Annotated in this window: 56 protein-coding genes and 2 pseudogenes (2 of these 58 cut by a window edge); 31 read left to right on the plus strand and 27 right to left on the minus strand. The window is 72.0% G+C overall.

What is annotated here, in order from left to right; translation table 11 throughout:
• From MF672_RS06425 to MF672_RS06435, 3 genes are all read right to left on the minus strand, one after another.
• Positions 1–564, minus strand: the start of a protein-coding gene (locus tag MF672_RS06425; RefSeq protein WP_242380403.1) for a hypothetical protein. 732 nt of this gene lie to the left of the window's left edge; the window shows 564 of its 1,296 coding nt (coding positions 1–564); it begins with the start codon at positions 562–564; the stop codon falls past the left edge of the window.
• A gap of 23 nt (positions 565–587) precedes the next feature.
• Positions 588–1,028, minus strand: a complete 441-nt coding sequence (locus tag MF672_RS06430; protein ID WP_242380401.1) for a MarR family winged helix-turn-helix transcriptional regulator — start codon at positions 1,026–1,028, stop codon at positions 588–590.
• Between the two features lie 129 nt (positions 1,029–1,157).
• Positions 1,158–2,336 (minus strand): PP2C family protein-serine/threonine phosphatase, encoded by a 1,179-nt coding sequence (locus MF672_RS06435; protein WP_242380399.1) that lies wholly within the window; start codon positions 2,334–2,336, stop codon positions 1,158–1,160.
• A gap of 193 nt (positions 2,337–2,529) precedes the next feature.
• Between MF672_RS06435 and MF672_RS06440 the strand changes: the two genes are divergently transcribed.
• Genes MF672_RS06440 through MF672_RS06465 form a run of 6 tightly spaced genes read left to right on the plus strand, consistent with a single transcriptional unit; the run spans position 2,530 to position 7,460 of the window.
• Complete coding sequence (locus MF672_RS06440; protein WP_242380396.1) at positions 2,530–2,961, plus strand: anti-sigma regulatory factor; 432 nt, start codon at positions 2,530–2,532, stop codon at positions 2,959–2,961.
• 44 nt (positions 2,962–3,005) lie between these two features.
• Entirely contained in the window at positions 3,006–3,614 is a 609-nt protein-coding gene (locus MF672_RS06445) for an RNA polymerase sigma factor (RefSeq protein ID WP_242380394.1), read from the plus strand.
• Entirely contained in the window at positions 3,611–4,405 is a 795-nt protein-coding gene (locus MF672_RS06450; protein ID WP_247815190.1) for a zf-HC2 domain-containing protein, read from the plus strand. Before MF672_RS06445 ends, MF672_RS06450 begins: the two co-directional genes overlap by 4 nt.
• A complete protein-coding gene (locus MF672_RS06455; RefSeq protein WP_242374839.1) occupies positions 4,402–5,241 on the plus strand; it encodes an ABC transporter ATP-binding protein in 840 nt (279 codons plus the stop codon). Before MF672_RS06450 ends, MF672_RS06455 begins: the two co-directional genes overlap by 4 nt.
• Complete coding sequence (locus MF672_RS06460) at positions 5,238–6,668, plus strand: hypothetical protein (RefSeq protein ID WP_242374838.1); 1,431 nt, start codon at positions 5,238–5,240, stop codon at positions 6,666–6,668. The genes MF672_RS06455 and MF672_RS06460 overlap by 4 nt, the downstream gene beginning before the upstream one ends.
• A 21-nt stretch (positions 6,669–6,689) precedes the next feature.
• Positions 6,690–7,460 carry a hypothetical protein gene (locus tag MF672_RS06465; RefSeq protein WP_242374837.1) on the plus strand — a complete coding sequence of 257 codons (771 nt, stop codon included), beginning with the start codon at positions 6,690–6,692 and terminating at the stop codon, positions 7,458–7,460.
• A 6-nt stretch (positions 7,461–7,466) separates the two neighbouring features.
• Here the strand turns inward: MF672_RS06465 and MF672_RS06470 are convergent, their stop codons facing one another.
• On the minus strand, positions 7,467–8,441 hold the full coding sequence (locus MF672_RS06470) for a DUF2332 domain-containing protein (RefSeq protein WP_242374836.1): 975 nt from the start codon (positions 8,439–8,441) through the stop codon (positions 7,467–7,469).
• A 107-nt stretch (positions 8,442–8,548) separates the two neighbouring features.
• Between MF672_RS06470 and MF672_RS06475 the strand changes: the two genes are divergently transcribed.
• A complete protein-coding gene (locus MF672_RS06475) occupies positions 8,549–9,361 on the plus strand; it encodes a hypothetical protein (protein ID WP_242374835.1) in 813 nt (270 codons plus the stop codon).
• Here MF672_RS06475 and MF672_RS06480 read toward each other — a convergent pair.
• Positions 9,351–10,238, minus strand: a complete 888-nt coding sequence (locus MF672_RS06480) for an alpha/beta fold hydrolase (RefSeq protein WP_242374834.1) — start codon at positions 10,236–10,238, stop codon at positions 9,351–9,353. The genes MF672_RS06475 and MF672_RS06480 overlap by 11 nt on opposite strands.
• 57 nt (positions 10,239–10,295) lie before the next feature.
• On the opposite strand from MF672_RS06480, the gene MF672_RS06485 reads away from it, so the two are divergent.
• Together MF672_RS06485 and MF672_RS06490 are read left to right on the plus strand one after the other, a co-directional pair.
• The gene (locus MF672_RS06485; RefSeq protein ID WP_242374833.1) at positions 10,296–10,832 is read left to right on the plus strand and encodes a helix-turn-helix domain-containing protein; all 537 of its coding nucleotides are present in this window, start codon (positions 10,296–10,298) and stop codon (positions 10,830–10,832) included.
• Positions 10,833–10,925: 93 nt separating this feature from the next.
• A complete protein-coding gene (locus MF672_RS06490) occupies positions 10,926–12,179 on the plus strand; it encodes a CU044_5270 family protein (RefSeq protein WP_242374832.1) in 1,254 nt (417 codons plus the stop codon).
• A gap of 21 nt (positions 12,180–12,200) precedes the next feature.
• On the opposite strand, the gene MF672_RS06495 is transcribed toward MF672_RS06490, so the two are convergent.
• Complete coding sequence (locus MF672_RS06495; RefSeq protein WP_242374831.1) at positions 12,201–14,024, minus strand: ABC transporter ATP-binding protein; 1,824 nt, start codon at positions 14,022–14,024, stop codon at positions 12,201–12,203.
• Positions 14,024–15,856 carry an ABC transporter ATP-binding protein gene (locus MF672_RS06500; RefSeq protein WP_242374830.1) on the minus strand — a complete coding sequence of 611 codons (1,833 nt, stop codon included), beginning with the start codon at positions 15,854–15,856 and terminating at the stop codon, positions 14,024–14,026. The genes MF672_RS06495 and MF672_RS06500 overlap by 1 nt, the downstream gene beginning before the upstream one ends.
• 166 nt (positions 15,857–16,022) lie before the next feature.
• Here MF672_RS06500 and MF672_RS06505 point away from each other — a divergent pair, with 166 nt between their 5' ends.
• From MF672_RS06505 to MF672_RS06525, 6 genes are all read left to right on the plus strand, one after another.
• On the plus strand, positions 16,023–16,754 hold the full coding sequence (locus MF672_RS06505) for a glycoside hydrolase family 18 protein (RefSeq protein ID WP_242374829.1): 732 nt from the start codon (positions 16,023–16,025) through the stop codon (positions 16,752–16,754).
• 74 nt (positions 16,755–16,828) lie between these two features.
• A complete protein-coding gene (locus MF672_RS06510) occupies positions 16,829–17,572 on the plus strand; it encodes an SAM-dependent methyltransferase (protein ID WP_242374828.1) in 744 nt (247 codons plus the stop codon).
• Positions 17,573–17,607: 35 nt separating this feature from the next.
• A complete protein-coding gene (locus tag MF672_RS06515) occupies positions 17,608–18,672 on the plus strand; it encodes a HesA/MoeB/ThiF family protein (protein WP_242374827.1) in 1,065 nt (354 codons plus the stop codon).
• Between the two features lie 64 nt (positions 18,673–18,736).
• Positions 18,737–18,859, plus strand: coding sequence for a hypothetical protein (locus tag MF672_RS51260; protein ID WP_302893169.1), 123 nt, complete (start codon positions 18,737–18,739; stop codon positions 18,857–18,859).
• 47 nt (positions 18,860–18,906) lie between these two features.
• Entirely contained in the window at positions 18,907–19,491 is a 585-nt protein-coding gene (locus MF672_RS06520; protein WP_242374826.1) for a DUF6879 family protein, read from the plus strand.
• The gene (locus MF672_RS06525; RefSeq protein ID WP_242374825.1) at positions 19,488–20,696 is read left to right on the plus strand and encodes a hypothetical protein; all 1,209 of its coding nucleotides are present in this window, start codon (positions 19,488–19,490) and stop codon (positions 20,694–20,696) included. The genes MF672_RS06520 and MF672_RS06525 overlap by 4 nt, the downstream gene beginning before the upstream one ends.
• On the opposite strand, the gene MF672_RS06530 is transcribed toward MF672_RS06525, so the two are convergent.
• Positions 20,686–21,630, minus strand: coding sequence for a pectate lyase family protein (locus MF672_RS06530; RefSeq protein ID WP_242374824.1), 945 nt, complete (start codon positions 21,628–21,630; stop codon positions 20,686–20,688). The genes MF672_RS06525 and MF672_RS06530 overlap by 11 nt on opposite strands.
• Before the next feature lie 374 nt (positions 21,631–22,004).
• Here MF672_RS06530 and MF672_RS06535 point away from each other — a divergent pair, with 374 nt between their 5' ends.
• The 3 genes from MF672_RS06535 to MF672_RS06545 are packed head-to-tail and all read left to right on the plus strand — an operon-like array spanning position 22,005 to position 24,849.
• Positions 22,005–22,238: a hypothetical protein gene (locus tag MF672_RS06535; RefSeq protein ID WP_242374823.1), complete on the plus strand. Its 234-nt coding sequence runs from the start codon at positions 22,005–22,007 to the stop codon at positions 22,236–22,238.
• Positions 22,235–24,313, plus strand: coding sequence for a DUF6571 family protein (locus MF672_RS51265; RefSeq protein ID WP_302893170.1), 2,079 nt, complete (start codon positions 22,235–22,237; stop codon positions 24,311–24,313). The genes MF672_RS06535 and MF672_RS51265 overlap by 4 nt, the downstream gene beginning before the upstream one ends.
• The gene (locus MF672_RS06545) at positions 24,310–24,849 is read left to right on the plus strand and encodes a hypothetical protein (protein WP_242374821.1); all 540 of its coding nucleotides are present in this window, start codon (positions 24,310–24,312) and stop codon (positions 24,847–24,849) included. The genes MF672_RS51265 and MF672_RS06545 overlap by 4 nt, the downstream gene beginning before the upstream one ends.
• Before the next feature lie 82 nt (positions 24,850–24,931).
• Here MF672_RS06545 and MF672_RS06550 read toward each other — a convergent pair whose 3' ends face one another.
• The 4 genes from MF672_RS06550 to MF672_RS06565 form a co-directional block, all read right to left on the minus strand.
• Positions 24,932–25,702: an HNH endonuclease gene (locus MF672_RS06550; protein WP_242374820.1), complete on the minus strand. Its 771-nt coding sequence runs from the start codon at positions 25,700–25,702 to the stop codon at positions 24,932–24,934.
• 308 nt (positions 25,703–26,010) lie between these two features.
• Positions 26,011–26,526, minus strand: coding sequence for a HEPN domain-containing protein (locus MF672_RS06555; RefSeq protein ID WP_242374819.1), 516 nt, complete (start codon positions 26,524–26,526; stop codon positions 26,011–26,013).
• A 101-nt stretch (positions 26,527–26,627) separates the two neighbouring features.
• On the minus strand, positions 26,628–27,866 hold the full coding sequence (locus MF672_RS06560; RefSeq protein ID WP_242374818.1) for a DUF262 domain-containing protein: 1,239 nt from the start codon (positions 27,864–27,866) through the stop codon (positions 26,628–26,630).
• 217 nt (positions 27,867–28,083) lie between these two features.
• The gene (locus MF672_RS06565; RefSeq protein WP_242374817.1) at positions 28,084–28,338 is read right to left on the minus strand and encodes a GntR family transcriptional regulator; all 255 of its coding nucleotides are present in this window, start codon (positions 28,336–28,338) and stop codon (positions 28,084–28,086) included.
• A gap of 1,143 nt (positions 28,339–29,481) precedes the next feature.
• Here MF672_RS06565 and MF672_RS06570 point away from each other — a divergent pair.
• Positions 29,482–30,594 carry an ROK family protein gene (locus MF672_RS06570; RefSeq protein WP_242374816.1) on the plus strand — a complete coding sequence of 371 codons (1,113 nt, stop codon included), beginning with the start codon at positions 29,482–29,484 and terminating at the stop codon, positions 30,592–30,594.
• Between the two features lie 553 nt (positions 30,595–31,147).
• The gene (locus MF672_RS06575) at positions 31,148–32,110 is read left to right on the plus strand and encodes a zinc-binding dehydrogenase (protein ID WP_242374815.1); all 963 of its coding nucleotides are present in this window, start codon (positions 31,148–31,150) and stop codon (positions 32,108–32,110) included.
• Here MF672_RS06575 and MF672_RS06580 read toward each other — a convergent pair.
• Positions 32,107–32,601 (minus strand): pectate lyase family protein, encoded by a 495-nt coding sequence (locus MF672_RS06580; RefSeq protein WP_242374814.1) that lies wholly within the window; start codon positions 32,599–32,601, stop codon positions 32,107–32,109. The two genes, MF672_RS06575 and MF672_RS06580, sit on opposite strands and share 4 nt — an antisense overlap.
• A gap of 213 nt (positions 32,602–32,814) precedes the next feature.
• On the opposite strand from MF672_RS06580, the gene MF672_RS06585 reads away from it, so the two are divergent.
• Complete coding sequence (locus tag MF672_RS06585; RefSeq protein WP_444861113.1) at positions 32,815–34,104, plus strand: ArsB/NhaD family transporter; 1,290 nt, start codon at positions 32,815–32,817, stop codon at positions 34,102–34,104.
• On the opposite strand, the gene MF672_RS06590 is transcribed toward MF672_RS06585, so the two are convergent.
• Positions 34,097–34,546, minus strand: a complete 450-nt coding sequence (locus MF672_RS06590) for a nuclear transport factor 2 family protein (RefSeq protein WP_242374812.1) — start codon at positions 34,544–34,546, stop codon at positions 34,097–34,099. The two genes, MF672_RS06585 and MF672_RS06590, sit on opposite strands and share 8 nt — an antisense overlap.
• A gap of 80 nt (positions 34,547–34,626) precedes the next feature.
• Between MF672_RS06590 and MF672_RS06595 the strand changes: the two genes are divergently transcribed.
• Positions 34,627–35,169, plus strand: coding sequence for a TetR/AcrR family transcriptional regulator (locus MF672_RS06595; RefSeq protein ID WP_242374811.1), 543 nt, complete (start codon positions 34,627–34,629; stop codon positions 35,167–35,169).
• Here MF672_RS06595 and MF672_RS06600 read toward each other — a convergent pair.
• From MF672_RS06600 to MF672_RS06610, 3 genes are read right to left on the minus strand one after another with little or no spacing between them, the layout of a single operon-like run.
• Positions 35,147–37,408, minus strand: coding sequence for a xanthine dehydrogenase family protein molybdopterin-binding subunit (locus MF672_RS06600; RefSeq protein WP_242374810.1), 2,262 nt, complete (start codon positions 37,406–37,408; stop codon positions 35,147–35,149). The genes MF672_RS06595 and MF672_RS06600 overlap by 23 nt on opposite strands.
• Complete coding sequence (locus MF672_RS06605) at positions 37,405–38,388, minus strand: FAD binding domain-containing protein (protein WP_242374809.1); 984 nt, start codon at positions 38,386–38,388, stop codon at positions 37,405–37,407. Before MF672_RS06605 ends, MF672_RS06600 begins: the two co-directional genes overlap by 4 nt.
• Complete coding sequence (locus MF672_RS06610) at positions 38,385–38,825, minus strand: (2Fe-2S)-binding protein (protein ID WP_242374840.1); 441 nt, start codon at positions 38,823–38,825, stop codon at positions 38,385–38,387. The genes MF672_RS06605 and MF672_RS06610 overlap by 4 nt, the downstream gene beginning before the upstream one ends.
• A 104-nt stretch (positions 38,826–38,929) precedes the next feature.
• On the opposite strand from MF672_RS06610, the gene MF672_RS06615 reads away from it, so the two are divergent.
• Positions 38,930–39,586, plus strand: coding sequence for a TetR/AcrR family transcriptional regulator (locus MF672_RS06615; RefSeq protein ID WP_242374808.1), 657 nt, complete (start codon positions 38,930–38,932; stop codon positions 39,584–39,586).
• Between the two features lie 113 nt (positions 39,587–39,699).
• On the plus strand, positions 39,700–41,313 hold the full coding sequence (locus MF672_RS06620; protein ID WP_242374807.1) for a cellulase family glycosylhydrolase: 1,614 nt from the start codon (positions 39,700–39,702) through the stop codon (positions 41,311–41,313).
• A 126-nt stretch (positions 41,314–41,439) separates the two neighbouring features.
• Here the strand turns inward: MF672_RS06620 and MF672_RS06625 are convergent.
• The 8 genes and pseudogenes from MF672_RS06625 to MF672_RS06655 all read right to left on the minus strand — a co-directional run.
• Positions 41,440–42,021, minus strand: a pseudogene (locus MF672_RS06625) (LysR family transcriptional regulator substrate-binding protein); the annotation flags it as partial.
• A 19-nt stretch (positions 42,022–42,040) separates the two neighbouring features.
• Positions 42,041–42,142 (minus strand): annotated as a pseudogene (locus tag MF672_RS52055) (LysR family transcriptional regulator); the annotation flags it as partial.
• A complete protein-coding gene (locus tag MF672_RS06630) occupies positions 42,139–42,837 on the minus strand; it encodes a CTP synthase C-terminal region-related (seleno)protein (protein WP_242374805.1) in 699 nt (232 codons plus the stop codon). The pseudogene MF672_RS52055 and the gene MF672_RS06630, both read right to left, overlap by 4 nt.
• A 68-nt stretch (positions 42,838–42,905) precedes the next feature.
• On the minus strand, positions 42,906–44,933 hold the full coding sequence (locus tag MF672_RS06635; protein ID WP_242374804.1) for a sensor histidine kinase: 2,028 nt from the start codon (positions 44,931–44,933) through the stop codon (positions 42,906–42,908).
• Positions 44,934–45,034: 101 nt separating this feature from the next.
• A complete protein-coding gene (locus tag MF672_RS06640) occupies positions 45,035–46,834 on the minus strand; it encodes a glycoside hydrolase family 127 protein (protein ID WP_242374803.1) in 1,800 nt (599 codons plus the stop codon).
• Positions 46,827–47,591, minus strand: coding sequence for a carbohydrate ABC transporter permease (locus tag MF672_RS06645; protein ID WP_242374802.1), 765 nt, complete (start codon positions 47,589–47,591; stop codon positions 46,827–46,829). The genes MF672_RS06640 and MF672_RS06645 overlap by 8 nt, the downstream gene beginning before the upstream one ends.
• Positions 47,588–48,502, minus strand: coding sequence for a carbohydrate ABC transporter permease (locus tag MF672_RS06650; RefSeq protein ID WP_242374801.1), 915 nt, complete (start codon positions 48,500–48,502; stop codon positions 47,588–47,590). The genes MF672_RS06645 and MF672_RS06650 overlap by 4 nt, the downstream gene beginning before the upstream one ends.
• A complete protein-coding gene (locus MF672_RS06655) occupies positions 48,499–49,767 on the minus strand; it encodes an ABC transporter substrate-binding protein (RefSeq protein WP_242374800.1) in 1,269 nt (422 codons plus the stop codon). Before MF672_RS06655 ends, MF672_RS06650 begins: the two co-directional genes overlap by 4 nt.
• Before the next feature lie 125 nt (positions 49,768–49,892).
• Between MF672_RS06655 and MF672_RS06660 the strand changes: the two genes are divergently transcribed.
• Positions 49,893–50,906 carry a LacI family DNA-binding transcriptional regulator gene (locus tag MF672_RS06660; protein WP_242374799.1) on the plus strand — a complete coding sequence of 338 codons (1,014 nt, stop codon included), beginning with the start codon at positions 49,893–49,895 and terminating at the stop codon, positions 50,904–50,906.
• Here the strand turns inward: MF672_RS06660 and MF672_RS06665 are convergent.
• Complete coding sequence (locus tag MF672_RS06665) at positions 50,886–51,308, minus strand: hypothetical protein (RefSeq protein WP_242374798.1); 423 nt, start codon at positions 51,306–51,308, stop codon at positions 50,886–50,888. The genes MF672_RS06660 and MF672_RS06665 overlap by 21 nt on opposite strands.
• Before the next feature lie 92 nt (positions 51,309–51,400).
• On the opposite strand from MF672_RS06665, the gene MF672_RS06670 reads away from it, so the two are divergent.
• The 6 genes from MF672_RS06670 to MF672_RS06695 all read left to right on the plus strand — a co-directional run bounded on the left by MF672_RS06670 (position 51,401) and on the right by MF672_RS06695 (position 54,845).
• On the plus strand, positions 51,401–51,670 hold the full coding sequence (locus tag MF672_RS06670; protein WP_242374797.1) for a sulfurtransferase TusA family protein: 270 nt from the start codon (positions 51,401–51,403) through the stop codon (positions 51,668–51,670).
• A gap of 68 nt (positions 51,671–51,738) precedes the next feature.
• Positions 51,739–52,755: a LacI family DNA-binding transcriptional regulator gene (locus MF672_RS06675; RefSeq protein ID WP_242374796.1), complete on the plus strand. Its 1,017-nt coding sequence runs from the start codon at positions 51,739–51,741 to the stop codon at positions 52,753–52,755.
• Positions 52,756–53,057: 302 nt separating this feature from the next.
• Complete coding sequence (locus MF672_RS06680; protein ID WP_242374795.1) at positions 53,058–53,855, plus strand: alpha/beta fold hydrolase; 798 nt, start codon at positions 53,058–53,060, stop codon at positions 53,853–53,855.
• A gap of 28 nt (positions 53,856–53,883) precedes the next feature.
• Positions 53,884–54,201 carry a DUF3140 domain-containing protein gene (locus MF672_RS06685; protein ID WP_242374794.1) on the plus strand — a complete coding sequence of 106 codons (318 nt, stop codon included), beginning with the start codon at positions 53,884–53,886 and terminating at the stop codon, positions 54,199–54,201.
• A 37-nt stretch (positions 54,202–54,238) separates the two neighbouring features.
• The gene (locus MF672_RS06690) at positions 54,239–54,556 is read left to right on the plus strand and encodes a nuclear transport factor 2 family protein (protein WP_242374793.1); all 318 of its coding nucleotides are present in this window, start codon (positions 54,239–54,241) and stop codon (positions 54,554–54,556) included.
• A gap of 73 nt (positions 54,557–54,629) precedes the next feature.
• Positions 54,630–54,845: a hypothetical protein gene (locus tag MF672_RS06695; RefSeq protein WP_242374792.1), complete on the plus strand. Its 216-nt coding sequence runs from the start codon at positions 54,630–54,632 to the stop codon at positions 54,843–54,845.
• Here MF672_RS06695 and MF672_RS06700 read toward each other — a convergent pair.
• Positions 54,842–55,140, minus strand: the final stretch of a protein-coding gene (locus MF672_RS06700) for a TetR/AcrR family transcriptional regulator (protein WP_242374791.1). The gene runs 301 nt beyond the window's last position; only the last 299 of its 600 coding nucleotides appear in the window; its start codon lies off the right edge, out of view — the gene reads right to left on this strand; it ends in the stop codon at positions 54,842–54,844. The genes MF672_RS06695 and MF672_RS06700 overlap by 4 nt on opposite strands.

The raw sequence follows: 55,140 nt of genomic DNA on the forward strand, positions 1-55,140 counted from the left end.
GTCGGCGACGGCGGGGGCGTCGATCCTGCCGGGGACGCGGTGCCAGGCGGAGCCGTCCCAGCGGACCGCGCTCAGCGCCTCGACCTGCTCGTCCGCCCCGATCTCGGGGAGCAGCAGCCAGACGTCGGCGGGGCCGGAGGCGGCGACGCGCACGTCCGCGCCGGGCGGCACCCGGATCCGCCCGGGCGGCGGTTCGGCCGGGCGCCAGGCGGTGCCGTCGTGGCGCAGGAGCAGCAGCTCGCCGGCCGCGGACCCGGCGGCCCACGCCTCGCGGGGGCCGGCGGCCGCGAGGTCGGTGAGCCGGGTGTCGGGGCGGTCGCTGACGTAGGCGTAACGCCAGCCCGCGCCGGTGACGGCGGGGGTGGCGACGGGGCCGGGGGTGGGGGCGCCGGGAGATCGGGAAGCGAGGGCGGACGTCGAGGTGGGCGCCGGGACGGACGTCAGGGCGGGCGTCGGGGCAGGCGTCCGGGTGGGCGCCGGGGTGGTGCGCGCGTCGCGCCCGGGCGCGCAGGCCACGGCCGCGACCAGCGTGCACGCGGCCACCAGCGGTGCTGCGATCCTCATCCCGTAACGCTACCCACGGCCGGTCAGGCCAGCAGGCGAGCCGCGATCTGCGTCCAGTCGTCGTCCTCCTCCGGCGCCTCGCGCGCGGTGACCCGGTCGGCGGCCTCGGCGAAGGCCTGCAGCCCCCGCAGCAGCGCGATGCGCCCGGCCGGCGGCATCGCGCTGAGCACGCGGGCGAGGTCGTCGCGCCGCAACTGCTGGAGCTCCTGGATGAGGGCCCGGCCGGAGGGGGTGAGGGAGAGGGTCAGCTCGCGCCGGTCCTCCTCGCAGTGGGAGCGCCGGACGAGCCCGGCCGCCTCTAGCCGGTCGCAGAGCCGGCTGGCGGACGAGGGCACCGCGCCGAGCGCCGTGGCGAGCCGGCTCAGGTTGATCGTCTCGTGCTTCTCGATGGTCAGCAGCGCCTGGAGCTGGATGGAGGACACCTTCGTGGCGAACGCCTGCCGTGAGCGGCCCCATACTGCCACCAGGGCCGCCGCCTCCCTCTCGATGACGGCCCACTCCGTCGGCGGCAGCTGGCCGACGAAGGGGTCGGGTGCTTCAACGGGTGGAACAGGCTCGTCTATCACACGCTATCCACTCAGTGAGATTGCCGGTCATGGTCGTTCTCGCCCGGGATGCGGCCCGGATGGCTTTGGCCCCGGATGGGGATCAGGGGTCCAATCGAGACATACCACGACCGCATCATCCAGCACCTCCATGCCCCTCCGGAAGTCCAGCAGTCCTCGGACCATCGTCCGCACGGCCTCGTCGGCGGGCTGCATTCGCGTGGTTTTGATCAGGGACTCCAGCGACGAGAGGCCGAACTCGACGCCGCCCTTGGACCGCGAGGAGTAGACGCCGTCGCTGGCCACGATGAGCCGGTCGCCGGGCTCCAGCTGCAGGTGCTGCTCGGTGTAGGCGGTGTTGCCGAACATGCCGAGCGGGAGCTGCTGCTCCAGCTCGACGCGGCGGACCTGGCCGGCGCGCATGAGCATGACGCGCGGCGAGCCGGCGTCCACCAGGGCCGTCTCGCCGGTGACGGCGTCGAAGCGCATCAGCAGGGTCGAGACGTGCAGGCGGCCGCCGTACTGGCCGTAGATGGCCTCGTCGGCGAGGCCCGCCTGCTCCTCCAGGCCCGCGCCCGAGCGGCGGGCGTTGCGGAGGGCGGTGATGGTGAGCGTGGTCAGCATGGCGGCCTCGACGCCGGCGCCCATGCCGTCGGTGACCGAGAGGATGAGGCCGCTGGGGCCGCAGGCCCAGTCGAAGCTGTCGCCGTAGACGGCGTAGGCGGGTTCGAGCTGGCCGGCCAGGCGGTAGCCGTCGCCCTGGTGGCCGAAGCCGGGCAGCAGGGCCCACTGCATCTCGGCGGCGAGGGTGAGACGGGCGGCTCGGCGTACCCGGTGGTAACGGTCGGTGATGCGGTCGGCGTCGCGCAGTGCGTGGCCGAGCGCGGTGGCGATCTCCTGCAGGTCCTCGACGACCGCCGTGCCGGGCGGCGTGGCGAAGCCCAGGCAGAGCACGCCGATCCGCTCGCCGCAGGCGCTGACCGGCAGGTGCAGCACGGTGCCCTCGAGCTGGGGCACCTGGGCGGCGAAGGCGCGGCCGGCGGGCGTGCCGTCGATGGCGAGGCCGCGCTCGCCCGGCGCCGGCTCCGCCAGCACCGGACGCAGCGTGAGCAGCGCGCAGTCGGCCAGCAGCACCTCGACCTGCTCGACGGCGAAGTGCAGGGTCACCGCGTCGCGCAGCGCCTCCGGCACGGCATAGGGCGGGGCCGCGTGCATCGCCTGTCGCACTGCGTAAACGCCTTCGGAAATGCTGCCCAACGCGTGACCTCTATCTCCAGGCGCGAGCGCGCGCCACTGACAAACTTGCACAATAGCAAATAACTCTGCGGGCACCCGCGTTACACCCCGGACCTGCGACCGAGGACATGATCCTATATATTTGCCACGCGACAAATAACCGGACGGCAAGGAGAGGCTTGTCTTGGCTGACCGGGAGCCCGCGAAGTCGGTGACGACCCGCTCGCTGCCCATCCGCGCCGAGCGTGACCTGCTCACCGCGCGTCACGCGGTGCGCGCGGCGTCCCTGGAGGCGGGGTTCGGGCTCGTCGCGCAGACCAAGCTCATCACGGCGGCCAGCGAGCTGGTGCGCAACTGTTACGTGCACGGAGGCGGCGGGAGCCTGCTGATCGAGCACCTGCTGCCGCCGCCGCGCGCCGGCCTCCGGCTGACGATCTCCGACGAGGGCCCCGGCATCACCGACCCGGGCATCGCCCTGGCCGACGGCTACTCCACCGGCGGCGGCCTCGGGCACGGGCTGGGCGGGGCCAAACGGCTGGTGGACGAGTTCCACCTGGAGAGCGCCCCGGGACGCGGCACGACCGTGGTGATCACCCGCTGGGCCGGCGACCGCTGACCCCCGCGTGAACCGGGACGGGCGCGGTCTGCGATAGACAGGGCGTGAACCCGTTCCGCCGCCGCCCGCCGCCCCACAGTCCTGTCACGGACGACGCCACCGACGCCCAGCTCGTCGCCGCCGTCGCCGCGGGCAGCGCCCGGGCGCTGCGCGTCCTGCACCGGCGGCACGCCCCCTGGCTGCGCGCCCGGCTGGCCCGCCGCTGCGCCGATCCTGACGTCGTGGACGACGCGCTGCAGGAGACGTTCCTGGCGGTGTGGCGGTCGGCGGGGCGGTTCGAGGGGGACGAAGCGGCCGGCTGGTTGTGGACGATCGCCGTCCGGCGGCTCGTGTCGGCGCTGCGCGGCAGCGGTTCCCGCTGGATCGGCAGCGGCGCCGAGCCCGGCGCGGAGGCCTGGACCGGCACGGAGGCCCGGCCCGGCACGGGGGCCTGGACCGCCTCGGCGGAGGACACGGTCCTGCTCGGCGTCGAGCACGGCGACCTCGGCGCCGCGCTCAACCGGCTCTCCCCCGAGCTGCGCGCCGTCATCGAGGCCACCGTCCTGGACGGCCTCACCACCAAGGAGGCCGCCCGCCTCCTCGGCATCCCTGAAGGCACGGTCAAGACCCGCGCGATGCGGGCCAGGGCCCGGCTGCGCGAGGAGCTGTCATGACGAGCGACTGGCACATCCCGGACGACCTCCGCGATCGGTACCTCGCCGGGACGCTGGACGCCGCCCGGGCCATGTCCGTCGACGCCCATCTCGGGCGGTGCGCGGACTGCCGGGGGGCGGTGCCGTACGAGCCCGACTGGCTGGAGGCGTCCTGGCGGCGGCTGGAGAGCGAGGTGGTCGGGCCGAGCCTGCGCCCGGCCGAGCGGCTGCTCCGGCTCGCGGGCGTCCCCGGCCACCTGGCCCGGCTGCTGGCCGCCACGCCGGCCGCGAGCCGGGCGTGGGTGGCGGCGGTGACGCTCGCGCTGGCGTTCGCGGTGCTGGCGGCCAGGGAGGCGGCGGCGTACCTGCCCGCGTTCCTGGTGCTGGCGCCGGTGCTGCCGCTGACCGGGATCGCGCTCGCCTACGGGCCGCGCGTGGACCCCGCGCACGAGCTGATGGCCGCCACCCCGCTCGCCGGGCCGCGGCTGCTGCTGACCCGGGCGACGGCGGTGCTGGCGGTCGCCGTCGTCCTGGCCGGGCTCGCCTCGCCGCTGCTGCCCGCGCCGCCCGGCCTGAGCGCCGCCTGGCTGCTGCCCGCGCTGGCCGCCGCCGGGGGCTGCCTGGCCCTGGTGGGCCGGCTGCCCGGGCCGATCGCCGCGCTCGCCATGGGCGGGTCGTGGCTGGCCATCGTCGGCCTGGGCAGGCTGGCCGCCGGGAGCTGGCTGGCCGCTTTCGGGCCGCTGCCGCAGGTGTTGTACGGGGTGGCCGCCCTGCTGATGTCGTACCGCGTCTACCGGATGAGCCTTACATGATCCAGATCAGTGACCTGACCAAGGTCTACGGGGGCCGCCGCGCCCTCGACGGCCTCGACCTGACCCTCGGCACCGGCGTGACCGGCCTGCTCGGCCCGAACGGCGCCGGCAAGACCACGCTGCTGCGCTGCCTCGCCACCACGCTCGCCCCGACCGGCGGCACGATCGACGCCTACGGGCTGGACCCGGCGGACCCCGTCCAGCGGACCGCCCTCCGGCGGCGGCTCGGCTACCTGCCGCAGGACCCGGGCTTCTATCCGCATTTCACCGCTTTCGACCTCGTGGACTACGTCGCCATCCTCAAGGAGATGACCGACCGCGCCCGGCGGCACGCCGACGTGCGGCGCGTGCTGGCCGAGGTGGACCTCACCGACCAGGCGCGGACCAAGGTGCGCAGGCTGTCGGGCGGCATGCGGCAGCGCCTCGCCCTGGCCCAGGCCCTGCTCGGCACGCCCGACCTGCTGATCCTCGACGAGCCGACCGTCGGCCTCGACCCGGAGCAGCGGATGACGTTCCGCACGCTGGTGTCCCGGCTGGGCGAGAGCCGCACCGTGCTGCTGTCCACCCACCAGACCGAGGACGTCGCCGCGCTGTGCGAGCGGGTGGTCGTGCTGCGGGACGGCCGGGCCGTCTTCGACGGGACGCCCGGCGAGCTGGCGGCGGAGGCGGCGGGCCGGGTGTGGCTGTCCGACGAGCCGCCGACCGGCTCCAAGGTGTTCTGGCGCACGGCCGACGGCCGCTACCGGACGCTCGGCGACCGCCCGCCCTCGGCCGACGCGGCGACGCCCGGCGTCGAGGACGGCTACCTGACGCTGCTCGGGCAGGCGGCGGCATGACGGCGCGGCTGTTCCTCTTCGAAGCGCGCCGGATGGCCAGGCACCCGCTGGTGTGGGGCATGACCGCGCTGGTCGTGGCCGTGCAGGCCTACCTCACCCGCGACCAGGCGCCGCACTGGGGCATCGACCCCGTGCACGCCACGGGCCTGTCCACCTGCCTGGCCGGCGCCGTGCTCGTGGTCGCCGGGCTGGCCGTCTCGCGCGACGGCCGGCACGGCATGCCGGAGAGCCTGGGCGCGCTGCCGGGCCGCGCCGAGCACCGGACGCGGGCCGTCCTGCTCGCGGCGCCGCTGGTCGCGGGAGTGGCCGCGGCAGTGGCGATGTCCGGATATATGGCGATCCGGCTGGCGAGTGGCCCGGCCGCCGGACGGCTGGACCCGTGGGAGCCGCTGACGGCGGTGGCGGTGGCGGCGCTGGCGGCGACGCTCGGCGCGGCCGTCGGCCGCTGGCTGCGCCGGCTCATCGCCGGGCCGCTGGTGGTGGCCGTGCTCGGCTACCTGATCTTCACCACCGACCGGTACGAGGGCTCCGCGTGGCTGCTGCCGGTGATGCAGTTCCACCGTGCCGACTGGCCCGACCGGCCGTCCGCGGTCCACCTGGCGTACGTCGTGGCGCTCGCCGTGCTGTTCGCCGGGATCGCCCTGCTGCGGCACCGGGTGCGGCCCGGGCCGTCGGTGGCCGTGGTGGCGGCGCTCGCCGTCGCGGCGCCCACGGGGGCCGCCGCGGCGGCCGAGCCCCCGCCCCCGCGGCCCAGGCCCGGGACGTTCACCGCCGCCGACGTCGATCCACGGGTGCGGGAGCGCTACTTCGGCCCCGGCGCCCGCCGGTGCTCCGTGCGGCACGGGATCACGTACTGCGCCTACCGCGGGTACGAGGCGTGGGTGCCGCTCTGGGAGCAGGCCGTGCGGCCGGCCGCGGACGCGCTGCCCCCGGCCGTGCGGGCCCGCCTGCCACGGGTCGAGCAGACCTCCTTCACCTGGTACTACGGCGAAGACAGCAAGACGCGGCTGCGGCCGTCCATGACCTGGGGGCCGCAGGACCAGCGGACCCTGCTGGCCGTCTCGCTGGCCCTCTGGGCGACCGGCCTGAGCATCCCGGGCGGCTCGGCCGAGCGCACGGGCTGCGACGCGAGCGGGCAGGCCAGGACCCTGGTCGCGCTGTGGATCATCGGCCAGGTCGCGCCGCCCGAGCCGCCCCGCATGTACGTCGTGGACGACGGGTTCGGCGTCGAGTACCTCGTCCGGTGGGGCGCTCCCGAGATCGGCTACGCGAAGCGGCTGCTCGCCGATCGCAGGGCGCGCGAACGCGTGCACGCCCACTGGGACACGCTCATGCGGCCCGGCACGACCGTCGAGCAGGCGTTGCCGCTGCTGGGGCTGAAGCCCGCCTACCACCTGCCGCCTACGACCGGCACCCCCTGCCCGTGACCCCAAGGAGCCAGTGACCCGATGCCCGAGCCCGCTCCCCCGCCCACCACCCGCCCCGCTCCCCTGTCCCCTTCCGCACCCGACCCTCTGCCCGCTCCCCTGCCCGCTCCCCTGCCCGCTCCCCTGCCCGCCTCCGCCCGTCGGGCCGACGACCGGGCCGGGCGGGGGCGGGTCGCCGTGCTGCTCGTCCGCCCCCTCGTCAAGGCCATCGACTGGACGCCGCTCGCCCTGGTCTCGGCCTTCGTCGCCGTCGCCCTCGTCTCCGTACGGGCAGGACAGCCGCTGCCCCCGCCCGACGCGCTCCTGCTGATGCGCGTGGCGGGCACCCTGCTCGGCTCGGCCGCCGCGTTCGCCCTGGTGGACGCCATGTCCGCGGACCTCGGCCCGGCCCCGGCGCCGCGCTGGCTGCGGCAGGCGCTGCGGTGCCTGCTGGCGGGCGGCGCGGCGGTCGCCGTCTGGCTGGCCGCCTTCCGGTACGTCCTGTCCCGCCTCCCGGACGGCTCGCTCTTCCCGATCGGCGACCTCCTCGTCGAGATGGGCGTCTGCCTGGGGATCGGCCTGGCGGCGGCGGCCACCGCCGTCCGCCTCGCGCCGGGGCGGCAGGCGGCGATGGCGGCCGTCGTGGTCCAGCTCGTGCTGGTGCTGGCCACCGTCCTGCTGCCGGACCGGATCAGGTTGTGGCCGCCGACCTGCGGCTTCGGCTCGTGGGACGAGGCGCACGCGTTCTGGCGGTGGCTGCTGGCGGCGCCGTACGCGTGGCTCGCGCTGGCCTGCCGCGACCTGCGCCGCTGACCCTCCTCACGAGAACCGTTCGAGGAACTGCCCGTGCAGCCCCGTGAAGGCCAGCGGCCGCCCGTCCAGGGCCAGCATCGACACCATCCGCCCCTCGGGGGCCGGGAGCGGCATCAGCTCGTCCACGGACGGCAGGACCCCCGGGGGTTCGTTCGACACCCAGTGCCCCGGCAGCCGCCGCATCCGGGCGGTGAAGCTCTCCCGCGCCTCGCCCGGCAGGTACACCAGCACCGAGCTGTGGAACACCACGGGCGTCGCCCCGGCGGGCACGGCGGCGACCAACTCCTCCACGGCCTCGTTGAGGTCGCCCCGGACGAGCCGCGGCGGCTCCTGCCTGGCGACCTCGACGGCGCCGCGCAGCCTGCGCAGCCGTTCCGGCTGGTCCGGCCAGACCAGGCTCTCCAGCCACCGCACGTCGTCGGGGTCGCGGACGTCGAGCGGGTTCAGGTCCACCCCGGCCCGCCACACCACCACCGGCACCCCGCCCGGCACCCCGTCCGGCACCCCGCCGGGCACCGGCCCGTCCACGCGGCACTCCAGCGTCACCGGGCTGTCCTGGGGCCCGATCAGCGGCCCGTCGCCGTACCGGTACCGGTACCGATCCGGGTACAGGCACAGCCCCGCCGACGCCCCGACCTCGATCAGCGCCAGCGGCTGCGGCAACGCGGCGAGCACCGGCAGCAGCACGGCGCACCGGCCGGGCTCGTTGGTCTGGGTGCGCCGCTCCGCCATGACGCGCCGCACCCGCTCCCACGCGCCCAGCGTCCACGTCCGGAAGGCCGGGTAGTCCTCGACCGGCCCGCCCAGGTAGCGCACCGCCGCGAACAGCAGGTTCGGCTGCCGCTGCCGGTACGGCAGGTCCTCGATCAGCCGTACCAGCTCGGCGTCCCCGGCCACCCGCCGGGCCAGCTCCTCGTACACGGCGGACTCGCCGCGCGCCTCCAGCCGTCCGAAGCTCCGGTACGCCTCCGCCACACCCATCGGCCGCCGCCTTTCGCCGCCTGTGAAAATCCTTCGTGACATAACGGATGTGCCCACCTTCCCCCCGCGTACCGCGCGGACGCGCCCGCCGGGTGCATGATCCGTGCATGACGCACGAGGTGGCGGCGGAGTGGGGTCTGCCGCGCACGGTCCGGCGGTTCGACCTGGTGTTCGCGGGCCTGTTCCCCTGGCTCACGCCGCTGGACGGCGAGCACCGCGCGCTCCTGACCCGGCCGCTGCCCCCGGTCGCCGAGCTGGCCGCCGCGGCCGACGCCTCCCCCCTGGCACGTACGGCCCCGCCCGCGCCGAGCGCCGCCGGGGGACGCGGCCCGTCCGCCGAGGCGGGGCGGCTGGAGGGGTGGGCACGGCTGCTGGCCCGGCTGCTGCGCGAGCGGGTCGAGGCCGAGCAGCGCGACAGCGGCTACTACTCGCTCCAGGCGCCCCTGGAGGCGATCTTCCCGCTGACCGCCCACCTCATGGCCGTGCACCTGGCGGACCACCCGTTCCCGGCGCTGCTCCCCGCCCTGCCCGTCGCCGCCGCCACGCACGACCTCACCGGCCTGCGCCGCACGCCCAGCCCCCTGCTCGACGGCGTACGCGCCGCCATGGACGACTGGACGGCCGCCGGAGTCGTCACGCCCGCGACGACCGCCGGAGTCGTCACGCCCGCGACGACCGCCGGAGTCGTCACACCCGCGACGGCCCCGCCTCCGGTCGAGCCCGGCGCCCTGGTGACCGCCTTCTGGAGGGACGACACCGGCGTCCGCGACGACCCCGCGACCGCCGCCGCCCGCTTCCTGCGCCGCGTCCCGCCCGCCATCCTCGCCCGGATCCACGACAGCCCGCCGGTCCGGCTGACCCCGCTCGGCGCGTACGCCCTCCGCCGCCTCCTCCTGGCCCACAACTGGACTACCGCTTGACCAGGTCGCGCACCGCCCGCACCACCTCGTCCGCCTGCTCCAGGTGCGCGTACTGGTGCGAACCGCCCTCCAGCACCCGCTGCTCCCCGCGCGGCACCGAGGCCGCGATGGCCGCGTGCATGGCCCGGATCCCGTCGAGCCCCTGCCGCATGAGCTCCCGCGACATGAACCGCTCCCAGTACGGGTTGTCGCCCCCGGCCGTGAGCACGAGCAGCGGCACGTCCGGCAGCGGGCCGCCGCCGCGCAGCTCGTCGTAGACGTCGGTCTCGAAGTTCTCCGTCTCGGCGAGCGAGGAGCGCCACGTCGTCAGGTGGTGCTCGGCGAGCGCGTCGCGCACGGCGTCCGGCCAGGCAGCGTAGAGCTGCGCGTACTGGGCGCGGCCGGCCGCCAGTTGCTCGTCCGTCAGCTCGGGCAGCTGGGCCGGGTCCGGCTTCATCCGCTCGTTGAGCTCGGTCATCTCGGGCGGCAGGTACGACGCGATGTCCTCGTGCCCGGGGTCGAGCAGGAGCAGCCCGGCCACGTCCGCCGGGTGGAGCTGGGCGTAGCGGCGGGCGTAGAACGCGCCGAGCGAGTGCCCGGCCAGCACGTACGGCCCCGGCACCCCGGCCGCCCGCAGCAGCTCGCGCAGCTCCCCGGCGACCTCGCCCGGCCGGCGCGGCAGCGGCGCCGGGTCGCTCCAGCCGGTGCCCGCCCGGTCGTAGACCACGCTCGTGGTGAACGCGGCGACGCGCTCGTGCACGTTCAGGAAGTCCAGCCCGACCAGCCCGGCTCCCGGCAGGAACACCACGGCGGGCCCGCCCTCGCCCGACCGGTGGAGCGCCAGCCGCCGCCCCGCCACCTCGTACGTCCGCCCCAGCGGCGGCGTCTTCTCACTCATGTCCACCTACCATTCTCAATCGCTGAGAACATTATCGTGCCATGAGACCATTAAGGAATGGAAGCGCTCGAACTCTTCGCCCACCCCGTACGCATGCGCATCATCCACGCGATGTCCGGCGACCGCGTCTTCACCACCGCCGCCCTGGGAGACCTGCTGCCCGACGTGTCCAAGGCGACCCTCTACCGCCACGTCGGCGTGCTGGCCGAAGCCGGCGTCCTGGAGGTGGCCGGCGAGGAACGGGTGCGCGGCGCGGTCGAACGCCGCTACCGGCTGCGCCGCGACCGCGCGGCCGTGGACGCCGAGATGGTCGCCTCCGTCACCCCCGAGGACCACCGCCGCATCTTCGCCGCCGCCGTCGCGACCCTGCTCGCCGAGTTCCACGCCTACCTCGACCGCGACGGCGCCGACCCGGTCGCCGACCTCGTCGGCTACCGCCAGCACGCCCTCTGGCTGAACCCGGCCGAGCTGTCCGACCTCATCGAACGCCTCCGCGCCGCGATCATCCCCCACCTCACCCACGACCCGGCCCCCGACCGCACCCGCTACCTCCTCAGCCCCATCCTCTTCCCCATCGAGGAACGCCGGCCCTGACCCCGTCCCCACCCGAGGGACGCCGGCCGCCGAGAACCTGTCCACGGGGTGCGGGAGACAACAGGGTGACCGACCAACCCCTAAGGAGGGCCGTTGACCCTCGAGACGGCCGAGATCGACGACGCCGAGCTGATCAGGCGATCCGTCGGCGACCCGGAACAGTTCGCCGCCCTGTTCGACGCGTACGACCTGGCGGTCCCGCTGGCCCGCCCCAGGCTGTACGGCATCGCCACCACGCTCGTCGCCCGGCACCGGCGGCAGGAGGAGCGCCTGCTCCGCGCGCTGGCCCGGACCGGCGTGGACCCCCTGCCCGAGCCCATCGCCGACACCGTGGTGCGGCGGGTCGCCGCGCAGGACAAGGAGCGCGAGCTGGCCCGGGCGCTGGCGTCGCTGTCGCGCGACGACCGCGACGTGCTCCTGCTGGTGGCGTGGGAGGGCCGCGACCGCCTCCTGGCGGCCGCCCGCGCCCTCGACGCGCACCAGGAGCCCTCGCGGCACCACAAACCGCACCTCGGGCGGCACCTCGGGCGGCGGCTGGCGCTCGCGAGCGCGCTGGCCGTCGCGATCGGCGCCGGCGTGATCGTGGCGAACGACCGGCCGCACGCGATGCCGGTCGCGAACGTACGGGAGCTCGGCGAACGCGCCGCCCGAGCCGCCTACGACCACGACTACGACGACCGCGGACAGGCGCCGAACCCCGGCCAGTGGCTGTACGTCAAGCAACTCCAGGCCCCTCAGTCCGCGGACGGCGGCTACGGCGTGGACCTGTCCAGGCGCGAGATCGGGGAGGAGTGGAACAGCGTGGACGGCCTCCAGACCGCGGCCCTGTTCCCCAACGGCAAGCTCCTGGTACAGGGCAACCACCCAGGACTGAGCGCGGCCGAGCTGGCCCGCCGGCCGGTCACTCCGGAAGGACTGCTCGCGAAGATCCGCCAGAAGCTGGCGGACATGCACATCTCGTGGACGGGAACCGATGCGCCGCCCTCGATGGATGAGCGGCTCTTCCAGGCCGTCTACCAGATCATGGGCACCCAGGCGCTGCCCCCGGAGGTGCGGGCGGCACTGTTCCGCGGCCTCGCCACCATCCCCGGGGTGAGCGTCAACCAGAACGCCGTGGACGCCGACGGCCGGCAGGGCGTCGCGTTCAGCTACAGCGACGGATGGACCCGCTACGACCTCATCCTGGACCCGGTGGACTTCCGCTTCCTCGGCACGTACGGGGTGACCGTCCGGGACCGCACCGTCGACCACACCGACAGCCCCAGCCAGTTCGTCAAGGCCGGCACACCCCTCACCCTCACCGCCCTGCTGGACACCAAGGTGGTGGACGCCCCAGGCCGGAAATGACCTGCCGACGGGGCCGGCGGCTCAGTCTCCGGCGACCGCGACGAACCCCGTCCCCGCCCGGTAGTTCGGCGACTGGTGCCGGAAGTAGGTGTTGTACACCTCGCAATACCTCCCGCCCCGCTCCAGCAGCGTCGCGTGGTCGCCTTCCTCCACGATCCGCCCGTGGTCGAGCACGATGATGCGGTCGACGTGCTCGATCGTGGACAGCCGGTGCGCGATGACGATCGACGTGCGCCCGGCCAGCACGGTGTCGAGGCCCTCCTGGATCTGCGCCTCGGTCAGCGGGTCGACGCTGGCGGTGGCCTCGTCCAGGACGACGATCGCCGGGTCCTGGACGAGCAGCCGGGCGAGCGCGACGAGCTGCCGCTGCCCCATGGACAGCGCCCGCCCGTGCTCGCCGACGTCGGTGCTCAGGCCGTTCGGCAGGGCGTCGATCCAGTCGCCGCCGCCCACCGCCTCGGCGGCGCGCCGCACCTCCTCGTCGTCCGCCTCGGGACGCGGGTAGCGGATGTTGTCGGCCACCGTGCCGCTGAACAGGAACGGGGCCTGCGGCACCGCCCCGATCTGCCGCCGGTAGGCGCCCAGCTCCAGGGTGCGGATGTCGTGCCCGTCGATGAACAGGCCGCCGTCCTGGAACTCGTAGAAGCGGGTGATCAGCTTGCTGAGCGTCGACTTACCCGCCCCGGTGTGGCCGACGAGCGCGACCGTCTCCCCGGCCGCGATGGTCAGGTCAAAATCGCGCAGCACGGGGCTGGCCGGGTCGTAGCCGAACGTGACGCCGCGGAACTCGATGCGTCCGGCCAGCCTGCCGACCTGCCGCGCGTCGGTCTGCACCACCCGGGGCGGCGCGTCGATCAGCGCGAAGACCCGCTCGCTGGCCGACAGCCCCTGCTGGAACTGCGACCAGAACGCCGCGATCGACGTCAGCGGGAACCAGAACAGCGACACGCTCTGCAGGAACAGGTACCAGTCGCCGGCCGTCAGCCCGCCCGCCACCACCCGCGCCCCGCCGAGCTGCACGAGCGCCACCGTGGCGAGGCCCGCCACCGTGAACAGCACGGGGAAGATCGTGGAGAAGACGAACCCCTGCCGCAGCGTCACCTGGTAGCTCTGCCGGTTGATGGGCCGGAACTCGTCGTAGACCTGCCGCTCCTGCCGGAAGTTCTTGGCCACGGCGATGCCGCCCATGGTCTCCTGCAGGTTGGCGTTGACCCGGCTCAGCGAGCGCTGCGCGCGCCGGGTGCTGACTCTGGCCAGCCGCCGGAACAGCAGCGCCAGCCCGACCACGACCGGCACCACGAGCAGCGTCATCAGCGCGAGCTGCGCGCTGCGCGCGAACAGCAGCGCCGTGACGAAGCCGACCATCAGTACCTGGCTGATCAGGTCCATCGTCAGCGTGGAGACGGTGGCGAAGTCGTCGGTGTCGGAGGTGACGCGGCTGACGATGCGGCCGGAGGGCGTCTCGTCGTAGAACGACAGGTCGCGCTCCAGCACCGCGTCGAAGGCGTCCTCGCGCAGCCGCAGCACGACGTCGCCGGTGACCTGCGCGCTGTGTTTCTGGCGCAGGTAGTTGAAGACCCACGACAGCGCGCCGGTGACCAGGATCGCGGCGGCGAGCAGCCAGCCGACCTCGCCGATGGTGCCGGCCGCGATGGCGTCGACGGCGAGGCTGCCGATCGCCGGGACGGCCGCCTGGCTCGCCGACAGCAGCACGATCATCGTGGCGACCAGCACCATCGCGCCCAGCTTCGGCCGGAAGTAGGACAGGATGCGGCGCAGCAGGTCGCGGTCGTTGTAGGTGCGGTCGTAGTCCTCGGCGTCGAGGCCGTCCATCAGGAAGCCCATCAGAGCGCCCCTCCCTGCTCGCCCGCCAGCACGGCGGGACCGTCCTCCTGCGTGTCGACCTCGTCGTAGTGGGAGAACACCCGCCGGTAGAGCCGGCTGCGCGCGATCAGCTCGTCGTGCGTGCCGAAGTCGACGACCTGCCCGCGCCGCAGCAGCAGCACCTTGTCGGCCCAGCGGATCTGCGAGAGCCGGTGCGTGATCAGCAACGTCGTGCGCCCCTCCAGGATGCGCCCGATGGCCTGCTGGATCTTGTCCTCGGTGGCCGAGTCGATGGCGCTGGTGGAGTCGTCGAGGACGAGGATCGCCGGGTCGGTGAGCAGCGCCCGCGCGATGGCCAGCCGCTGCCGCTGCCCGCCGGAGAGCGTGACGCCGCGCTCGCCGATCACGGTGTCGTAGCCGTCGTCCAGCTCCGCGATGAACTCGGCGGCCTGCGCGTCCTCGGCGGCCTGCGCCACCGCCTCCTGGTCGGCGCGCTGGCCCAGGCTGAACGCGATGTTCTCCCTGACCGGCCGGGAGAACAGCACGATGTCCTGCTCGATGGTGGAGATCTGGGAGCGCAGCGAGTCGAGGTCCCACTCGCGCACGTCGACGCCGTCGACCAGGACGCGCCCGGCGGTGACGTCGTAGATGCGCGGCACGAGCTTGGTGAGCGTGCTCTTGCCCGACCCGGTCTCGCCGACGATCGCGACCGTCTCGCCCGGCCGCACGGTGAACGACACGCCGCGCAGCGCCGGCTCGCCGCCGCCCTCGTCGTAGCCGAAGCTGACGTCCTCGAAGACGATCTCGCCGCTGATGGGCGCGGCGTGCCCGGCGGCGCGCTGCTCGATCTCGCTGTCGGCGGTCATGATGTCGAGGATGCGGCGCGCGGAGACGACGCCGATCTGCATGAGCGAGAACGTGAAGATCGACATCTGGGTGGGGAACCCGAGCATGCCCATGAGCCCCATGAACGCGACCAGCTCGCCCACGCTGATCGCGCCGGCGCCGTGGAGGGCGAGGGCGTGCCAGAGCGCGCCCGCCATCGCGGCCGAGAACAGCAGGGTCGGCAGGTAGCGGGCCTGCACCAGCCCGTTGCGCACGAACGAGTCGCGGTAGCGCCGCGCGTTGGCCCGGAACCGCAGCCGTTCCTGCCCCTCCTGCGCGGTCACCTTGATCACCTCGATGCCGCGCACGGCCTGGCTGAGCCCGGCGTTGAGCTCGCCGAACTCCTCCCGCATGCGCGTCGCCACCGGGTTGAGCCGGCGCATGTAGTGCCGCAGCGCGAGCGCGAACACCACCGCGAACACCCCGGGCACCAGCAGCAGCCGCGGGTCGATGGCCGCGATGAAGAACAGCGGGACGACGCCGGTCAGCCCCGAGTCGACGATGAGGTCGGCCCCCGGCGTGATCATGATGGAGAGCTGGCGGATGTCGTTGGCGGCGCGGGCCATGAGGTCGCCGACCCGCTGCCGGTTGTGGAAGGTCTGGCTCTTGCCGAGCAGGCTCACGTACAGCTCGTCGCGCGCGTCGCGTTCGAGCCGCTTGGCCAGCACCTCGCTGGACAGCCGCGCCACCAGGTCGAACACGCCGCGCGCGAGCACGACCGCGAGCAGCGCGAGCGCGATCAGCCCGAGCGCGTCCAGCGGCGCGCCCCGGTGCCCGAGCACGGCGTCGAAGGCGTCGCCGGTGAACTGCGGCACCATGGCGTTGAGCGTGGTCATCACGACCGACCCGCCGAGGAACCCGACGAGCTGGAACGGATGCCGCCGCAGGTGCGACCAGAGCCACCGCACCGGCCCGCGCCGGTCGTGCCGCGGCCCGGACACGGAGAACTCCGCGTTGCTGTGTGTCACTGGCACCGCCCCCGACCGCGGCTCGTTGGACTTCGAACCTGCTTTCTATCAGGGGCGGCCGACAGTTTCCCAACGGGTTTTACCCGTCCCAGAAGTCCAGGTCTTGTCACTTTGGGTATCAATAAGGGATACGAAGCGTAACCTCCCTCGCCCGAAGGATCCGCCCTTGCCCCACCACGCACCGACCGTCCCCCGCCTCGTCGTGCGCTACCTGACGCACCACGACTGCGGGCTCTACGTCTGCCCGCTCCCCCTGGCCGAGCGCCGCACCGGCGTCACCCATCTGGTGGTCGGCCCGCCCCGCGACCAGGACCTCGTCCAGATGTGGGACGACGTCCGCGTTCTGCGGGCCGACGGGATCCGCGTCCTCGCCCAGCTCGACGAGCCCCTCGCCCGGGACTACCCGGCCCTGCGCCGCTACCTCCTGCGGCACCGCTTCGACGGCGCCGACCTCTGCCTCCCCCGCCCCGCCGCCCTGGCCGGCCGCCTGCGTGCCGACCTCGGCCCCGGCTTCCTCCTCACGGTGACGGCCCCCGCCACCGCCCTGGCCGGCGGCGACCCCGACCTCGACGCGCTGTGCGCGGACCGCCGTACGGACATCGCCTGGTTCACCGCCCTGCTGTTCGACGACCACGGCACCCCGGCCGACTACGAGGCCGTCGTCGCCCGCGGCCTCGTCCCCGCCGCGCGGCTGGTCGCGGCCTTCCCCACCAGCCCGGACAACGCCCGCGCCGGCTACGTCCCGCCGGACCGGCTCACCGCCATCGTCCGCGACCTGCTGCGCCGCCACCCCGACCTGGGCGGCGTGGACGGCTGGGAGTACTACAACGCCCTCCCCGGCGGCACGGACGCCCCCTGGCTCTGGGCCGAGCTCGTCCACGCCGCTCTGCACCCGTGAGGCGTACCCTGTCCCTCGTTCCTCCGCCCCTCGTGGGGACGGGCCCCTGTCACCACCTCGTGAAGGAGCCACCTATGTCGCACGGCGAACGCGAGCGAGCTCCAGGCGGGATCGACGTCACCAGGCCCAGCGTGTCCAGGGTCTACGACGCCCTGCTCGGCGGCACCGAGAACGCCGAGGCCGATCGCCGCATGCTGGCCCAGGTCCTGCTCGTCGCCCCCGACGCCCACGAGGCGGCCTGGACGAACCGCATGTTCCTGCGCCGCGTGGTGCGCTACCTGGCCGGGCAGTGCGGCGTCCGCCAGTTCCTCGACATCGGCTCCGGCCTGCCGACACAGGGCAACGTGCACGAGATCGCGCAGGCCACGGACCCGCGCTCCCGCGTCGTCTACGTGGACCACGACCCGCTCGTGCTGGTGCACGGGCAGGCGCTCCTGGCCTCCGACGCCAGCACCGTCGTGGTCGAGGCCGACCTCCGCCGGCCGGTCGAGATACTGACGCACCCGCAGGTCCGGCGGCTGATCGACTTCGACTGGCCGGTCGGGCTGCTGCTGTTCGGCATCCTGCACCACCTCACGGACGACGAGGACCCGGCGGGCATCGTCTCCGAGCTGGTGGAGGCCCTGCCCTCGGGCAGCTACGTCGCCGTCTCCCACTTCTTCGACCCGGGCCCGGCCGCCCCGGACGTGAGCAGGCAGGTGGCCACCGCCGAGCTGCTGTTCAACCGGCACCGATGGAGACCGCACCGGCCGGCGCTCTCCCCGCGCCTGGGCACCGCGCACGAGACATTGATCGGCGGCGTCGCGTGCAAATTATGATTGACGCCGGCCAGGAGAATGTCCACCATCGGTGAATGCGCCTGCCCCGCGTCAAACCCGAACACGCCCCGCACCGATTCGGCGACGGCACAATCCGGCTCGGCGGGGTCCTGTACGGAATCGCGTCGGAGATCACGGACGACGACGGCTGCGCGTGGGCCGTCCTCAATCTGATGGACGGCACCCGCTCCCCCGCGGAAATAGCGGAAACCCTGCATTCCGCTTTCTCCGCCGTCCTGACCCGTGCGGAGGCCGTGGAAATCGTCGACACGCTGATCGCCTCCGGTCACGTGGAAGAGGCCGCCCCGGGCCCGTGCGCGGAATTGAGCCCGCGCGAGAAGGACCGGTACAGCCGCAGCAAGGACTATTTCCGCTGGGTGGACCTCCATCCGCGCGACAGCGGCTGGGAGCCGCAGGTGCGGCTGAAACAGGCCAGGGTCCTGGTGCTGGGCCTGGGCGGCACCGGCAGCCACGCGGCCTGGTCGCTCGCCGCCTCGGGCGTGGGCCGGCTGCACCTGGTGGACCCCGACGTCGTGGAGCTGTCCAACCTCAACCGGCAGCTCCTCTACACCGAGGCGGACGTGGGCCGGAGCAAGGCCGACGTCGCTCTCGCCCGGCTGCGCGAGGTCAACTCCGACATCGAGATCACCGCCGCGAGCGCCACCGTGGACGGCCCGGCGGACCTGACCCGGCTGGTCCGCGGATTCGACGTCCTGGCGCTCTGCGCCGACCGTCCGCGCGAGCCGGACGGCATTCAGAGCTGGGCCAACGCGGTCTGCGCGAAAGCCGGAATTCCGTGGGTGAGCGGCGGTTACAACGGCCCGCTGGTCAGCGTCGGGGTATTCGGCCCGGGCGGTCCGTGTTTCGCCTGCGTCCGGGCCGGAATTCCGCCGCGGCCGGGGGCCGACTACGCCTGGCCCGGCGTGACGGGCGCGACGGCGGGGCTGTCCGGACAACTCGTCGCCTACGATGTCGTTTCATTGGTCACCGGGCTGGCGACCACGCCTCCCGGTTATTTTCACGGAGTGACGCTGCTCGACCCGGACGGGCATGTCTACGCCCGCCATCCGGCGCGCCCGGATTGCGAAATCTGCTCTTGATGAATGCGCCGTTGTTTCGTACCGTTCCCCTTGCCCGTTCCGAATTCGATCGGTAAGGAGTGTCATGAGCAACACCCCAATTCCGGAAAGCCGGCAGGAGCGGAAACCGCGTAAGAAGATCACCGTACGCCGGCTCGACAAGATCGAACCGACCGCGGTATCGCCCAGCCAGGGCGCCTCCAACTGATCCAGGTGCGGGCGGGGCTTCCCCTGCCCGCACCCCAAGGGGGCCTGATGAGTGATGTTCTGACCCGTCTGCGCACCGCGCCGGCCACCCGGATGGACGCGACCGCGTACGGAATGGACTTCGCCAGGGAGTTCGCGGCCGCGAGCGGCGTGATCTGGAAGCTCGAACGCGCCCAGCACTTCGACGAGGGCGACCTGCCCAGCTACCGGGCGATGCGCGACGGCGACTGGGGCCTGGCGATGGAGCTGGCCGAGCGCATGCGTCCCGCGTTCCGCGCCGACAACCCCGCGCGGCTCGACTTCCGGCGCGTCCGCGTCGTGGAGGAGCCGCTCACCGACTACGTCCGCTGGGAGCTGGCGTTGCTCGCGATGCGGGCCGAGGAGGGCGAGAACAACCGGGTGGTGCCGGCCGCGGCGGTGCGCCCGTACGAGTCGGCGGGCCCGGTGCCCGAGCTGGTCCTGTTCCGCCCGACCCTGCTCTACGAGGTGCTCTACGACGCCGCCGGCCGGCACGTCGGCGCCCGCCGGATCACCGACCCCGAGGCCGTCGAGCCCTGCCTGCCCGTGCTCGCCGGCCTGTTCGCGCGGGGCGAGAACCTGCGCTCCTACCAGGCCAGGGTGAGGACGATGTGACGGTCGCCTTCCACCGGCTCGCCTTCCGCCAGGACGGCGACGAGTGGATCGTCGGCCGGGTGGACTCGGGCGACTTCGTGGCCGTCCCCGAGGAAGGCGTCCTGGCCATCCGCCTGCTCCAGGACGGCCTGGACGTCGAGCAGGTCCGGGCCCGCCTGCTCCACGAGACCGGCGCCGACCTCGACGTGGCGGACTTCGTCGGCGACCTGGCGGAGGCGGGCCTGGTCGCCGGGATCGGCGGTCGCCCCGTCCCGAGCCCCCCGCCGCTCCGCCCCACCCTCCCCCGCCTCCGGCCCCGCCACCTGCGCTGGGCCCTGCATCCGGCGCTGCACCTGGCCCTGCTCGTGCCGATCGGGGCGGGAGCCGGCTGCCTCGCGCTCCGCCCCGAGATCTTCCCCGGCTGGCGGGCCGCCTTCTTCACCGGCCACGGCGCCGCCGTCCTGCTGACCTGGGCCGCGATCGCCTGGCTCACCACCGGCCTGCACGAGCTGGCGCACCTGGTCACCGCCCGCGCCGCCGGGGTGCCCGCGCGGATCACGCTCGGCACCCGCCTGCAGTTCCTGGTCGCCCAGACCGACGTGTCCGGGGTGTGGCCGGCGCCCCGGCGGGTCCGCGTCACCGTCTACCTGTCCGGCATCGCCGTGGACCTGGCACTCTGCGGCGCCGCCCTGACCTGGACGTTCTTCGCCGGCCCCGGCCCGGTCGCCACCTGGCTCACGCTCGTCCTGACGCTGCGGCTGGCCGCGCAACTGCTGGTGTTCACCCGTACGGACCTGTACTTCCTGCTCCAGGACGCGACCGGCTGCCGCGACCTGTACGGCGACGGCGCCGCCTACGTCCGCGACCTGCTGTCATTCCGGCGGCGGACCCGCCTCGCCACGCTGCCGCCCCGCGAACGCCGCGCCGTCCGCCTCTACGCGGCCGTCCAGGGAGCCGGGACGCTCGCCTGCCTGGCCTTCGCGGCGCTGGTGACGCTGCCGCTGGTGGTCACGCTGCTCGCCCGTTCGATCCAGAGCCTGCTCCACGCCGCGGACCCGGCGGCCGTGGCGGAGGCGATCGTCGTGCTCGCGCTGGTCCTCGTACCCGACGTGTTGTGGGCCCGCGCCTGGTGGGGCAGGCACGGGCCCCGCGTCCGGCGCTGGACGGCACTCGCCCGCGCCGCGCTGCCACGCCTCGCGCGGCCATTCCGGAGCGTCAGACGCTGATCTTCCCCGCGCCCGCGCCGTTGCTCACGACCGACTTGACGTTCGCCGCCGCGTCCATGGTGTACGAGTACGGGATCGTCTTGACGCTGCCGCCCGTCTGCCCGCTGCCCGAGTTGACGAGCTGGTTGTTGCGCGCCACGAGGCTGCCCGCCGGGGAGCTGCCCTCGCCCAGGTGGTACGGGTCGCCGGTGTTCTCGAAGTAGTTCCCCTCGACCAGCACGCCGGCCTCCATCGTCGAGGCGACGCCGTACGAGCCGATGTTGGAGTAGAGGTTGTTGTAGACGTGCACCGGGTTGCCGAAGCGCACCCGCGGGTGCCGCTGGTTGGTCCCGTTGAACCAGTTGTGGTGGTACGTCACCCGCAGGTGCCCGCGGTCCTCGCCGCCGTTGCTGTCGCTGTGGCCGAGCAGCATCGTCTTGTCGTGGTCGAAGAACTTGTTCCACGAGACGGTGACGTAGTCGCTGGCCCGCTTGATGTCGACCGCTCCGTCGTAGCCGTTGCTGAAGCTGTTGTGGTCGATCCACACCCGCGTCGAGTACTGGACGTTGATGCCGTCGTCGTTCCAGTTGCGGAAGGTCAGGTTCCGGATGATGACGTTGGAGGCGCTGGCGACGTTCAGCCCGCATCCGACGATCGTCGCGCCGGCGTTGCCGATGACGGACTTGTTCGAGCCGACCTTCAGCATGCCTGAGCAGTTGATGGTCCCGGAGACCCGGACCACGGGCGTCGCGGACGTCAGAGCGCTGGTGAGCGCGGCGGCCGTGCTCACGGTGGTCGAGGCCCCGCTGCCGCCCCCGGTCGTCCCGCCGCCCTGGCTGGCCCAGCCGACGGGCGCGCTCTCGGCCGCCGAGGCGGCGGGCGCGGACGCGGCCAGCCCCGCCGTCGTCATGATCGCGGCGGTGAGTCCTGTGACGAGCTTGCGCGTACGTGACATGATCTGTGCTCCTCCCGATCGTTCTCCTGATCGCCGTTCACATACATGGACACCGCCCATGAGAGCGGACGCCGAGGAGCATAGGAAAGCGCTTTCCCCTCGTCAATGCCCCCGCCCGCCCGTTTCATCCCGCCATGGCCGTCTTGCCAGGCCAGCCCCTAACAACTCACTTTTCGCCTGGTGAAACTTTCACGTCCACCGCCCGAACCCCTTTGTGACGCCGAAAACCGAACCCCACCGCGTCCTTTTACTGCTATGACCCGGAATCCGACATGCCATTTGCGGACGCCACCATGAAAGACGTCATGCGGCCCGCCTCACCTGGGTACTCTTCGCCTGGTCACCGCCCGCCGACCAGCTCCGAAGGACCCAGGATGGCGACACAGGAGCAAATCTCGGCCGCCCGCCGGCACATCGAGCAGCTGCGCGACCAGCACGGCGGCGACGTCCGCGGCCTGATCCACCTCATCGACGCGGGCGCGATCAAAGGCCCCGCCGCCGACCGCCTGCTCCGCGACGTCCAGAGCTGGGACCAGGCGTTCCGCGCCATGTTCGACCGCGCCCTGAGCCTCCTCGAAACCCTCCGCCCGGACGGCACCCGCTCATGAGCCCAGGACCGGCCACTCCCCTCAGCATCGACCCGGCGCTGATGACCCAGCTCATCGCGCTGATGAAGCGCCTCGCGCACACCGTCCCCGACGTCGGCGTCCAGGTCGACAAGGCCCTGAGCCCGCTCCACCTCGCCCTCCACGGCCCCGGCACGGCCCGCGACCTCGGCCACCGGATCGCCGCCAAGGTCCCCGACCTGCAACGCCGCCTCGACCTGATGCTCGCCGCCCAGAAGGTCGCCCTGAACACCTCCCGCTCCCTCTGGGCCGACGAGTCCAAGTGGCTCTCCACGACCCCGGAAGCCGGCGCCGCAACCGCGAAACGCCTGGCCACCGCCCTCCGCACCGCCATCAGAACCGGCACCCTCGACCCCCACCTCCTCACCGAGCTCCAGCACCACCAGGACGACCCGTACTTCGCCCTGGCCTTCGCCACCCAGTTCCCCCCGAGCGACCTGCGCCAACTCCTCACCGCGCTCTACCGCCGCCAGACCGGCCTCGCCACCGGCCCCGACCCGGACGCCCTGGCCGAACTGGACAAACTCTCCGCCGCCCTCAGCACCACCCTCGCCACCGCCTCCCGAGGCGCCGGCGACCTGCAACTCCCCAAGGGCTACGTCGACCAGCTCCTCGCCCACCTCGACACCCCCGAGACCGCCTTCGCCCTCAACAAACTCCTCCGCACCGGCCACTTCGACGACCCGTTCCTCCGCGAGATCGCCACCAAGGTCTACGACTTCGAACGCGCCCAGCCGCCCGGCTCCCTCTACTGGCGCAACCTGATGCCCGCCACCCAGCCCATGAACGACCTCCCGGCCGCGTACAAGGACCCGATGGCCGCCGTCGCCGCCGCCCTCGCCCACAACCCCCGCGCCGCCCAGGACTTCCTCACCGACCCCGGCCGCAAACCCCTCGACTACCTGATGCGCGAACGCGTCTGGTACGAGGCCACGGACAGCGACCTCGGCCACGCCCTGGAAGCCGCCACCACCACCTTCCGCGACCACGACCTCCCGCCGGGCCAGTCCCGCGGCTACACATCCGCCCTGATTGCCTCCTGGGCGCTGCGCTTCTGGTCCAACCCAGCTGTCCAGTCCAACCTCCACGACACCCGGCAGAGCGCAGGCAACATCCTCGCCGCGTACACAAGCGACCTGAACCGTCTCGCGGGTCGACGAGTGTCCCAACCACCCGGTGTGTCCCCGATTCCTGACTCCGACCCCCACTTGCGAGGCGTGCAGCCCTACGGCGCGATGTTGGACCACGACGGCGTCATGAACGTGATGAAGTGGGCCTTCGACGACCCGGTGGCGTTGAAGACAGTAGTGGCGGCCCAAGGGCAGTACAGCATCAACGTGCTGAACGAGCGGGCAGCGAAGGTCGCCGAGCAGGTGCGCTCGGACTTCGAGCGGTGGCATCGAGCCCATCCTGAGGCGACCACCGCCGAGATCAACGAGCAGCGTCAGAGGATCCTGGAGGACCGCATGGCAGGGCCGGGCGGGGCCGCCTTCAGCACGGACGTGGAGAGACTGAGCAAGACCTTGTACATCATCACCGACGCGGGGAACATCGCCCACATCGACAGGGCGGACGCGCACGATCGCGTGTTCGGCGCGTTCAAGGAAGCCGTGACGAGCGTGGCAGATCTCGTTCCAGGGCCTCAGGGCAAGATCAGCAGCTTCCTTTTCGACCAGGCCAAATCGGCGGTGTTTGGACAGATGTCAACCCAACAGGGGGACGCGGCGCGTAGCCAGGCGGCCTCCACGCTCGGCCAGAGCATCGACATGTTCACCGACATCACGGCGGACGTCATGATGCGGCACGGCCTCTTCGGGGACGGCGAGGTTCCCGCCCGCACCCACCCTCACGCGTCCACCAACTACCCTCGCGGCTCAGAGGGGGATTTCCTGGATGGCAGCAGGATCGTGCTGTGGAGCCAGATGAACCACCAGCAGCGCGACGCCTACTCGGAATGGCTCAGCCTCGGCGAGACGGGAGTGGTCTTCCGCGACCCCATGAGAGCGGTCAGAGACGGCTTCAAGCAAGCAGGCGCCTCCGAGGAGCCCGGCCCATGAGAGCCTCCATCCTCGCGCCCCTTCTGCTCATGGCTATGGCCATGGCCTCGGCCTGCACCTCCTCCCCACCACCCGACACCCGCCCCTTGGGCAACGTGACAGCGAGCCCTCAAGAGTGCGGCCTCATCGCGAAGCGGGTCATCATCCGCGCGACCGGCGTCGAGATGTACGAGGCTTCCGGCAGCGAGCGAGGAGGACCGTTCTCCTACTGCGTGGTGACCGACCCGCAGCACGACGATCGCGGCTCCCTCCTTTCCATTCAGCTCGACAACCCGTCCGCCCTATCCGCCGAGGAGTTGGCGAACACCAAGAAGCATGACCACGGTGTGGACCTCCCACCTGGCCTCGGCCCCGGTTATACGGCCAATTTTGATGGCAAGAACAGTCGCAACACGTACGCCTACGCGTGGACCTCGGACGCCAGCCGTCTTCTGTCCGTCTGGATAACCCCGGGAGCTTCAGGCCGGGATCACCGGGCGGATGCCATTGAGTTCATCCGCCAGCTCAGACCTGTCCTCCTGGCCACGGCTAAGTAACACAGCTATGGACGCTCCACACCCAACCGCCGGTGACTGGCTGGGCATGACGCTGTTCACCGGTTCCCCCTCGGCTGCGGACTCAACTGGCAGTTCGAAAGCGGTCGTAGCGTTCCTCCAGAAGTACTGGGTCCGGTTGATCAGCTCGCCTCCGAGGAAGAGCTAGCGCGTGGTGGTGCAATTCTTGAAGTCCGTGCTTGAGCATAGGTCCATCGATCTCGCGTAGGATGTCTGCACGTACTTCGACGACATAGTCAGGCCGAATTCCGAGAATGTTCTCGTCGTACGCTGCATGGTGGATTTTACACAAAGAAACACCGTTGGCTATAGCTGGAACACCTCGGGTGTCGCGGTCAGGAATGATGTGAGCCGCATCAAGGAGCGATCGGTGCCGGAGCCGGCACATTGCACACGCGCTCTCATACGCCTGGATGACCCGCTGTCGAAAGACCGGTTGGTGCAGTCGTCGCCTCGTGATTCCTAGAGAGTACCGACGTTCGATCTCGCTGCTCACGCCTCCGATGGGCAGGGATCGTTGCGCTTCATCCAAGGCCACCGCCACCTGTGATTGCTCAGCCTCGACGCCGACGATCCAGACAGGAAAGAAAGGCAGGTATACCCCTTGCTGTATTCCGAAGAACCATATGAGCGGCACCCCCTCGCGAAAGGCCGCTCGTAGCCCAGCGTTGGTGTAGTGCTGCGGGTTGCCTTGGAACTTGTAGCGCAGCAGGCCGTCGCTTCCCACCTCGTCCTCGTAAGGCACCCGCCCGCCTCCAGGCGTGTAGGTGGTCAAGATCGACAGCGCGGCGGTCAGACCTCTGGGTTTCCTGATACCTAGCTGATTGTCGATCAAGGGGAACACTCGTCCCTCGAACCTGAAGCCAAGCAACTCGTCACGGCGGACAATTGGGGTGTCAGGCGTACATCTCTGCCGAAGCCAAGCCATGGCCGCCGCTCGTACCCGAGCGTCCAAGTCATCGGGGGGTGTTGTGAGCACAAGGCACTTTTACACCCTTAGCCAGCCTGCCTGCTAGGGCATCTGGCTACGCAGCACGAGGCCACCAACTCAGGCGGGTGTCACTCGCAATCGAAACAGAGGCGTCAGGACTCGATGGTCGCCCTCGATGGGCCGTTCAGACCAGAGAGATAGTGTGAGCAGACCTACAACTGCTCTAGCAGTTCGTCAATCACCCTAAAACCATCCCGCAATTCTTGCACCGTCACATACTCTACTTGCGGATCGAGCAATCGCTGAGGCTTCCCCGATTTGTGCGCCAGCTCTCCTCTAGCCGTCGCCCACGCTTCGAGAGCACTCAACCACTGCTCGTCGATATCCTCCTCCCGAACACCCAGCGGGAGGAGGATCCTCAGCAGGTTCTTCTCCTTGATGCCGTTGTTCTGCATGATCACATAGTTCAGATAGTTCTTGCGAGCGGCTTCAACCCGTTCGGTGAGATTAGGCGCCTTTTTCTGCCTCTCGCTAGCAGAAAGGATGGTCGTCTCCTTCCACCCCAAGGAGCTCTCATATGCGACCAGGGCAAGTAGGCTCGGCCTGATATTGCCATGCGCGAGCCATTCACTTACAGCCCGAGAAACGATCTGCTGCGCCCGGTCCTCTATGAATGCCTCGAACTCGGCATGAGCCAGGAGGCGGAACGCTCTCGCGCTCTCATGCACGCGAACCGTATAAAGCCCCGTCGGGTCGAACTCCTCGGGGAGGAGATTACTCCGTAACTCTAGTAAGCGTGCATAGAGAGTCTGGAAACGAGGAGAAGGCATCAATCCGCCTTGAATACTATCTTCTCATCGTCGCCGATATATGGGATCCGCAACTGGTTCTCGCCAACGATCGGAGCAAGCGTTTCGCCCCACTTCTGAAGTCGGTATTGAGTTGCGTTAATGGATTTCGTAGTACTCTGCACCGCTTGCACGAATTCCGTGTCCACATCGCAGAGATCCTGAAATGCCTCACGGACGTCGACAGCCCGTGCCTGCGCAGCCGCCCTAACCGAAGGTGTCGAGAAGTAGTAGGTCATCACATCGAAGATTGCCCTATTGAAGCGGTTCTCGTAGTGATCCCTATCCCACCGATGAAAGGCATCCGAGCCGAAAATGGCTACCGTACAGTCGATTGCCCGATCACACTGCAGGGCTGCATCCCGTATGCCGGACTCTTCAGCGAGCCACTTCTGGTTAAGCTTCTCGGTCGTCCCGTCAAGAAACTTCTTCAAGTCGCCGCGATAGTCAGGCAGATAATAGGAGAAGGCAAAGTACCTCAACAGGATCTCGACATCACGCATTCGAAAGTCAGGCCCGTTGAGCTTGAGCGCCCTCTGCAAAGAGGTGCTGGCGCTCGCATGATCGTCAAGGAAGTTGGTGAACTCACCAGGGTGAAGCGCCTGCCGGAGTTCCTGCGGAGAGAGGCTTACGCTGCCAGTGTTCAGGCGCAGGAAGACCAGATTGAGGAACTCCTCATTCGGCCATGCCCGCACCACGACCGTACGGATGGTCTGGTTGAGGAACGAGTTCAAGTCCTCGACTCTGGCCGCATCGTTTTCCATCTTCGCCAGAGTCTGCCTGTTGAGATCTGTCCGGACGTCAAGACCTCTAAGACTGAACTTACGGAACTCCTCTGTTGTGTTCGCCGCAAAGGATGATCCCTCTGCGAACTGCCGCAGCGCAAGAAGCCGCTGCTTGCCGTCGAGAACGAGAAAAGAACCTCGTCGCCTCTTATCCTCAGCAAGAACCAACTGTGGTATGGGAAGGCCAAGGATTAGCGATTCGATGAACCGGCTCTTCCGCTTGAGATCCCAGGCATCTCTCCGCTGAAACCGCGGGTTGAGCTGAATGTTACCTCGGCGTAGCTGACTAAGAATTGTTTCGGCTGTCCAGTCGGTGTCGGTTACTACTGCTTGGGAGACAGCATCGGGCGCCACCGGTTCCTCGTCGTCCTCGACATCTCCCCACTGGGTGTCAAGGTGGTCGAATCTGATGTCCAGATCCTCTTGGTCATCCATGTGCTCACCCTCCAGATCTGGGCAGTCTACCTCCGTACGGCACACTAGCTGCAACAGTAGAGTATTGAAGAAATTTCCTCCCAAACAGTTGATTTTACACTTCCGTCCGCGTCTGACCGCTTAATGCCGCTCCTTCCCAATAGACGGCCTTGCTTACAGGGAACCTAGGGCCAGCGAGGCGGGACCAGGCTCATGGGCGCCCTCTCCAGTTCACCGGTCAGCGCTGGTCGGGCCACTGCTCGCGAGGCGCCACAAACGTTCCGCGGCCTTGGATGGTGACCACCCAGCCTTGCTCGCGCAGGAGTTCCATGGCGCGGCGGACTGAGCCGCGGGCAATGCCGTGCTCCTGCTGGAGCGAGCTCTCGGAGGGCACGAGCTGTCGCTCCTCCAGGTCGCCTGCCTTGATTCTGTCCCGGATGATGCGGGCCAGCTGCTCGTAGATCGGCGTGGGGTCGAGCTGGTCAACCGTCATGGCTAGCACGTTAAGGACGTACTTCCAGGTACTTACGTTGGGTACGGGTAGGACGTGCTAGACGGGCTATACGAGTTATACGTATGCTCGTTCGTGCAGGCGAAGAGAGGGTGCGCTGGGCGGTGCAGCGCCGAGCGTTCCGTGGTCGGACGCCGGGAGGTCCAATCCATGGGTGAAGGAATCACAGCGGCCGAGGTGCAGGCGGTGTTGCGGCGGCACGGTTACCGGCTCCACGCGGTCGAACACGTTCGCAGGCTGTTGTTGGCGCGTGTCGACGTCGCGCCGCGTGAGGTCGTTCAGGGCCCTCGCCGGGGAAGTGCGCGGTGACTTTCTCGGAGTACCACGGGCCGCATGATGAGCCGCCCAAGCCTGGCCACGTTGTGCTGACCTGGTACGAGCCCGGGAAGCGGACGCCGCGGGTACGCGTCGTCTCCCATACCTGTGGGTGTCGGAGGGTCGTATACGAGTTGTGTAGTGCCGGTGGGCAGGGGTTCGTTCGGCGTACGGAGCAGGAGCGCAGGGCTGTGCGTGAGACTGCTTGGACGGTGAGCAGGGTCGCGCAGGTCACCTTCAACCAGATCCTGCTGGGTGAGGCGAGGTGAGAGCAGGCGCACCAGGGGCTTTTAGGCCCATTGCCAGGCGAGTTCCAGGGGGCTGCCGGGGAATTGGCGGTGCCACCGCGTGGAGAGGGTGAGAAAGGTCAGGCAGATGGTGGCCCGAGGTCAGGGGGATCCACCAGGGGCGGAAGGCGGCGAGGTGGGTGGCCAAGGCGAGGCGCCGGTCGCAGCAGCGGGCGCTCGCGGCGAGGTACTGGAAGACGTGGCAGGACAGGGCGGCGCGGCCGACATTCGTAATGGTGGTCAGGGCGGGGCCCGGGGGTGGTGCGGTGGGACAGGTCAGGCCCTTGTGGACCGCGCCTCGGTACTGGAGGTGTTGGTGCCGAGCGGGCCCGTGACGGCGATGCCGCGGAGGGCGTGCAGGGCTTCGACGCGTTTGCCCGCGTCCACCGGCGGCGCTCGGCCGGATGCCGCTGACCTCCTCGTACGCGACGAGATCGGGGCTACGGGGTGTACGAAGCTTGATCGGTCCGGCATGCTGAGGGCGAGGGTTTCCGTCACGGTCACGCGTCCCTGAGGGGCGGGCATGAGCAGCTCCACACCCTGGTGCATCGTCGGTCTGGACAACGGCGGCAACGCCAACAATGCGACCGTCCTGGACGGCTCCGGGCGGTTCCTGGTGGACGGGATGGTCGAGTCGCCCAGCAGGGTGCGGGAAGGGCCCAAGGCGGCGTTGCAGGCGCTGGCGGAGGCGATGGAGCGGGTGCTGGAGGTCACCGGGGTACGCAGGTCGGCGGTGGCGGGGGTGGGGCTGGACACTCCTGGGCCGGCCAGCGCGGACGGGGTCATCTCGTCGCGGGGGTCCACCAATTTCCTGCATCCGGAGTGGGCCGGGTTCGACATCCGGACGGCGCTCGAGGAGCTGCTGCAACTGCCCGTCGTGTACAGCAACGACGCGAACGCGGCGGCGCTCTACGCGCACTACACGTACTTCGGGCCGGAGCGGGCGGGACGCGCGTCGTCGGTGTCGGCGATCGTCGGGACGGGGCTGGGCGGCGGGGTCGTCGAGGCCGGGCAGGTCGTACGGGGGGCGGCGGGCATGGCCGGGGAGCTCGGGCACATCCCGCTTCCGTCGGCCGGGCTGCTGGAGGACGGGCAGGCGCTGCCGGCGTGCAACTGCGGGAACGCGGGCGATGTCGAGAGCTTCGCGTCGCTGACCGGGATCGAGAAGAATCTGCTGCCGTACTGGATCGCGAAATATCCGGATCATCCGCTGGCCGCCGAACCGCTTCCCGTGGCGGCCCGGGCGCTCCGGGCGTACGCGGAGCGGGAGGATCCGCTCGCGTTGAGCGTTTTCGAGCAGCAGGCCAAGGCGCTCGGGATGCTCTTCACCATCGCGGCCAACTTCACCGATCCGCACGCCTACTTCGTGGGCGGTGGGGTCGTGGCGGCCAAGGCGCGGTTCCGGGAGTGGCTGCTGGAGCGGGTGCGGGTGCACACGGCGCTGCGGGTGGAGCAGCGGGAGGCGGCGGTGTTCGCGCTGGTGCCGGATCTGGACATGGCGGGGGCTCGGGGGGCGGCCATCGCGGCCCGCGAGGCCCTCGCGACCGGCGAGGCCGTGGCAACCGGCGAGGCCGCTACGACCGGCGAGGCCGTCGCCGTCTCGCCTCGGCCAGGCGTGGCACCCGGCCCGGCGTAGCGTCCAGATGCTGCTGGGTGCGATCCGTGCGGTCGCCTCGGGCGGGTGGGGCATCGAATGGCGAAGGGAGTGGAGGGCCTGCTGTCCAGGCGCGACGCCCGCGGCGGGTCCGAGCGCCCGCGGTGGGCCCGAGCGCCCGCGGTGGGCCCGAGCGCCCGTGGTGGGCCCGAGCGCCCGTGGTGGGCCCGAGGAGCTGTGGATGGCTGGGAGCGCTGTCGCGGGAGTGGTAACGGGCGCGGGAGCGGTGGCGGATGCCGGAGCGGTGGCGGATGCCGGAGCGGTGGCGGATGCCGGAGTGGTGGCGGACGCGGGGTGGTGGCGGGCTGGCTGCTGCCGGTCGGGCCTGGCTCGGCGAACGTGCTCCTCGTGACGGCCCTCGACGTGCCGGGGTTGACGATCGCGGGCACCGTACGGGTTCGCGCGCCGCGCGGGCCGTGGCGGAGGGCGACGACGGTCCTCGCCGAGGACCCACGGGTTGACCTCAAGGTTGGTTGAGGTTGAAGACTGAGAGCGACGACGACACAGAATCTGAGGAAAGGTGGTCGTTCTCGGGATGCGTGCGATTCAGGTGGCCTCGTTCGGGGGGCCGGAAGTGCTGGAGCCGGTGGAGGTGCCCGAGCCGCGGGCCGGGGCCGGGCAGGTCGTGGTCGGCATGGCGGTGGCGGACGTGATCTTCCTGGACACGCTGCTGCGCGGCGGGTGGGGCCAGGAGTTCTTCCCGCGGGAGCTGCCGTACGTGCCGGGCGGCGGCGGGGCCGGCGAGGTGGTCGAGGTCGGCGAGGGCGTGGACCCGGCGTGGGTCGGGCGGCGGGTCGTGGTGCGGACCAGCAGCGGGTACGCCGAGCGGGTCGTCGCCGGGGTCGAGGAGGTCACCCCGATCCCGGACGGTCTCGGGTACGAGACGGCGGCGGCGCTCCTCCACGACGGCGCGACCGCGATCATGATGGACCGGCTCGGCGCTCCGGAGAAGGGCGAATGGGTGCTGGTGTCCGCGGCGGCCGGCGGCGCGGGGACGCTGCTGGTGCAGCTCGCCGTCGAGGCGGGCGCGCGGGTGGTGGCGGCGGCCTCCAGCGAGCGCAAGCTGGCGCTGGCCCGGGACCTGGGCGCGGAGGCCGTGGTGGACTACACGCGTCCGGACTGGGTCGGACGCGTGCGTGAGACGACCGGCGGCGGGGCTCAGCTCGTGTACGACGGGGCGGGCGGCGCGCTCGGCTCGGCGGCCGTGGAGGCGGTGGCCGACGGCGGGCGGTTCGTCACGTACGGGACGAGTGACGGGTTCGCCGCGCCCGACCAGGAGGCGGCGGAGCGGCGCGGCGTCCGGCTGGTCTTCCCGCTGCTGGACGGCCCGCCCAAGCCGGACGCCGTGCGGGAGGTGCTGGAGGAGGCGCTGCGGCGGGGCGCCGAGGGGCGGCTGCGGCCGGTGATCGGGGCGACGTACCCGCTGGAGCGGGCGGCCGACGCGCATCTCGCGCTGGCCGCCCGCGCCACGGTGGGCAAGTCGCTCCTGGTGATCTAGCGGCCGATCCGGCCGACGCCGGCGCCCGCCTGGACCTTCGCGGGGACGGTGGCGGGGTCGTCGAGCGTGTAGGCGTAGTAGGCGCCCGATTCCTGGACGGCGCCGCTGCAGTCGGGCGTGCCCGACTCGTCCGCGAAGACGTTGTTGCGGGCCGCGCAGCGTGCGGCGGGCCCGGTGTAGTGGTCGGAGACCGGCTCGCCGAAGCGCACGCGCGGGTTGCGCTGCGGGGTGCGGTCGAACCAGTCGTGGTGGTGGGTGACCTTCAGGCGGGCGACGGCGTCCTGGGCGGCGTTGGAGTCGTCGTGGCCGAGCAGCATGTTCTTGGTGTGGTCGTGGGTGTGGTTCCAGGAGACGGTCACGTACGGGGAGCCGCCTGAGGTCAGGTTACGGACGATGACGTTGTGGACGGCGTTCGCGGGGGGCGCGGTGTCCACCTCGGCGGTCGGGCCGCCCGCGCCGCCCGTGGTGCCGTTCTGCCCCCAGGCGTTCACGGCGGCGAAGCCGGTGGGGGCGCCGGCGGCGTCGCTGGGCAGGCAGCCGGGATCCGGCCGTGGTGTTGCGCGTGGCGCATCAACGGGTTCGGTGTGCAGTTGCGTCGCAGGCCGAAGTGATCGCGGCACCTGCTCGTGCAAGCGGTTGCAGGGCACGTTTTGCACCCGGCGCGAAGGGAAGTCAGGTCCGGGATCTGGGGAGCTGGCTTGACGGTGACGGCCTGGGCGGCGGTGGCCGCCTTCCTGACGGCGTACACGCTGATCGCCACCGAGAAGGTGCACCGGGTGGCGGCGGCGCTCGGCGGGGCCGCGGTCATGTTGCTGGTCCACGCCACCGACGCGGGCGCGGCCTTCTTCTCGGCGGCGGCCGGGATCGACTGGAACGTCATCTTCCTGCTGCTCGGCATGATGATCATCGTCGGGGTGCTCAGGCGGACCGGCGTCTTCGAGTTCCTCGCGATCTGGGCCGCCAAGCGGGCGCGCGGCCGGCCGTTCCGGCTCATGGCGCTGCTCATCCTCATCACCGCCGGCGCGTCGGCGCTGCTCGACAACGTCACGACGGTGCTGCTCGTCGCGCCGGTCACGTTCCTGGTGTGCGAGCGGCTGGCGCTGCCGGTGGCGCCGTTCCTCATCGTGGAGGCCATGGCCTCGAACATCGGCGGCACCGCCACGCTCATCGGCGACCCGCCGAACATCATCATCGCCGGCCGCGGCGGGCTGGGCTTCAACGACTTCCTCGCCCACCTGACGCCGCTGATCGTGGTGCTGGTGTGCGCGTTCGCCGCGTTGTGCCGGTGGCTGTTCCGCGACGTCCTCCGCCACGACCCCGGCCGTGCCGCCGAGATCATGACGCTGGACGAGCGGGAGGCCATCGCCGACCGCCGGCTGCTGCGGCAGTCGCTCGCGGTGCTGGCGCTGGTGCTGGCGGCGTTCGTGCTGCATCCGGTGCTGCACTACGAGCCGTCCGTGGTGGCGCTGCTCGGCGCCGGGGTGCTGGTGGCGGCGACCCGGGTGACCACCGAGGAGGCGCTGCGCGAGGTGGAGTGGCCGACGCTGGTCTTCTTCGCCGGGCTGTTCGTGATGGTCGGGGCGCTGGTGGAGACCGGGGTGATCCGGCGGCTGTCCGAGGCCGCGGCGTCGGCCACCGGCGGCCGGCTCGCGGTGACCACGATGGTGCTGCTCTGGGCCTCGACGGGGCTGTCGGCGGTCGTGGACAACATCCCGTACGTGGCCGCCATGAGCCCCGTCGTGGCCGACCTGGTCCAGGCCAACGGCGGCCCAGGACCGGCGCGGGTGCTCTGGTGGGCCCTCGCGCTCGGGGCCGACCTGGGCGGCAACGCCACGGCCGTCGGGGCGGCGGCCAACGTCGTCGTCATCGGCATCGCCGCCCGCAACGGCACGCCGATCGGCTTCTGGCGGTTCACCAGGTACGGCCTCGTGGTGACGCTGGTGACCGTGGCGTTGTCGGTGCCGTACCTGTGGCTGCGCTACCTGCTCACCTGAGCGGCAGCGGCGGCTCCGCGCCCGCGCGCGGCCCGCGGATGCGGCGCTCCGACTCGTCGATGCGGACGTCGTCGATGCTGGCCTCGCGCCGCCGCATCAGCCCGTCGGCGTCGAACTCCCACTGCTCGTTGCCGTAGCTGCGCCACCACTGGCCGTCGGCGTCGCGGCACTCGTACTGGAAGCGCACGGCGATGCGGTCGCCGAGCACCGCCCACAGCTCCTTGCGCAGCGCGTAGTCCAGCTCCCTGTCCCACTTGCGGCGGAGGAACGCGCGGATCTCGTCGCGGCCGCGCAGGAACTCGCCGCGGTTGCGCCACACGGAGTCCTCGGTGTACGCGAGCGCGACGCGGTCGGGGTCGCGGGTGTTCCAGGCGTCCTCGGCGGCCTGGACCTTGATCCGGGCGGTCTCCTCGGTGAACGGCGGGACGGGCGGGCGGGTCATCGGGCCTCCTGCGGACGAGCGGAGAACGAGCGTTCTCCCGTAGCCTAGAGAACGCTCGTTCTCCAACGCAAGGAGGGGTCATGGAACACGCCGAGCGGGTCCTCGCCGCGGCCGCCGAGCTGTTCTACCGGCGCGGCGTCCGCGCGGTCGGCATGGACGAGGTCCGCGCCGCCTCCGGCGTGTCGCTCAAGCGGCTCTACCAGTGCTACCCGTCGAAGGAGGCGCTGGTGGTGGCGTACCTGGAGCGGCGGGACGAGCGCTGGATGTCCTCGCTGACCGGCTACGTCGCCGCCCGCCCCGACAAGATCCCCGCCGTGTTCGACTGGCTGGAGCGGTGGTTCGGCGAGGACGGCTTCCGCGGCTGCGGCTTCGTCAACGCCTACGGCGAGCTCGGCGCCGAGTCCGCGGCCGTCCGCGACGCCGTCCGCCGGCACAAGCGGCGGCTGCGCGACTACCTGCGCGGCCTGGCCGCCGAGGCCGGCGCGGCGGACCCCGACCTGCGCGCCGAGCAGCTGCTCGTGCTGATCGACGGGGCCACCGCCGTCGCCATGGTCGAGACCCCGGAGCGGGCCGCGGCGGCGGCGCGGGCCGCCGCCGCGCTCACAGCACCTTGTCCAGCGTGATCGGCAGGTCGAGGACCCGCTTGCCGGTGGCGTGCCGCACGGCGTTCGCGACCGCCGCGGCCACCCCGGCGATGCTCACCTCGCCGATGCCGACCAGGCCGAGCGGCATCCTCGGGTCCGGCTCGTCCAGGTAGTGCACGTCGATGCGGGGCACGTCGGCGTGCACGGGGACGTGGTAGTCGGCGAGGCCCGGGTTCACGATCCGCCCGGTACGCGGATCGACCAGCGTCTCCTCCGCCAGCGCCATGCCGAGCCCCATCACGATCCCGCCCCTGAGCTGGCTCGCCGCCGTCTTGGCGTTGATCACCCGGCCGACGTCGAAGACGCCGAGCCAGCGCGAGACCCGCACCTCGCCGGTGTCGGCGTCCACCCGCACCTCGCAGAAGTGCGCGCCGCACGCCGCCTTCACCCACCGCCTGCGCTCCAGCAGGGTCCGCGCGAGCAGGACCGGCATGTTGGCCTTGACCTCGGCCGTCACGTGCTCGCGGCCGGCCCGCGCGAGGATCGCGGCGTACGTCTCCCCCGCCGCGCCGTGGAACAGCCCGCCGTCGCGGGCCACCACCCGGGAGATCCGCTGCCCGCGCAGCGGCGAGCCGGGGGCGCGCCTGGCCAGGGCGAGCACCGAACGCTTCAGCTTGTCGCAGGCGGCCAGCACGGCGGCGGCGACGCTCGCGGTCTGCATCGAGCCGCCCGCGCCGGGGCTGTCGGGCAGGTCGGAGTCGCCGTACTCGACGCGTACCGACGACAGCGGCACGCCCAGCTCGTCGGCGGCGATCTGGGCCTGCACGGTCGTCGCGCCCATGCCCATCTCCTGCATGCCGCAGCGCACCACGACCCGGCCGGCCGCGTCGAGCCGCACGGTGGCGCTCGCGGCCAGCACCATCGACGGGTGGTAGGCCGTCGCGACCCCCATGCCGACCAGCCACCGGCCGTCCCGCATGGCCCCGGCGCGCGGCTCGCGCCCGCTCCAGCCGAACCGCTCGGCCCCGAGCGCGTACGCCTCCCGCACCAGCCGCCGGGTGAACCGCTTGCCGTCCACCGGGTCGCGCTCGGGCTCGTTGCGCATTCGCAGCTCGATCGGGTCGAGGCCGAGCTGCCAGGCCAGCTCGTCCACGGCGGACTCCAGCGCGAACGTGCCGATGGCCTCGCCGGGGGCGCGCATGGCGGTGTTGGACACCAGGTCGAGCTGGACGAGGTGCTGGCGCAGGTGGATGTTCGGGGCGGCGTACAGGTGCCGGGTGGCGGAGGTGATCGGCTCCGGCATGCCGCCGACCCGTCCGGTCCTGGAGACGCTGGTGTGCACGATCGCCGTGAGGCGGCCGTCCGCGTCCGCGCCGAGCGCGACCCGCTGCGTGCTCGGGGTGCGCCCGCCGACCGTCCGGTAGACGGCGGCCCGGCTGAGCGCCAGCCGCACCGGGCGGCCGACGGCCCGCGCGGCCAGCACCGCGAGCAGGGTTCCCGCCCACACCATCGCCTTGCCGCCGAACCCGCCGCCGACGTACGGCGACAACACCCGCACGTTCCGCTCGGGCACCTCGAACCGCTGCGCGAGGTGCTTGCGCAGCCACGCGATGTTCTGCGTGCTCTCGTGCACGGTCAGCCGGTCGCCGTCCCAGACGGCGGTGGTGGCGTGCGGCTCGATGGCGTTGTGGTGGTACGGCGGCGTGGTGAACCGCAGGTCCACCTTGACCGGGGCGGCCGCCAGCGCCGCCAGGGCGTCGCCCTTGTCGGCCGTGGCCTCCTGGAGCAGGTTGCCCTTCTGCGGCACCGCGTTCGGCTCCTCGGCGGCGAAGTCCACCACGGCGGGCAGCTCCTGGTACGCGGGCCGCACCAGCGTCGCCGCGTACCCGGCGGCCTGCGGCGTCTCGGCGACCACGACCGCGACCGGCTGGCCGTTCCAGTGCACCTCGTCGGTGGCCAGGTAGTTGACGGACGTGGCCGAGACGAACGTGCTGAGGTCGAGCGGGGTGAACGCGCGCGGCGGCTTCATGGGCGCGGCGTTCTCGTGGGTGAGCACCTCGATCACGCCGGGGACCGCCCTGGCCGCCGCCGTGTCGATCGCGGTGATCCGGCCGCGCGCGATCGCGGCGGGCACGAGGGCGGCGTGCGCCAGGCCGGGGTAGGGGTGCTCGGCGGCGAAGCGGGCCTCGCCGGTGACCTTGGCCCGGCCGTCGCGGCGGTCGACGGGCTGCCCGACGTACTTCTCGGCGCCGGTCGTCCGTTCGGCGGTGGTGGTCATGCCGTCTCCTCCATCAGGTCGCGCAGCGTGGCCGTGATCGTGGCGCGGGCCAGGCGGGACTTGAACGCGTTGCCGGGAAGGACGGCGGCGGGCGCCAGCTCGGCCTCGGCCGCCCGCCGGAACGCCTCCTCGCCGGCCGGCCCGCCGAGCAGCAGCCGCTCGGCCTCCCTGGCCCGCCACGGCACGGTCGCCACGCCGCCGAGCGCCAGCCGGACCCCGGTCACCGTCCCGTCCCGCACCTCCAGCGCGGCGGCGACGGAGACCAGCGCGAACGCGTACGACGCCCGGTCGCGGACCTTGCGGTAACGGGAGGGCGCGGGCGGGGGCGGCAGCTCGACCGCCGTGATCAGCTCGTCGGCGGCCAGCACGGTCTCCACGTGCGGCGTGTCGCCGGGCGGCAGGTGGAACTCGGTGAACGGGATCCGCCGCACGCCGCGCACGCTGCGGGCCTCCACGACGGCGTCGAGGGCGGCCAGCGCGACGCACAGGTCGGACGGGTGCGTGGCGATGCAGCTCCCGCTCACGCCGAGGATGGCGTGCGAGCGGTTGAAGCCGCCGAAGGCGTCGCAGCCGGCACCCGGCTCGCGCTTGTTGCAGGCCGCCTCGCGGTCGTAGAAGTAGGGGCACCGGGTGCGCTGGAGCAGGTTGCCGCCCACGGTCGCCATGTTGCGGAGCTGCGCCGAGGCCCCGGCCAGGATCGCCTCGGCCAGCACCGGGTAGCGGGCCGCCACCCGCCGGTCGGCGGCGAGCGCGCTGTTGCGCACCAGCGCGCCGACGCGGAGGCCGCCGCCGGGCAGGTCGTGCACCTCGTCGAGGGGCAGCGCGGCGAGGTCCACGACGGTGTCGGGGCGCTCGATGCCCTCGCGCATGAGGTCGACCAGGTTGGTGCCGCCGCCGAGGAACTTCACGCCGGGGCCGCCGGCGACGGCGCGCACGGCCTCGTCGACGTCGGCGGGCTTCAGGTAGGCGAAGGGCTTCACGACCGGGCCACCTCGGTGATCGCGGCGACGATGCCGTTGTAGGCGCCGCAGCGGCACAGGTTGCCGCTCATCCGCTCCCTGATCGCGGCCTCGTCCAGGGTGGCGGGGTCGTCCTGCTCGGCCAGCAGGCCGATGGCCGAGCAGATCTGGCCCGGCGTGCAGTAGCCGCACTGAAGGCCGTCGTGGCGGACGAACGCCTCCTGGAGGGGGTGCGGGGTCACCCCCTCGACGGTGGTGATCTCCTTGCCGGCGTACTGGACGGCCAGCGCGAGGCAGGAGTTGATCCGCATCCCGTCGGCGAGGACCGTGCACGCGCCGCACGCGCCCTGGTCGCAGCCCTTCTTCACGCCGGTCAGGCCCAGCCGGTCGCGCAGCAGGTCCGCCAGGCTCACCCAGGGCTCGACGTCGAGTTTCTCGTCGGAGCCGTTCACCCGCATCCGTATCTCGGTCACGGTCCGGACGCTAACAGAACGGCGTCCGCTTAACAAGAGAACGCTGTTCTTTTAACCTCGGGCGAGTCGCGCCGTATGCTGGCACCGACATGACACGATCGGCTTTCCTCCGGGCCCGCCGGCCCGAGCACAAGGAGCAGCGACGCCAGGCCATCCTCGACGCCGCCCGCGAGCTCGCCGCCGCCTCCGGCGTGCGCAACGTCAGCCTGGGCGCGGTGGCGGAAGCGGTCGGCCTGGCGAAGTCCAACATCGTGCGCTATTTCGGCACCCGGGAGGAGATCTACCTCCAGTTGCTCACCGAGGAGTGGCACGCGTGGGCGGCGGCCGTCGCCGACCGCCTGCTCCCCGGCCCCCGCCCTGACGCGGCGGAGGCCGTGACGGCTCTCGCGGAGACGCTGGTGGCGCGCCCGCTCTTCTGCGACCTGCTCAGCCACAACTCCACCACCCTGGAGCACAACGTCTCCGTCCCGGCCGCGCACGCCTTCAAGCGCACGGTGGTCGGGCTGATCGCCGAGCTGGGCGCGCGCGTCGCGCCGGCGGCCGGGCTGACGCCCACCGAGGCCGCCGAGCTGGTGGGCGCCGCCGCCGGTCTCGCCGGGATGCTCTACCCGGCCGCCAACCCCTCCCCCACTCTCGCCCAGGTCTACGCGCAGGACCCCGAGCTGGCCGCCACGTGCCCGCCCTTCCTGCCCACGCTCGTCCGCGCGCTGCGGGCGCTCGCCGCCGGGCTGCCCACGCTGCGCTGAAAGTTTCAGCGGCGTCCAGCGCATTCGCCGGCTTCTCCGCAGATTGCTGTACATGCGGGCGGTTTGCCCCCACCGTGTTTGCCTAACCGGTTAACACTGGAGAAGGGACCCTCATGAGCAGACCCCTCGGGCTCGTGGCTGCGGCGCTCCTGTCGCTCCTCGTCTCGATGCTCGCCGTCCCGGCCCCCGCGCACGCCGCGGTCGGGCTGCGGGTCAGCGGCACCAAGATCGTGGAAGCCAACGGGAACGCGTTCGTGATGCGCGGCGTCAGCCACGCCCATACCTGGTACGCCAGCCAGACGAGCTCCTTCGCCAACATCAAGGCGCTGAAGGCCAACACCGTGCGCGTGGTGCTGAGCGGCGGCCGGTGGACGCCGAACTCCACCTCCGACGTGGCCAACGTCGTCGCGCTCTGCAAGCAGAACCGGTTAATATGCGTGCTCGAAAACCACGACACCACCGGGTACGGCGAGCAGAGCGGCGCGTACACGCTCGACCAGGCCGTCACGTACTGGAACAGCGTGAAGAGCGCGCTCACCGGCACCGAGGACTTCATCGTCATCAACATCGGCAACGAGCCCTACGGCAACAACAACGTCTCCGCCTGGACCAGCGCCACCACCTCGGCCATCACCCGCATGCGCGGACTCGGCTTCCAGCACCTGCTCATGGTCGACGCGCCCAACTGGGGCCAGGACTGGCAGTTCACCATGCGCGACAACGCCGCCGCGGTCGCCGCCGCCGACACCCAGCACAACACCGTGTTCTCCATCCACATGTACGGCGTCTTCGACACGGCCGCCGAGATCAACGCCTACCTGGACGCCTTCAAGAACGCCGGGCTGCCGCTGGTCATCGGCGAGTTCGGGTTCAACCACTCCGACGGCGACCCCGACGAGGACACGATCATGGCCCAGGCGCAGCAGCGCGGCGTCGGCTACATCGGCTGGTCGTGGAGCGGCAACGGCGGCGGCGTCGAATACCTCGACATGGTCACCAACTTCGACCCGAACGCCCTCACCTCCTGGGGCCAGCGCATCTTCAACGGCGCCAACGGCATCGCCGCCACCTCGCGCGAGGCCACGTTCTTCAGCGGCGGCAGCCCCGACGTGACCCCGCCGACCACGCCCGGCACGCCGTCGGCCGCGAACATCACCGCCTCCGGCGCCACCCTCACCTGGACGGCCTCCACCGACACCGGCGGCTCCGGCGTCGCGGCCTACGACGTCTACCGCGAGCAGGGCGCCACCGACCCGCTGCTCGGCACGACCGCGACCAACTCCATCACCCTGACCGGGCTGACGGCCAACACCCAGTACCAGGTGTACGTACGCGCCCGCGACGTCGCCGGCAACCCCTCGCTCAACTCCGCGGCGACCACGTTCACCACCCTGAGCGGCGGCGGGAACCCGGGCGGCGGCTGCACGGCGGCCGGCACCGTCCAGAGCCAGTGGGGCGGCGGCTACGTCGTGCAGCCCGTCACCGTCACCAACACCGGCACCTCCGCCACCACCGGCTGGACCGTCACCTTCACCCTGCCCGCCGGCCACACCCTCGCCGGCTCGTGGAACGCCACGGTGAGCGTCAGCGGCCAGACCGTCACGGCCAAGAACGCCGGCTACAACGGGACGCTGGCGCCGAACGCCTCCACCAGCTTCGGCTACCAGGTCAGCCGGCCGTCCGGCAACACGTCCACCGTCTCCTCCTACACCTGCGCCACCTCCTGACCCGTCCCGTGCGAGTGGCCCTCCCCTTTCGAGGGAGCGGGAGGGCTCCTCGAACGGACGTCCCTTTCCGCCTCCGAGGGCGGGGGCTCCTTTGAGGGGGTCGGCGTCCCTGCGGGGGCTGGCGTCTCAGGGAGACGGGCGTCCCTGCGAGGCGGGTCTCCCTGAGAGACGGGCGTCGCGGTGGGGTGGGCGTCCCGGCACGTCGTCGCCAGGGGTGGCGAGGTGGGCGAAGGCGATCGCGGTGGGGAGGGGGTCGGGGGGAAGGGTGAGGAGGACGGTGCGGGCGGCGGCGGGGTCGAGCGGTACCGCGTGCACGCCCGTCACCTGGGCGGGCAGCGACAGCTCGGGGACGACGCTCACCCCCAGCCCTTCGGCGACCATGGCGAGGATGGTGCCGGTCTCGCGCACCCGGTAGTGGCACTTCAGCGAGGCCCCGGCCGCCTCCGCGAGCGCCGTGATCAGCGGTTCGCACCCGCCGCTCGACATGATGAACGGGTGCCGCGCCAGCTCCTCCACCGGCACCGACACGCGGACGCCGAGCGGGTGCCCGCTGGGCAGCACGGCCAGCATCCGGTCGGCGGCGAGGGTCCGCGCGGTGAGCCCGGCGAGGGGCGGCCCGGCGGCCAGGACGGCGACGTCGGCCGCGCCGGTCTCCAGCCACTCCAGCACCTCGCCGTCCGACCCCTCCATGACGGCCTGCCGCACCCGCGGGAGCGCGGCGCAGCGCGTGGCTGACGGCGGACTGGGTGGTGGCCGGCTCCGCGGCGGCGCGGGTCATGTTGCCGGTCCTCGCGACCGCGCACAGGATCCTGAGCTGGGTGAACGTCACAGCGCCGCCCGCAGCAGGCCGGTGACCAGCGGGTGCGGCGCGCCGGGCCGAGAGCGGGTCTGGGGCACGAACAGGGTGGCCACGTAGTACGGGTGGCCGGGCAGCTCCAGCACCCGGGCCTCGCCGTCGGCGTCCACGCCGGTCACCAGGAAGCCGCCCTCGTGCAGCAGCCCCTGCCGGGCGGGGTCGAGGCCGAAGTCGCAGTAGTACTCCTCGTCCGTCTCGCCGCGCCCGTAGAGGGCGGCCGCCCGGGAGCCGGGGGTCAGGGTCACCGGCAGGGTCTTGCCGGCGAGGGAGCAGGTCAGCTCGGAGACGAAGAGCGTGGAGGCGTACGGGTCGTACTCGGCGTGCTGGGCGTCGGCGTAACCGAGCACGTGGCGGGCGTACTCGATGATCATGTGCTGGCAGCCGCCGCACGTCCCCAGGGTGGGGACGCCGTGCTCGCGCCCGTGCCGGAGGGCGGCGAGCGCGCCGGCCAGGCTCCGGTACGGGCTGCCGGGCGCGCACCACAACACGTCGGCGGCCGCCACCTCGGCGAGGCCGGACGCCAGCGGTTCGGTGGGCAGCCAGCGCACGTCCAGCTCGACGCCGAGATGGGCGGCGGCGTGCGCCAGGGCGTCGTCGGTGGCCGCGTGCGGGCGGAAGGCCGGGTCGCGGTCGCCGATGACCGCGACCCGCAGGGACGTTCGGTGCATGCCGCCACTATGCGGTGTCCGGCCGGGCCCCGCCAATGCCGGACCCCGCGACCCCCATGAGCGGAAGCTCAGGTCAGCGCCTCGGACGGGGTGCCCGTGAGCGGCAGCATGACCTCGACCCGGGTGCCCGCGCCGGGCTCGCCGCTGACCACGCAGATGCCGCCCAGCTCGGCCGCCCGCTCCCGCATCGACCCGAGGCCCACCCCGGACCGGACGCTCTCCGGCAGCCCCTTGCCGTCGTCGGCGACGAGCACCCGCAGCACCGACCGCTCGCGTTGCAGCACCACCCGGGCGTTGGAGGCCGCCGCGTGCTTGCGCACGTTCGTCAGCGCCTCCTGGACGATCCGGTAGACGGCCACCTCGACGGCGGCGGGCAGGTCGCCGAGGTCGCCCTCGACCTCCACCTCGACCGCCGTGTGCCCGGCGAGGTCGCGCACCGCCCGCGCCAGGCCGAGGTCGTCGAGGGCGGGCGGGCGCAGGCCGTAGACCAGCTCGCGGATGTCGCCGGTGACGGCGGCCATGCCGTTGTGCAGCTCGCGCAGCAGCTCGTCGGCGGTCTCGGGGGCGTTCTTGAGGCTGATCCGGGCCATGTTGATCGTCATGGCCATGGCGGACAAGGTCTGGCCGAGCCCGTCGTGCAGGTCGCGGCGCAGCCGGCGGCGTTCCTCCTCGCGGGTGGTGAGGATGCGCTCGCGCGAGCGTTGCAGGTCGGCGGCCATCCGCACGGCGTGCGCGACGTCGGCCGCGTACGGGGTGAGCGTGGCGAGCACCCGCTCGTTGTGCGCGGCCGGGAAGCGGCGCGGCCCCGGCGGCCCGACCAGCAGCCGGCCGACGCGCTCGCCGTGCCAGATCAGCGGCACCTCGCGCGGGTGGTCGCCGACCCGGCCGCTCTCGACGTAGCGGGGCTCGCCGTCGGCGACCTCGACGGCGACGCCCTCGACCGCGAGCCCGTCGCGCAGCACGCCGACGACCGAGGTCAGCGCCTTGGCGGGGTCGCCGCGCCGGACTGCCTGGGTGAGGCGTTCGGCGAGCACGGCCGGGTCGCCGACGGCCCCGTACAGCAGCCGGTCCACGGCCCGCTGGAGCACCCGGCGCAGCGGCTGGAAGAACGCCCCGGCGAACAGCGCGGCCGCCACCCCGGCGACCTGCCCGTAGCCGGAGACGACCAGCCCGGACAGCGCGCCGGCGCCGAAGTACACGGCGCTGACCACGGCGACCAGCCCGGCCGCCACGAAGGCGCGGCTGATCACGGTGTCGATGCCGTAGAGCCGGTAGCGCATCACCGAGAACGCCACCGCGAACGGGATGGCCGCCGCCCACACGACCGCCGCCCACAGCAGGCCCTCGGTGAAGGCCGCCGCGACCAGGAACACGATGTACCCGGCGAAGGCCAGCAGCGGCCAGCCGATCTGCCGGCGCAGCTCGGGGCCGGCCCGCCGCAGCCGGACCGCCAGCGACAGCGCGGCCAGCGCCATCGCCGTGTAGATGCCGGTCCAGCCCACCGCCGACAACACGCCGGTGTACGGGGTCAGCGCCTCGACCGCCAGCGGGTTGGGGATGACCTCCGGGTACGGGTACCCGCCGGGCGGCGGCGGCTCCCTGAAGGTGTTGCGGACGAACGTGATCGTGATGGCCGCCCAGCCGAGCAGCAGGGCGGGCCGCCAGCGCGGCGACGGCAGCCGCCCGTCGGGCGAGTACAGCGGCAGCAGCATCGTCAGCGTGAGCCCGCACACCGCCCAGCCGAGGTTGGCCGGCAGCCGCAGCCAGCCGGCCAGCGTCATGTCCCCGGCGGCGGCGGCGCGGAACATCAGCGCGTTCGCCAGGTCGCTGAGCGCCGCGGCGAGCCCGCCCGCGCTCATGAGCCAGGCCATGTTGAGCCGCGGCCGGTGCACGATCAGGAACGCGCCCACGGCCGGGAAGGTCAGGGCGACCGCCGACTGCGGCGAGATCGTGCGCTCCGGCGTCCACTCGGCCGGCAGCCCGGCCCACACCAGCCAGGAGACGACGCCGAGCACCGGCGACACGGCCGCCATGGTCATGGCGAGCACGCGGGCCGGCGTGGCTTTGCCGATGTCGTCGGCGAGTTGGCCGGCCATGCGCTCTCCGCTTCTCCGCTCCCCGGATTCGGGTAGCCAATATAAGCGCTGTCGGACGGTTGTCACGCGGCCCGGCCGCGCCCGCCGGCTCCGTGTCCCCCTCAGCCGATCGGCAGCCAGACGCGCATGGTGGCGGGCCCCCGGTTGCCCCAGCGGTGGTAGGGCACCAGCCGCAGCCCGGCGTCCGCACCCGAGGGACGCCCGTCCGGGGCGGCGCCGTACGGCCAGGAGCGCGGCTCGCCGCCGCCCAGCGCCGCGGCCACCTCCAGCTCGACCACGCCGTCCACGTGGTGCTCCACGGGCGGCGCGACGCGGGCGGTGAGGTCGCCGAGCGGCGGCTCGTCGGCCACCGACTCGGCGCAGTACACCAGCGGCCCGCGCTCGACGGCCGCGCTGCCGCGCAGCGCGTCGATGCGCCGGTCGGGGTAGGTCCAGCGCGGCGTCATCGGCAGCTCCAGGCGCAGCTCGTCGCCGGCCCGCCAGGGCCCGTCCGCGCTCGCGTAGCCGGGGGCGACCTCGCGCACCGCGCCGCCGCGCGCGAGCCTCGCGCCCGCCGCCCAGGCCGGGACGCGCAGCGCGATCCGGCCCATGCCGCCCTCCAGCACCCGGACGGTCACCGCGCCGTCCCACGGGTAGCCGGTCTCCACCCGGACCGCGAGGCGGCCGTGCCGGATCTCGGCCGGCGTCGGGTGGTGGATCTGGATGCCGTCCGCGGTGGCCGTGGCCACGTAGGCGGGCAGCGAGGCCAGCGTGCGGGCGATGTTGTGCGGGCAGCACGAGACGTCGAACCAGGGCGAGCGCAGCCCGCCCTCCGGCGCGTGATTCACGCCGTCGAGCGGCACGGCCGGCACCCGTACCTGGAGCGGGTTGGCGTAGAAGAACGAGCGGCCGTCCAGCGCGAGGCCGGTGGCCAGCATGTTGTACAGGGTGCGCTCGGTCAGGTCGGCGTAGCGGACGTCGCCGGTGGCCAGCAGCAGCCGGTGCGCCAGCATGATCGAGGCGATGCTCGCGCAGGTCTCGTTGTAGGCGCGGTCCGGCGGCAGCTCGTAGTCCTCGCCGAAGGACTCGTCGGCGTGCCGCGAGCCCATGCCGCCGGTCAGGTGGGTGCGCCGCGCGATCGTGCGCTCCCACTGCGCCTCGACGGTCTTCAGCAGCTCCTCGTCGCCGGTCTCGATCGCCACGTCCACCACGCCCGAGGCCAGGTACAGCGCGCGCACGGCGTGCCCGCGGAACACCTGGGCCTGCCGGACCGGCAGGTCGTCCTGGTAGTAGGCGCGGCCGAACGGGATCTCGGCGAGCGCGGGCAGGCCGCGGCGCTCGACGAAGCGGCGGGCCATCTCCAGGTAGCGCTCGGCCCCCGTCGCCCGGTACAGCTCGACCAGCGCCATCTCGATCTCCGGGTGGCCGCAGGTCTCGGTGCCCTCCATGAAGCGGCGGCACACGTGGTCGGCGGCCCGCGTCGCGACCCGGGTCAGGGTGTCCTCGCCGTGCGTGCGCAGCCGGGCGACGCCCGCCTGGATGAGGTGGCCGTAGCAGTACAGCTCGTGCCCCCACTCCAGGTCGGTGTAGCGGCTGCCGGACCAGCGGGTGTTGAGGTAGCCGTCGCCCTCCTGGGCCTGGGCCACCGTCTCGGCCAGCGCGGGCAGCGCCGGGTGGCCGGCCCAGGCCATGGCCTCCAGCAGCTTGTAGACCTCCGAGTCGCTGAACTCCCGGCCCCGGCGCGGCCGCTCGCCCCGGAAGTTGGGGATCCAGCCTTCGCGCTCGTCCCATTCCAGGCAGTGGCCGATCGTGACCTCGCGGTTGAGCGCCACCCGGTCGCCCCAGAAGCCGGGCGCGAGACGTACGGAGTCGAGGCCGAGGGGGGACAGGACGCCCGTGGAGGGCAGGACGGGGTTAGCCACGCAGAGCTCCTGACATGAATCCGCGCACGTAGTGGCGCTGCAGCACGATGAACAGGACGAGACAGGGGATGGCCATGACCATGACGCCGGCCTGGAGCATGCCGTAGTCGATGGCGCCGAACGTCTGCTGCGTCATGCTGACCACGGCCACCGGCAGCGTGAACGACGAGCCGTCGTTGAGCAGGATGAGCGGCGCGAAGAAGTCGTTCCAGGAGGCGAGGAAGGCGAACAAGGCGACCGTGATCAACGCCGGCCGCACCGCGTGCAGCAGGATCCTGGTGAACGCCAGGAATGTGCCGCAGCCGTCCACCAGCGCCGCCTCCTCCAGCTCGCGCGGCAGCGCCTCGAACGCGTTGCGCATCATGAACAGCGCGAACGGCAGCTGGAACATCACGAACACCAGCGACAGCCCGACCAGGCTGTTCTGCAGGCCGAGGTGGCCGAGCAGCACGTAGAGCGGGATGAGGACGGTCGCGTACGGCACCATGAGGATCGCCAGCGTGGCCAGGAACAACACGTTCTTGCCGGGGAAGTCGAAGCGGGCGAAGCCGTAGCCGCCGAGCGCCGAGACCACCAACGTGCCGGTCACGGTCATGGCGGCGACCAGCACGCTGTTGGTCGCGTACGTGCCGAGGCCCTCGCCGAAGCGGGCCATCTCCAGGTAGTCGGACGGGTCCTCCAGCGAGGCCCAGCCGCTCCACACCAGCGGGAACAGGAACAGCACCGCCAGCGCGGACAACGTGAGGTACCTGCTCATCGCAACCTCCGCATCAGGAACGCGTTGAGCCCGACGAGGGCCGCGAGCAGCACGACCGAGATGGCCGCGGCGCCGCCGAGGTCGAAGCGGAAGAACGCGTCCCGGTAGACGACCATGACCATGGAGACCGTGCTGTTGTCCGGGCCGCCGTTGGTGAAGACGAAGAACTGGTCGAAGGCGAGCAGCGAGCCGGTCACGCTGAGGATGAGCATGAGGGCGAGCGTCGGGCGCAGCAGCGGCAGGGTGATCCTGGTGAAGATCTGCCGGCGGCCCGCGCCGTCGCTGCGGGCGGCCTCGTACACCTCGGTCGGGATGGCCTGCAGGCCGGTGAGCAGGATCAGCATGTTGAACCCGGCGAAGCGCCAGATCACCAGCGTGATCGTGGAGAACAGCGCCATGTTGGGGGTGCCGATCCACTTGACCGGCTCGCGGGTCAGGCCGATCGCCTGGAGCATCGGGTCGATGGGGCCGAAGTCGTTGTTGAGCATGCCGTAGAACAGCAGCGCCGCCGCGGCGAAGCCGACCGCGCCGGGCAGGAAGAACGCGGTGCGGAAGAAGCCGATGCCGGGCCTGCGGTCCTGCACCAGCAGGGCCAGGCCGAGCGCCACCGCCGACAGCAGGACGGTGGTGAGCACGGTGTACTTCAGCGTGAAGACCACCGCGTCGGCGAAGAGCGGGTTGTCCAGGATCTTCGTGTAGTTGTCCGGAGCGTTGAACGTGGCGCTGCCGAGCAGGGGCCACCGGTTGAGCGACATCCACACGACCAGCACCAGGGGCGCGACGAAGAGCACGCCCACGATGACGGCCGTCGGGGCCGCGTACAGCCAGCCCTGGGCCTTCCTGCTCCGCCACCACCGGGCGGGCGGCCTGGAGCGCGCCGCCCGCCCGGCCCGGTCGATCGTCAGCGTCATTGCTGCAGCGACTTCGTGATCTCGGCGTTGAGCTGCGGCAGCTTGGCCGGGTCGCCGAAGACGGCCTCGCGGGCGTAGCGCAGCCACGGGCCCTGCGGGTCGTTGTAGGTCTGGCCGAAGCGCAGGGCGTACGGGGTCCGGCCCTTGCCCACCAGCGAGTTGATCAGCACCACGCGCGGGTCCTCGGCGGAGTACTTGTTGCTCGCCAGGTCGGTGCGGGCGAGCACGTCCTTGTTCTTGGCCATGACCTCGACCTGGGCCTGGTCGCCGACCGTCCAGGACAGGAACTCCCAGGCGGCGTCGGCGTTCTTCGTGGTGGAGCCGATGCCGATGGAGTCGCCGCCGACGAACGTCGACTCGCCGCCGTCGGGGCCGGCGATGGGGGTGACGCCGATCCTCATGTCCTTGGGCATCAGGCCGAGCGTGGTCGAGGGCATCGGCATGACGCCGATCTCGCCCTTGGGGAAGAAGCCGGTCCAGGTCGGGCCCTGCTCCTCCTTGGCGGTGGGGCCGGTGGCCTTCTTCTCGTACAGCTCGCGCCAGATCTTGAAGACCTCCAGCATCGCGGGCCGGTCGTTGAGCGACTGGGTGCCCTCGTCGTTCATGACCTGGGCGCCGGCCGCCCAGACCGAGGGCCAGAAGGTGAAGACGTAGCAGCCGCCGCAGTTGCCGCCGAAGAAGGTGCCGTGGACCTTGCCGTCCTTGCCCAGCTTCTCCTGCACGGCGGTGGCCTGCTGGGCGAACTCCTTCAGCGTCTTCGGGCCCTTCTCGGGGTCGAGGCCGGCCTTCTCGTACAGGTCCTTGTTCCAGAACCAGACGGACAGGTCGAGGGTGTGCGGCAGCGTGTACATGCGGCCGTCGAGGGTGCCCAGCTTCATGTGCGAGGGCGCGAGCTTGTCCTTGAACGGCAGGGCGGCGATCCTGTCGGTGACGTCCAGGAACAGGCCCTGGGAGGTGTAGTTCGGTACGAAGATGACGTCGGCCGCGAACACGTCGGGCAACTGCCTGGCGCCGGCCGCGGCGGCGATGCGCGGCTGGTAGTTGTCGGTGGGGATGACGGTGAGCTTGACCTGGTTCTTGTGGGTCTTGTTGTACTCCTGGACCAGCCGCTCGCTCTGCGTCTGGGTGGCCGCGCGGGTCCACATGGTGATCGTCACCGGGCCTGCCGCGGCCTGGGTGCCGCCGCCCTCGCCGCCGTTGCCGCAGGCCGCCGCCGTGAGCGCTAACACGCCGAGGAGGGAGATCCCGGCCAGCCTTCGTCTCATCATGTGCTCCTGGACTTAAAGGTTTTCGGAAACGTAGAAGAAACGTGGACCTCTGTCAATGGGTGCTAGGGTTGCTTAGCAGTTCATGACGGGGCCGACGAGCCGACCGAAAAGGGTTTCAAAACATGGCGACTAAGCGGGCGACCATCAACGATGTGGCCTCGCTGGCGGGGGTGTCGATCGCCACGGCGTCCAAGGCGCTGAACGGGCGGCAGGACGTACGGGCCGCCACGCGCGAGCGCGTGCTCGCCGCCGCCGCCCAGCTCTCCTTCCAGCCGAACGCCCTGGCCAGAGGGCTGCTGTCCGGCCAGACCCGCACGGTCGGCCTGCTCACCTCCGACAGCGTGGGCCGCTTCGGCATCCCCGTGCTGCTCGGCGCGGAGGACGCCTTCGGCGCCGGGGAGATGGCCGTGCTGCTCTGCGACGCGCGCGGCGACGCCATCCGCGAGCAGCACCACCTGCGCGCCCTGCTGTCGCGCCGGGTCGACGGGCTCATCGTGGTGGGCGAGAGCACCGACCCGCGCCCCTCGGTCAGCGCCGACCTGCCCATACCGGTCGTCTACGCCTACGGCCCGTCGGAGGACCCGGAGGACGTCTCGTTCGTGCCCGACGACGTCGGCGCCGCCGCCATGGCCGTCGGCCACCTGCTCGCCCTCGGCCGCCGCCGCGTCGCCCACATCACCGGGCCCGCCCACTACAAGGCCGCCCGCGACCGCGAGGCGGGCCTGCGGCTCGCCCTGGAGGAGGCGGGCCTGCCGCAGACCGGCCAGACCCTCTCCGGCCCGTGGTCGCAGCGCTGGGGCCGGCACGCCGCCGAGATGCTGCTCATGTCCGAGCCCGAGGTGGACGCCGTGTTCTGCGGCAGCGACCAGATCGCGGCCGGCTTCGTCGAGGCCGCCAGGGAGCGGGGCCGGCGGGTGCCCGACGACATCGCCGTGGTCGGCTACGACAACTGGGAGGTGCTCTCCACCGAGACCCGGCCGGCGCTGACGACCGTGGACATGAACCTGGAGTCACTGGGCCGGACGGCGGCCCAGCACCTGTTCGCCGCGATCGACGGCAAGGCGACGCCCGGCGTCCACAAGATGCCCTGCCAGCTCGTCATCCGCGACTCCACCTCACCGCCCGGCATCTCCTGACCCGGCACACCACCCATCGCGCCGGGCCCGCCGGGCGGCGACGAAGAACGGGGTGGCCAGCAGGGTGGCGGTGGCCGTCCAGGCGGGGAGCGAGGGGCCGAAGTGCCAGCGGGCCAGCGGGCCGACCACCAGCAGGTAGAGGGCGTACCAGAGGATCGCGGCGGTCACCAGGCGCCGGAGGGCGGTGGCCGGGGTGACCGGGCGGCGCATCCCCCACCAGGCCGCGAGCAGGGCGACGAGGCCGAAGGAGCCGGTGAGGCCCGGCGCGACGGCGTGCTCCGCCCACGCCGTCTCCAGCAGCACGACCCAGGCGATCGACACCACGCCGAGCAGCGCCGGGACGCCGCCGCGCCACCGTCCGAGGCGGAGGGCGCTCTCCGCGTGCTCATTGCCGTTCCGCATCCGATGTCATATACCGCCCGGGCGGCTCGGGAGGCAACAGCGGACGGGCCCCGCGGGCCGGGGCAGGGGCCGGCGGATGGTTTGCTATACGCATGCCTGATCTCGTAGTCGACGGCGGCGGCAAGCTGTGCGTGCAGCTGCTCATCGAGCTGCGCGGCCACGTGCGCCGCGCCGGCCCGGGAGCCGTGATCCACCTGATCGCCACCGATCCGGCCGCGCCCGTCGACCTGCCCGCCTGGTGTCACCTGACCGGGCACACCTATCTGGGGCCGGTGGAGGGGGCGGAGCGGCCGACGTTCGCGTTGCGGGTGGCGGAGACGGCGCAGGAGACGCAGGACGCGCGGCCGTGGCACGTGGCTTGACCGGTTAATGGGGTCCTCCTGCGGGTGGCCTAGAGTAGACGTGGTTACCCGGTTCAGAGAGGGAGTCCGTGAAGCGACCGACGATCGCCGACATCGCCAGCCGGGCGGGCGTCTCCAAGGTGGCGGTGTCCTACGCGCTCAACGGGCAGCCGGGGGTGTCGGAGGCGACGCGGGCCAGGATCGTGGCCATCGCCGAGGAGATCGGCTGGCGGCCCAACAGCGCCGCCCGCGCGCTCAACGGCGCCCGCGCCGACTGCGTCGGGCTCGCGCTCTGCCGGCCCGCGCGCATCCTGGGCGTGGAGCCGTTCTTCATGGAGCTGATCAGCGGCATCGAGGGCGTGCTCGCCGACCGCTCGTACGCGCTGCTGCTCCAGGTCGTCACCAGCCACCAGCAGGAGAGCGAGGTCTACCGGCGCTGGTGGGGCGAGAGCCGCATCGACGGCGTCTTCCTCGTCGACCTGCGCACCTCCGACACCCGCGTCGGCGAGCTGGAGCGGCTCGGCATGCCGGTCGTCGTCATCGGGCACCCGTCGGAGTCGGGGTCGCTGTCGTCGATCTGGTCGGACGACGGGCAGGCCGTCCGCGAGACCGTCGGCTACCTCGTGGCGCTCGGCCACCGGCGCATCGCCCGGGTGGCGGGGCTGCCCGAGCTGGTGCACACGGCGGTGCGCGACCGGGCCTTCGCCGAGGCGTGCCAGGGGGTCGCCGAGCCGGTCACCGTGCACACCGACTACACCGGCGAGGAGGGCGCCCGCGCCACCCGCCGCCTGCTCAGCGCCCCCGACCGGCCGACGGCGATCATCTACGACAACGACATCATGGCGGTGGCCGGGCTGTCGGTGGCGCAGGAGATGCGGGTGGAGGTGCCGCGCGACCTGTCCATCGTGGCCTGGGACGACTCGCCGCTCGCGCAGGTGGTCCGGCCGCCGCTGACGGCCCTGACGAGAGACATCCCGGCGTACGGGGCGCACGCGGCGCAGCGGTTGCTGGCGTTGATCGCCGGGGAGAGCGTCCCGCCGTACGAGGACCAGGCGGCGGCGCTCACGCCGCGCGGCAGCACCGGCCCGGCCCCCGCCTCCGCGTAGCCCGCCGAGGCGCGCGGGTCACGGCACGTACCACGGGCCGGGCTGGCGGCTGGCAGACCGCGTGGCCCGACCCGCGACACGTGCCGTCCCCTCCTTCGCGGCAGCGACGTCGGCAGGTCCTGCGGAGCCGTCCCAGCGTCCCCCGCGCCGGAACGGCTCCTAGCATCACTGAGCGCGCAGCCGGGCGCCTGAGTACGTCCATACCTAAACGAATCCCACCGAACGGCCCTCCCGCGCACCCGTTGACAAATTTTTTTGTCGGCAGCTACTCTCAACCCATCGAAGCCAAGGAGGCCACCCCCATGACCGAGATCCGCTCCGCCGACGGCACCCGCATCGCCACCACCCGCACCGGCGCCGGCCCCGCCGTGATCCTGGTCGACGGCGCCATGAGCCACCGCGGCCAGAGCATCAACGACGGCCTCGCCACCGTGCTCTCCGGCACGTTCACCGTCTGGACCTACGACCGCCGCGGCCGCGGCGAGAGCGGCGACACCGCCCCCTACGCCCCGGAACGCGAGATCGAGGACCTGGCCGCGGTCATCGAGGCGGCCGGCGGCCCCGTCTTCCTCTACGGCACCTCCTCCGGCGCCGCCCTGGCCCTCGCCGCCGCCGACGCCGGCCTGCCGATCCGCCGTCTCGCCCTGTACGAGCCCCCGTTCATCGTGGACGGCACCCGCCCCGCCATCCCCGCCGACTACCTGTCCAGGCTCGACGAGCTGCTGGCCGCCGGCCGCCGGGCCGAGGCCGTGCGCTACTTCATGCGGAAGGGCGTCGGCCTGCCGGGGCCGGTGGTGGCGATGATGCGGTTCATGCCCGCCTGGCCCAAGCTCAAGGCGGTGGCGCACACGCTGCCCTACGACGCCGCCTTCGTCGCCGCCTACGAGCAGGGCCGGCCGTACCCGGCGGGGAGCTGGCCGGGGGTGAAGGTGCCGGTGCTGGTCATGGACGGCGGCAAGAGCCAGGCGTGGATCCGCAACGCCGCCCGCGCCCTGGCCGGCGTGCTGCCCGACGCCGAGCACCGCACGCTCGACGGCCAGACCCACATCGTCAAGCCGGAGGCGCTGGCCCCCGCGCTCACGGCGTTCTTCCACGAGTAAGGCCAGGTCTCAGGGGTAGGCGGCGGTTATGACTGATGGCCTTGACACCGACACGCTCTGGGAAGAGTTCCACCGCACGGTCAACATGAACTCCGAGGAGCTGCGCTCGTACCTGCTGACCGACGCCTCGGACGAGGCGGGCTTCCCGCCCGACCCCGACCTCGGGATCGACGAGCTGGGCCGGGGCGTGCTGCACGTCCTGGGCAAGCGCAAGGGCGACCTCACCAAGGACGACCTCGACGTGATGCGGCAGGTCGTCGAGCTGGTCGAGACCCTCGGCGACCGCACGGACGACGAGTCGCGGCGCGAGCTCATGTCCGTCGGGCACGACCCGCTGCGGGGCTGACCACGTGCGCGGGCCTGGGCCCTGGGTCGAGGGGTACGTGCGGGCCTGGGCCTCCAACCGTCCCGACGACATCACCGCCCTGTTCACCGACGACGCGCTCTACTACGCCGAGCCGCACCGCGAGCCGTGGCGTGGGCACGCCGAGATCGTCGCCAGGTGGCTGGAGCGCAAGGACGAACCGGGCGAGGCGGACTTCGCGTGGCGGCCGGTGTGCGTGACGGACGACACGGGCGTCATCCAGGGGATGACCACTTATCCCGACAAGACCTACAGCAATCTCTGGGTGATACGGTTCGCACCGGATGGCCGGTGCCGGGAATTCACTGAATGGTGGATGAGACACGACGCCAGATGATGCAATGGGCCGCACCCGTCGTCGCCGCCTCCTCCCGCATCCGTCCGCATCCGTCTTCATCCGAGGAGATCCGTTGAGAGACAACCTCGACCTCGCCGCGAGCGCCCAGGAGCTGGCCGACGCCGCCCCGACGGGATCGATCGACCGCGCCGCCGCCTCGTCCGTGGCCATCACGCTGGCCACCACGCGCGACATCGAGCAGGCCAGGCAGACGCTGGGCGGCCTCTCCCCCGAAGAGGTGCGCGCGGCCGCGCTCGAACTCTTCGACCGGCTCTCCACCAGCTCCTAACCGCCGAGCCGGGCGCGCACCGCCCGGCGGGCGAGATGCCCGGCCTCGGGGTCGCGGTGCAGCTGGACGGCGTGGTTGAGGGCCATGACCAGGCCCGTCAGCTCGAAGGCGAGCAGGTCGGCGTCCGTGCCCGAGGGCAGGTCGCCGGCCTCCGCGGCGCGCCGCGCCTCCTTGCGCAGCCGCGCGCGCCACGCGGCGAAACGGGCCTCGACGGCGTCGCGCACCGGCCCCGGCCTGCCGTCGAACTCGTGCGCCGCGGCCACGAAGAAGCACCCGCCGGGGAAGACCTCGCGCT

Source organism: Actinomadura luzonensis (assembly GCF_022664455.2).
In the GTDB taxonomy this organism is placed as follows: Bacteria; Actinomycetota; Actinomycetes; order Streptosporangiales; family Streptosporangiaceae; genus Nonomuraea; species Nonomuraea luzonensis.

Coding starts and splice junctions, on each gene's coding strand:
- MF672_RS06450 (WP_247815190.1), top strand. CDS start 3,611: ATGACGAGCGACTGGCACATCCCGGACGACCTCCGCGATCGGTACCTC.
- MF672_RS06455 (WP_242374839.1), top strand. CDS start 4,402: ATGATCCAGATCAGTGACCTGACCAAGGTCTACGGGGGCCGCCGCGCC.
- MF672_RS06460 (WP_242374838.1), top strand. CDS start 5,238: ATGACGGCGCGGCTGTTCCTCTTCGAAGCGCGCCGGATGGCCAGGCAC.
- MF672_RS06465 (WP_242374837.1), top strand. CDS start 6,690: ATGCCCGAGCCCGCTCCCCCGCCCACCACCCGCCCCGCTCCCCTGTCC.
- MF672_RS06470 (WP_242374836.1), bottom strand. CDS start 8,441: ATGGGTGTGGCGGAGGCGTACCGGAGCTTCGGACGGCTGGAGGCGCGC.
- MF672_RS06475 (WP_242374835.1), top strand. CDS start 8,549: ATGACGCACGAGGTGGCGGCGGAGTGGGGTCTGCCGCGCACGGTCCGG.
- MF672_RS06480 (WP_242374834.1), bottom strand. CDS start 10,238: ATGAGTGAGAAGACGCCGCCGCTGGGGCGGACGTACGAGGTGGCGGGG.
- MF672_RS06485 (WP_242374833.1), top strand. CDS start 10,296: ATGGAAGCGCTCGAACTCTTCGCCCACCCCGTACGCATGCGCATCATC.
- MF672_RS06495 (WP_242374831.1), bottom strand. CDS start 14,024: ATGGGCTTCCTGATGGACGGCCTCGACGCCGAGGACTACGACCGCACC.
- MF672_RS06510 (WP_242374828.1), top strand. CDS start 16,829: ATGTCGCACGGCGAACGCGAGCGAGCTCCAGGCGGGATCGACGTCACC.
- MF672_RS06515 (WP_242374827.1), top strand. CDS start 17,608: ATGCGCCTGCCCCGCGTCAAACCCGAACACGCCCCGCACCGATTCGGC.
- MF672_RS51260 (WP_302893169.1), top strand. CDS start 18,737: ATGAGCAACACCCCAATTCCGGAAAGCCGGCAGGAGCGGAAACCGCGT.
- MF672_RS06520 (WP_242374826.1), top strand. CDS start 18,907: ATGAGTGATGTTCTGACCCGTCTGCGCACCGCGCCGGCCACCCGGATG.
- MF672_RS06530 (WP_242374824.1), bottom strand. CDS start 21,630: ATGTCACGTACGCGCAAGCTCGTCACAGGACTCACCGCCGCGATCATG.
- MF672_RS06535 (WP_242374823.1), top strand. CDS start 22,005: ATGGCGACACAGGAGCAAATCTCGGCCGCCCGCCGGCACATCGAGCAG.
- MF672_RS51265 (WP_302893170.1), top strand. CDS start 22,235: ATGAGCCCAGGACCGGCCACTCCCCTCAGCATCGACCCGGCGCTGATG.
- MF672_RS06545 (WP_242374821.1), top strand. CDS start 24,310: ATGAGAGCCTCCATCCTCGCGCCCCTTCTGCTCATGGCTATGGCCATG.
- MF672_RS06560 (WP_242374818.1), bottom strand. CDS start 27,866: ATGGATGACCAAGAGGATCTGGACATCAGATTCGACCACCTTGACACC.
- MF672_RS06565 (WP_242374817.1), bottom strand. CDS start 28,338: ATGACGGTTGACCAGCTCGACCCCACGCCGATCTACGAGCAGCTGGCC.
- MF672_RS06570 (WP_242374816.1), top strand. CDS start 29,482: ATGAGCAGCTCCACACCCTGGTGCATCGTCGGTCTGGACAACGGCGGC.
- MF672_RS06575 (WP_242374815.1), top strand. CDS start 31,148: ATGCGTGCGATTCAGGTGGCCTCGTTCGGGGGGCCGGAAGTGCTGGAG.
- MF672_RS06590 (WP_242374812.1), bottom strand. CDS start 34,546: ATGACCCGCCCGCCCGTCCCGCCGTTCACCGAGGAGACCGCCCGGATC.
- MF672_RS06595 (WP_242374811.1), top strand. CDS start 34,627: ATGGAACACGCCGAGCGGGTCCTCGCCGCGGCCGCCGAGCTGTTCTAC.
- MF672_RS06600 (WP_242374810.1), bottom strand. CDS start 37,408: ATGACCACCACCGCCGAACGGACGACCGGCGCCGAGAAGTACGTCGGG.
- MF672_RS06610 (WP_242374840.1), bottom strand. CDS start 38,825: ATGCGGGTGAACGGCTCCGACGAGAAACTCGACGTCGAGCCCTGGGTG.
- MF672_RS06615 (WP_242374808.1), top strand. CDS start 38,930: ATGACACGATCGGCTTTCCTCCGGGCCCGCCGGCCCGAGCACAAGGAG.
- MF672_RS06620 (WP_242374807.1), top strand. CDS start 39,700: ATGAGCAGACCCCTCGGGCTCGTGGCTGCGGCGCTCCTGTCGCTCCTC.
- MF672_RS06630 (WP_242374805.1), bottom strand. CDS start 42,837: ATGCACCGAACGTCCCTGCGGGTCGCGGTCATCGGCGACCGCGACCCG.
- MF672_RS06635 (WP_242374804.1), bottom strand. CDS start 44,933: ATGGCCGGCCAACTCGCCGACGACATCGGCAAAGCCACGCCGGCCCGC.
- MF672_RS06645 (WP_242374802.1), bottom strand. CDS start 47,591: ATGAGCAGGTACCTCACGTTGTCCGCGCTGGCGGTGCTGTTCCTGTTC.
- MF672_RS06650 (WP_242374801.1), bottom strand. CDS start 48,502: ATGACGCTGACGATCGACCGGGCCGGGCGGGCGGCGCGCTCCAGGCCG.
- MF672_RS06655 (WP_242374800.1), bottom strand. CDS start 49,767: ATGAGACGAAGGCTGGCCGGGATCTCCCTCCTCGGCGTGTTAGCGCTC.
- MF672_RS06660 (WP_242374799.1), top strand. CDS start 49,893: ATGGCGACTAAGCGGGCGACCATCAACGATGTGGCCTCGCTGGCGGGG.
- MF672_RS06665 (WP_242374798.1), bottom strand. CDS start 51,308: ATGCGGAACGGCAATGAGCACGCGGAGAGCGCCCTCCGCCTCGGACGG.
- MF672_RS06670 (WP_242374797.1), top strand. CDS start 51,401: ATGCCTGATCTCGTAGTCGACGGCGGCGGCAAGCTGTGCGTGCAGCTG.
- MF672_RS06680 (WP_242374795.1), top strand. CDS start 53,058: ATGACCGAGATCCGCTCCGCCGACGGCACCCGCATCGCCACCACCCGC.
- MF672_RS06685 (WP_242374794.1), top strand. CDS start 53,884: ATGACTGATGGCCTTGACACCGACACGCTCTGGGAAGAGTTCCACCGC.